Source organism: Enterococcus viikkiensis (assembly GCF_005405345.1).
Classification (GTDB): Bacteria; Bacillota; Bacilli; order Lactobacillales; family Enterococcaceae; genus Enterococcus_A; species Enterococcus_A viikkiensis.
The window spans coordinates 1-57671 of sequence record NZ_BJDW01000002.1 but is presented as its reverse complement, the minus strand read 5'-3'; the positions used below and the strand labels follow the sequence as shown (position 1 = coordinate 57671).

Annotated in this window: 51 protein-coding genes (1 of these 51 running past the window's edge); 19 read left to right on the top strand and 32 right to left on the bottom strand. The window is 40.6% G+C overall.

The annotated features are described in order from the left end of the window. From FFM67_RS01655 to FFM67_RS01635, 5 genes are all read left to right on the top strand, one after another. Positions 1-185, top strand: partial view of an ABC transporter ATP-binding protein gene (locus FFM67_RS01655; RefSeq protein WP_137612940.1) — the 3' end only. It extends 769 nt beyond the left edge of the window; the window shows 185 of its 954 coding nt (coding positions 770-954); the start codon falls outside the window, past its left edge; it ends in the stop codon at positions 183-185. 2 nt (positions 186-187) lie between these two features. Next, on the top strand, positions 188-1516 hold the full coding sequence (locus tag FFM67_RS01650) for a dihydrolipoyl dehydrogenase family protein (RefSeq protein ID WP_137612939.1): 1329 nt from the start codon (positions 188-190) through the stop codon (positions 1514-1516). 74 nt (positions 1517-1590) lie between these two features. Further along, complete coding sequence (locus FFM67_RS01645; protein WP_137612938.1) at positions 1591-2286, top strand: hypothetical protein; 696 nt, start codon at positions 1591-1593, stop codon at positions 2284-2286. Positions 2287-2292: 6 nt separating this feature from the next. Continuing rightward, complete coding sequence (locus tag FFM67_RS01640) at positions 2293-3198, top strand: sce7725 family protein (RefSeq protein WP_137612937.1); 906 nt, start codon at positions 2293-2295, stop codon at positions 3196-3198. A 1-nt stretch (position 3199) separates the two neighbouring features. Next, positions 3200-3859 carry a GNAT family N-acetyltransferase gene (locus FFM67_RS01635; RefSeq protein WP_137612936.1) on the top strand — a complete coding sequence of 220 codons (660 nt, stop codon included), beginning with the start codon at positions 3200-3202 and terminating at the stop codon, positions 3857-3859. On the opposite strand, the gene FFM67_RS01630 is transcribed toward FFM67_RS01635, so the two are convergent. Next, a complete protein-coding gene (locus FFM67_RS01630) occupies positions 3839-4381 on the bottom strand; it encodes a guanylate kinase (RefSeq protein WP_137612935.1) in 543 nt (180 codons plus the stop codon). The two genes, FFM67_RS01635 and FFM67_RS01630, sit on opposite strands and share 21 nt — an antisense overlap. A 67-nt stretch (positions 4382-4448) precedes the next feature. On the opposite strand from FFM67_RS01630, the gene pbp4 reads away from it, so the two are divergent. The 7 genes from pbp4 (at position 4449) to FFM67_RS01595 (ending at position 14916) form a co-directional block, all read left to right on the top strand. Beyond that, complete coding sequence (gene pbp4, locus FFM67_RS01625; RefSeq protein ID WP_137612934.1) at positions 4449-6473, top strand: penicillin-binding protein PBP4(5); 2025 nt, start codon at positions 4449-4451, stop codon at positions 6471-6473. 55 nt (positions 6474-6528) lie between these two features. Continuing rightward, positions 6529-6711 (top strand): hypothetical protein, encoded by a 183-nt coding sequence (locus tag FFM67_RS01620; RefSeq protein WP_071861396.1) that lies wholly within the window; start codon positions 6529-6531, stop codon positions 6709-6711. A 207-nt stretch (positions 6712-6918) separates the two neighbouring features. Further along, positions 6919-7965, top strand: a complete 1047-nt coding sequence (locus FFM67_RS01615; RefSeq protein ID WP_137612933.1) for a DUF1002 domain-containing protein — start codon at positions 6919-6921, stop codon at positions 7963-7965. A 456-nt stretch (positions 7966-8421) separates the two neighbouring features. Beyond that, positions 8422-9270: a hypothetical protein gene (locus FFM67_RS01610; protein ID WP_137612932.1), complete on the top strand. Its 849-nt coding sequence runs from the start codon at positions 8422-8424 to the stop codon at positions 9268-9270. Next, the gene (locus FFM67_RS01605; RefSeq protein WP_137612931.1) at positions 9271-10302 is read left to right on the top strand and encodes a hypothetical protein; all 1032 of its coding nucleotides are present in this window, start codon (positions 9271-9273) and stop codon (positions 10300-10302) included. It begins immediately after the preceding gene. A 186-nt stretch (positions 10303-10488) separates the two neighbouring features. Beyond that, positions 10489-12369: an asparagine synthase (glutamine-hydrolyzing) gene (asnB, locus tag FFM67_RS01600; protein ID WP_137612930.1), complete on the top strand. Its 1881-nt coding sequence runs from the start codon at positions 10489-10491 to the stop codon at positions 12367-12369. Between the two features lie 654 nt (positions 12370-13023). After that, positions 13024-14916 (top strand): endonuclease MutS2, encoded by a 1893-nt coding sequence (locus FFM67_RS01595; protein WP_137612929.1) that lies wholly within the window; start codon positions 13024-13026, stop codon positions 14914-14916. Between the two features lie 52 nt (positions 14917-14968). Here FFM67_RS01595 and FFM67_RS01590 read toward each other — a convergent pair whose 3' ends face one another. Continuing rightward, positions 14969-17068 (bottom strand): LTA synthase family protein, encoded by a 2100-nt coding sequence (locus FFM67_RS01590; RefSeq protein WP_137612928.1) that lies wholly within the window; start codon positions 17066-17068, stop codon positions 14969-14971. Between the two features lie 372 nt (positions 17069-17440). Between FFM67_RS01590 and FFM67_RS01585 the strand changes: the two genes are divergently transcribed. Both FFM67_RS01585 and FFM67_RS01580 read left to right on the top strand, forming a co-directional pair. Beyond that, a complete protein-coding gene (locus FFM67_RS01585; RefSeq protein WP_137612927.1) occupies positions 17441-18088 on the top strand; it encodes a FusB/FusC family EF-G-binding protein in 648 nt (215 codons plus the stop codon). A gap of 190 nt (positions 18089-18278) precedes the next feature. After that, entirely contained in the window at positions 18279-19034 is a 756-nt protein-coding gene (locus FFM67_RS01580; protein ID WP_170177971.1) for a CPBP family intramembrane glutamic endopeptidase, read from the top strand. A gap of 828 nt (positions 19035-19862) precedes the next feature. Here the strand turns inward: FFM67_RS01580 and FFM67_RS01575 are convergent. The 3 genes from FFM67_RS01575 to FFM67_RS01565 form a co-directional block, all read right to left on the bottom strand. Beyond that, complete coding sequence (locus FFM67_RS01575; protein ID WP_137612925.1) at positions 19863-20372, bottom strand: GNAT family N-acetyltransferase; 510 nt, start codon at positions 20370-20372, stop codon at positions 19863-19865. Positions 20373-20439: 67 nt separating this feature from the next. Further along, complete coding sequence (locus FFM67_RS01570; RefSeq protein WP_137612924.1) at positions 20440-21057, bottom strand: hypothetical protein; 618 nt, start codon at positions 21055-21057, stop codon at positions 20440-20442. Positions 21058-21217: 160 nt separating this feature from the next. After that, positions 21218-21841, bottom strand: coding sequence for an SDR family oxidoreductase (locus tag FFM67_RS01565; RefSeq protein ID WP_137612923.1), 624 nt, complete (start codon positions 21839-21841; stop codon positions 21218-21220). Positions 21842-21994: 153 nt separating this feature from the next. Between FFM67_RS01565 and FFM67_RS01560 the strand changes: the two genes are divergently transcribed. From FFM67_RS01560 to FFM67_RS01550, 3 genes are read left to right on the top strand one after another with little or no spacing between them, the layout of a single operon-like run. After that, the gene (locus tag FFM67_RS01560) at positions 21995-22792 is read left to right on the top strand and encodes a bifunctional hydroxymethylpyrimidine kinase/phosphomethylpyrimidine kinase (protein ID WP_137612922.1); all 798 of its coding nucleotides are present in this window, start codon (positions 21995-21997) and stop codon (positions 22790-22792) included. After that, the gene (locus FFM67_RS01555) at positions 22789-23283 is read left to right on the top strand and encodes an ECF transporter S component (RefSeq protein WP_071861384.1); all 495 of its coding nucleotides are present in this window, start codon (positions 22789-22791) and stop codon (positions 23281-23283) included. The genes FFM67_RS01560 and FFM67_RS01555 overlap by 4 nt, the downstream gene beginning before the upstream one ends. 15 nt (positions 23284-23298) lie before the next feature. Continuing rightward, the gene (locus FFM67_RS01550) at positions 23299-23838 is read left to right on the top strand and encodes a TIGR01440 family protein (protein ID WP_137612921.1); all 540 of its coding nucleotides are present in this window, start codon (positions 23299-23301) and stop codon (positions 23836-23838) included. A 48-nt stretch (positions 23839-23886) separates the two neighbouring features. Here FFM67_RS01550 and FFM67_RS01545 read toward each other — a convergent pair whose 3' ends face one another. The 16 genes from FFM67_RS01545 to FFM67_RS01470 all read right to left on the bottom strand — a co-directional run bounded on the left by FFM67_RS01545 (position 23887) and on the right by FFM67_RS01470 (position 41301). After that, positions 23887-26127 (bottom strand): AAA family ATPase, encoded by a 2241-nt coding sequence (locus tag FFM67_RS01545; RefSeq protein WP_137612920.1) that lies wholly within the window; start codon positions 26125-26127, stop codon positions 23887-23889. Positions 26128-26154: 27 nt separating this feature from the next. Next, positions 26155-26634 carry a DUF6530 family protein gene (locus tag FFM67_RS01540; protein ID WP_137612919.1) on the bottom strand — a complete coding sequence of 160 codons (480 nt, stop codon included), beginning with the start codon at positions 26632-26634 and terminating at the stop codon, positions 26155-26157. A gap of 158 nt (positions 26635-26792) precedes the next feature. Then, on the bottom strand, positions 26793-27638 hold the full coding sequence (locus FFM67_RS01535; protein WP_137612918.1) for a DegV family protein: 846 nt from the start codon (positions 27636-27638) through the stop codon (positions 26793-26795). Between the two features lie 79 nt (positions 27639-27717). Beyond that, positions 27718-28887: an LCP family protein gene (locus tag FFM67_RS01530; RefSeq protein WP_137612917.1), complete on the bottom strand. Its 1170-nt coding sequence runs from the start codon at positions 28885-28887 to the stop codon at positions 27718-27720. 96 nt (positions 28888-28983) lie between these two features. Continuing rightward, entirely contained in the window at positions 28984-29832 is an 849-nt protein-coding gene (gene pheA / locus FFM67_RS01525) for a prephenate dehydratase (RefSeq protein ID WP_137612916.1), read from the bottom strand. Beyond that, positions 29832-30335, bottom strand: coding sequence for a shikimate kinase (locus FFM67_RS01520; RefSeq protein ID WP_137612915.1), 504 nt, complete (start codon positions 30333-30335; stop codon positions 29832-29834). Before FFM67_RS01520 ends, pheA begins: the two co-directional genes overlap by 1 nt. Positions 30336-30665: 330 nt before the next feature. Further along, positions 30666-31943 (bottom strand): 3-phosphoshikimate 1-carboxyvinyltransferase, encoded by a 1278-nt coding sequence (gene aroA / locus FFM67_RS01515; protein ID WP_137612914.1) that lies wholly within the window; start codon positions 31941-31943, stop codon positions 30666-30668. 4 nt (positions 31944-31947) lie between these two features. Continuing rightward, positions 31948-33021 (bottom strand): prephenate dehydrogenase, encoded by a 1074-nt coding sequence (locus FFM67_RS01510; RefSeq protein ID WP_137612913.1) that lies wholly within the window; start codon positions 33019-33021, stop codon positions 31948-31950. A 16-nt stretch (positions 33022-33037) separates the two neighbouring features. Then, positions 33038-34198, bottom strand: a complete 1161-nt coding sequence (gene aroC / locus FFM67_RS01505; RefSeq protein WP_137612912.1) for a chorismate synthase — start codon at positions 34196-34198, stop codon at positions 33038-33040. A gap of 3 nt (positions 34199-34201) precedes the next feature. Beyond that, complete coding sequence (gene aroB, locus FFM67_RS01500) at positions 34202-35260, bottom strand: 3-dehydroquinate synthase (RefSeq protein ID WP_137612911.1); 1059 nt, start codon at positions 35258-35260, stop codon at positions 34202-34204. Positions 35261-35276: 16 nt separating this feature from the next. After that, positions 35277-36317 (bottom strand): 3-deoxy-7-phosphoheptulonate synthase, encoded by a 1041-nt coding sequence (gene aroF / locus FFM67_RS01495; RefSeq protein WP_137612910.1) that lies wholly within the window; start codon positions 36315-36317, stop codon positions 35277-35279. 21 nt (positions 36318-36338) lie between these two features. Beyond that, the gene (aroE, locus tag FFM67_RS01490; protein WP_137612909.1) at positions 36339-37217 is read right to left on the bottom strand and encodes a shikimate dehydrogenase; all 879 of its coding nucleotides are present in this window, start codon (positions 37215-37217) and stop codon (positions 36339-36341) included. Positions 37218-37689: 472 nt separating this feature from the next. Beyond that, on the bottom strand, positions 37690-38472 hold the full coding sequence (locus FFM67_RS01485) for an ABC transporter ATP-binding protein (protein ID WP_137612908.1): 783 nt from the start codon (positions 38470-38472) through the stop codon (positions 37690-37692). Positions 38473-38476: 4 nt separating this feature from the next. Further along, positions 38477-39358 carry an ABC transporter permease gene (locus FFM67_RS01480; protein ID WP_137612907.1) on the bottom strand — a complete coding sequence of 294 codons (882 nt, stop codon included), beginning with the start codon at positions 39356-39358 and terminating at the stop codon, positions 38477-38479. 4 nt (positions 39359-39362) lie between these two features. Next, complete coding sequence (trpX, locus tag FFM67_RS01475) at positions 39363-40373, bottom strand: tryptophan ABC transporter substrate-binding protein (RefSeq protein ID WP_137612906.1); 1011 nt, start codon at positions 40371-40373, stop codon at positions 39363-39365. 367 nt (positions 40374-40740) lie between these two features. Continuing rightward, entirely contained in the window at positions 40741-41301 is a 561-nt protein-coding gene (locus FFM67_RS01470) for a hypothetical protein (RefSeq protein WP_137612905.1), read from the bottom strand. 174 nt (positions 41302-41475) lie between these two features. Here FFM67_RS01470 and FFM67_RS01465 point away from each other — a divergent pair, with 174 nt between their 5' ends. Both FFM67_RS01465 and efbA read left to right on the top strand, forming a co-directional pair. Further along, complete coding sequence (locus tag FFM67_RS01465; RefSeq protein WP_137612904.1) at positions 41476-43143, top strand: phosphoenolpyruvate carboxykinase (ATP); 1668 nt, start codon at positions 41476-41478, stop codon at positions 43141-43143. Positions 43144-43224: 81 nt separating this feature from the next. After that, complete coding sequence (efbA, locus tag FFM67_RS01460) at positions 43225-44928, top strand: fibronectin-binding protein EfbA (RefSeq protein WP_137612903.1); 1704 nt, start codon at positions 43225-43227, stop codon at positions 44926-44928. On the opposite strand, the gene FFM67_RS01455 is transcribed toward efbA, so the two are convergent. The 11 genes from FFM67_RS01455 to pyrR form a co-directional block, all read right to left on the bottom strand. Continuing rightward, positions 44925-45947, bottom strand: coding sequence for an AI-2E family transporter (locus FFM67_RS01455; protein ID WP_137612902.1), 1023 nt, complete (start codon positions 45945-45947; stop codon positions 44925-44927). The genes efbA and FFM67_RS01455 overlap by 4 nt on opposite strands. A gap of 143 nt (positions 45948-46090) precedes the next feature. Next, positions 46091-46717, bottom strand: a complete 627-nt coding sequence (pyrE, locus tag FFM67_RS01450; RefSeq protein ID WP_137612901.1) for an orotate phosphoribosyltransferase — start codon at positions 46715-46717, stop codon at positions 46091-46093. Further along, positions 46718-47434 carry an orotidine-5'-phosphate decarboxylase gene (pyrF, locus tag FFM67_RS01445; RefSeq protein WP_137612900.1) on the bottom strand — a complete coding sequence of 239 codons (717 nt, stop codon included), beginning with the start codon at positions 47432-47434 and terminating at the stop codon, positions 46718-46720. Between the two features lie 15 nt (positions 47435-47449). Next, positions 47450-48382: a dihydroorotate dehydrogenase gene (locus tag FFM67_RS01440; RefSeq protein WP_137612899.1), complete on the bottom strand. Its 933-nt coding sequence runs from the start codon at positions 48380-48382 to the stop codon at positions 47450-47452. Further along, positions 48382-49170, bottom strand: a complete 789-nt coding sequence (locus FFM67_RS01435) for a dihydroorotate dehydrogenase electron transfer subunit (RefSeq protein WP_371851558.1) — start codon at positions 49168-49170, stop codon at positions 48382-48384. The genes FFM67_RS01440 and FFM67_RS01435 overlap by 1 nt, the downstream gene beginning before the upstream one ends. Before the next feature lie 33 nt (positions 49171-49203). Next, a complete protein-coding gene (gene carB, locus FFM67_RS01430; RefSeq protein WP_137612897.1) occupies positions 49204-52386 on the bottom strand; it encodes a carbamoyl-phosphate synthase large subunit in 3183 nt (1060 codons plus the stop codon). After that, positions 52387-53466, bottom strand: coding sequence for a carbamoyl phosphate synthase small subunit (locus tag FFM67_RS01425; RefSeq protein ID WP_137612896.1), 1080 nt, complete (start codon positions 53464-53466; stop codon positions 52387-52389). 4 nt (positions 53467-53470) lie between these two features. Continuing rightward, a complete protein-coding gene (pyrC, locus tag FFM67_RS01420) occupies positions 53471-54751 on the bottom strand; it encodes a dihydroorotase (RefSeq protein WP_137612895.1) in 1281 nt (426 codons plus the stop codon). 13 nt (positions 54752-54764) lie between these two features. Beyond that, positions 54765-55691 carry an aspartate carbamoyltransferase catalytic subunit gene (locus FFM67_RS01415; protein ID WP_137612894.1) on the bottom strand — a complete coding sequence of 309 codons (927 nt, stop codon included), beginning with the start codon at positions 55689-55691 and terminating at the stop codon, positions 54765-54767. A gap of 35 nt (positions 55692-55726) precedes the next feature. Next, a complete protein-coding gene (locus FFM67_RS01410; RefSeq protein WP_137612893.1) occupies positions 55727-56998 on the bottom strand; it encodes a solute carrier family 23 protein in 1272 nt (423 codons plus the stop codon). A 34-nt stretch (positions 56999-57032) separates the two neighbouring features. Next, positions 57033-57569, bottom strand: coding sequence for a bifunctional pyr operon transcriptional regulator/uracil phosphoribosyltransferase PyrR (pyrR, locus tag FFM67_RS01405; RefSeq protein WP_137612892.1), 537 nt, complete (start codon positions 57567-57569; stop codon positions 57033-57035). Positions 57570-57671: the final 102 nt, after the last annotated feature.

Genomic DNA, 57671 nt, shown 5'->3' with positions numbered 1-57671 from the left:
GTGGCTATTACCAAGAGGCTCAGCCACTGGACGAAACGTTACCAAGTTTAGACATTGCTACTAGATTGAGCGAGGTCTTTGATCTGTTAGCAGAGCAAGAAGCGTTTACTATCAAGAAAGAGCAAAAAATGATCGGAACGATTAAACGGAGCGATGTTTTCCGCTTCTTAAGTCAGGAGGAATAGAAATGAATACTTATGATGTCATTGTGATTGGAAGTGGACCGGCGGGCAATGCGGCGGCTTATGGATTCAAGGAACAAGGGAAGAAAGTCGCCATCATTGAATCTGATCTCTGGGGCGGAACGTGTCCTAATCGCGGGTGTGACCCCAAAAAAATGCTGATGAGTGGCGTAGAAGCACAAAAGAGAGTTAGCACGATGATCGGAAAAGGCTTCAAACAGGTGCCGAATATAAATTGGGAAGATTTGATGGCTTTCAAACGAAGCTATACGGATCACGTACCAGAAAATACGAAAACAGGCCTGGATGAAGCGGAGATCGACCGTTATCAAGGGCAAGCGGAATTTGTCGATGCCCACAATATTATGGCTAATGATCAGACGTTATCAGCGGACCAATTTTTGATTGCTACGGGTCAGCGGCCAGCGGTATTACCCATTGACGGCTCAGATCTCTTGCAAAGCAGTACGGATTTTTTAGCACTTGAACATTTGCCAAAACGGGTCGCTTTCATTGGTGCCGGCTATATTGCCTTTGAGTTGGCGGTGATCGCGAATGCGGCAGGATCAGAAGTGCATATCATTCATCACAATGAGCGGCCTTTAAAAGAATTTGATAAAGAACTAGTGGATGATTTAGTCAACCATTTAGAGGCGGAAGGGATTCATTTCCATTTTAATATCAATATAAAGAGTATTGAACTGTCTCAGCCTAATTATAAAATCGTTGGTGAAGGATTTGAATTAATGACGGACATGGTGATCGGTGCAACGGGACGAGTACCAAACGTAGAAGGTCTGCACTTAGATCGAGCGGGTGTTGCTTTTGACAAACGAGGGATTCAAGTCGACGACCACTTACAAACTACCCAAGCGACTATTTTTGCCTGCGGTGACGTTTTGGCGAAGTCACAGCCTAAATTGACGCCAGTCGCTGGTTTTGAAGCGAATTATGTTGTACAGGCAATGAAGGCAGGTTCGACAGAAAAAATCAGCTATCCCTTAATCCCAACGATCGTTTTTGGTGATCAGCGGCTAGCGCGAATTGGTGTAAGTGAAAAAGAATTAGCCGAACACGCAAAAAAATACCACAGTCAAACAATCGATCTGTCTAGCTGGTATACTTATCAGCGAATCAACGATCAAGGTGCATCTATTAAACTCGTTTACGATGAGCAGGATCAGATTGTGGCGATTACTTGTTTGAGTCAATTAGCAGATGAACTAATCAATTATTTGCTGCTGGTCTTGAGTAAAAAGATGAGCCATGAAGAAGTTGCGAAGTATATTTTTGCTTATCCAAGTCCTGCGAGCGATCTTTCATATTTTATTTAAAACAGAGGGTGACCTCTGTTTTTTTGTGTGCAATTATGCTAAAGTTTACGAAAATACGTTCCCATGGTGAGAAAATGAAAACAACTTTAACCCAAGAAATTGAAAAGGCACTGTATTATTACTGTATCGAATTAGGTGGGATCGTGGTAGAGGAAGTCACGATGCCAGACGAGCAAGGAATCGTGGATACTTTGGCTTGTTTTTTTAAACCCGCTCAGCGAGAATGGCGCTGTTATGAACTAAAGGTGACGAAGGCGGATTTCTATTCAAAAGCCAAGCTCTCTTTTGTCGGCAACTACAATTACTTTGTCTTGCCCGAAGCGCTTTACGAAAAAGTTCATGCTGATATTCCAAGTGAGATTGGCGTTTTAGTCTATCGTCCGTACCGTGAATCAGCTGAAATAACCAAGGAGCTACCAGCCGCAGGGACTTTTTTTGTAGCTAAGAAACCCCTGAAACAAAACCTAAAAGTCGCTGAAGAGGCATTGACGCAACGCTTTATGGCTTCTTTATTTCGAGAAGTACGTAAGGCGAAACGGATGGACTATGGGACGAGCTTTTTCTCCACCGAACAGCTGTATAAAGAATTACGCCGTCGGTTAGCTGATCATGACAGTTTGCAAGAAGATAATTATTATCAGCGTTTTATTGAAGATGTGCAGACTGCGCGCATTGCTAGCCTAGAAGAAGAGCTGCACGCATTAGAACAAGACTATTACTTTTTACGGCAGCAACAAGTTCGCCGCCGACCAACAGAACCTTTGGAGTGAGGCTTTATGAAGTATTATCCCTATTTACGAGGAAAACAATTTGATTTATTGGCGGTCAATGCGTTAATTCAAGCTAAACGCTGGTCTCCAAAGATACAACCAATCATTGAGCCAGTCAGAGATTCGGCTACTTTGAAGAAAACCATTGAACTTTTTGATCAAGAACAATTGACTGGTTTTTTGATTACCAATCCCCAAGTCGGGACGGCGAAATTATTTGATCAACAGCGCTTCGAATGGGTTCTAAAGCCTGAATCTAGTTTAAAACAAGGAGAGATTGTGACCAAAGAGAATCCTTTTGTCGGGGAACTCTATGTTTTCAATGCGAATTCTCCAAGGGAATCTGATCAGTTAGCGAAAATCCAATCAAATGCGCTAACGCTACTTCCTGATCAAGGTCGTTTTCGTATGTTGGATGTGCCAAATAAAATTTTTCTAAGAGAAGCTTTTCAAACGAAAAAAAATGTTGCTAATTATGCTGAAAAGATAGATGATTTTTATAGCGATGAGCATCTTTATCAAAGCTTGAATCCTCAAGGTTTCAGTGATTACACAATTGAAGGTAGTCGTTATTTTGATAAAGGTGGACCCAGCCGGGCGATCGCGTTGCATCTTACGTATTTCGACGCATACCTTAATTTAAGAGTGAAGCATTTTGTTTCTGACAGCAATGAGAGTGCGAAAGATCAAAGCCAAAAATTTTTCGAGGCACTGGCGAAACTGGCAGAGTGGTATTTTCGGAATCAAGATCAACTGTTATTGACCTTAGGATTAGAAGAATTGCTACGGTATCAAGAAACCAAAAAATTTCCCGGGCTAGGCAGTATCAAGAAATGGTCATTGGCCCATCATTTTGAGTTGATTGGTTCCTATTTAGAACAAGGTGATCATTGGCAGAGAGGATGGAATTGAGATGGGTTATGAAGATGAAGATTTTATCGTCAGACAAGCAAAACAAATGGGGGAACTGCTGGCGGGTTTTCTTGGAAAAAAGGATGCCGAGGCGATTCTCTCCTTTGGTGATGAAGCCAAAGGCGGTGAGACAGAAAATGCTCAGTGGAATTTTCGCCGTAGTACACTGGCAGATATTCCCGAGATTAATCAAATCATTCTAGCTGCGAAAGAATATTTGAAACAACAAGGTTCTCCCCAGTGGCAAAATGGTCGTGAACCCCACGAAGCGGTTATTCGTCAAGACATCAGTAAAGCAGCCAGCTATGTTTTAACGCTGAATGAAGAAATCGTTGGAACAGTGGCGCTGATTGCGGATAAAGACCCCGTTTATGAAGCCATTGAAGGTCAATGGCTGCAAGAAGGGCCTTATGTTGTCTTGCACCACGTGGCGGTCAGTCAAAAATACCGTGGTGGTGGGCTTGGGAAAGGTGTCTTACAAGCTGCAATCCACCAAGCTCAAGTCTTAGGCTATGAAGACATCCGGATCGATACCTATCCGGCTAATCAGCCGATGCTAAGATTGATTGAAAGATTAGGCTTCTCCTATTGTGGAATGGTTCATTTTCCCTTTGAGCATGGGGAACGAAAAGCGTTTCAATTAATTCAGCCGTTGGCGTAATTCGTGGACCATCGATGCCAATGAAGCTTCTCCATCGATCTCGATGAGTTGGGGGATTTGTTTGAGTCGGTCATAGTTCTCCTGATCTTCCTGATACAGTGCTAAACGACGCGCCAATTCTTCTGGGCTGGCTCGCTTTTTTAGTCGCTGAATGAACGTATCTCTAGAGATATTGATCCAAACAGGAATCATTTGTTCACCGAATGCTTGGTACAAATTCAAAAAGCCGGTAGCCGTAATCGGGTCATAACAATCTCCTAGTGTTAAAGCATGGCGGAGTGTTTCTTTGGCGATGCCGTAGTAATGTCCATCGTAAACATCATATTCAGCGAAGGCATCTTGAATGACCATTTGCTTGAATTGTTTTTTTGTAACAAAGTAGTAATCACGACCGTGTTCTTCAGCTACTCGCGGATTACGAGTCGTGTAAGAAATAATTTTTTGTTCAGGGCGAAAGGTCGCTTCAGCTAAAGTGGTTTTTCCTGAAGCACTAGGCCCGATAAAAAGATAGCAATGATTCATTGATCCAACACGTCCTTTGTTCTAAGTATAAAGAAAGTGGACGAAAGAAGCTAGGGAGGACTCTGTTATGGAAAGAAGTTCAAAAAATAAAAAAGCAACCAATAGATTACCGCTAATAATCGGTGGCGTACTCTTACTACTCATCGCCGGCTTTTTCGGCGTGCGTTATTATCAAGCCAGCCAAGTAAAACAGCAAGGAGAAGAAACTGTCAAAGCCTTTGTAAAAAGATTGCAAAAGGGCGATTATTCCGCTATTACGAAAAATTTGAATGCAAATTCTGTTAAGAACAGCGGCTATTCTAAGGCGGAAGTTCAAGAAAAATACCAATCGATCTTTACAGGGATCAGTGCGTCAAATATTAAAATGAAGGATTTAAAAGTTCAGCAAGCTGGCGATTATTATCAGTTCAGCTATCAACTCTCATTAAATACCGGGTTTGGCCAGTTAAAAAATCAAAAATACAGCGGGACCCTTTCTGAGGATGGCAAACAAATCAACTGGCAGCCGAATCTGATCTTTCCAGGAATGAGCGGCAAAGACAAGATCAATTACCGCGTGGATGCGGCAGCGCGTGGAGAAATTCTAGATCGCAATGATCAAGGAATCGCTACGAATGGAACGGTCTATCAATTAGGAGTCGTACCAAAGGAGTTAGGTACTGAAAGTGAACGTTCTACAAAAATAGAGGCTATCGCCAAAAGTATTAGCAGCACGACAGATGAGGTTGAAGGGGCACTAAAACAAGGCTGGGTCAAGGACGATCTTTTCGTTCCGCTTAAAACAACAGCTGAGCAACCAACAGAAAAACCAGAAGGCTTAACAGTCCAAGAAACAACAGGACGGACTTATCCATTGAAGGAAGCTGCTGCTCAATTAATCGGCTATGTCGGTAAAGTGACCGCTGACGACATCAAAAAAAATCCAGAGCTGGCTAGTGATAGCTTGATTGGCCGTAGTGGATTAGAACGAGCGTTGGACAAACAACTACGCGGAAAAGATGGCGGTGTACTAGCTGTAACAGATAGCAACGGAACAGAAAAGAAAGTTTTGCAAAAAATTGATAAAAAGAATGGGAAGAACGTTAAGTTAACGATTGATGCTCGTGCGCAGCAAATTTCCTATAATTCCTTAAAGAATCAGCCAGGCTCTAGTGTCGTAATGGCGCCCAAAACTGGTGAGCTCTTGACTGCTGTCAGTTCACCAAGCTTTGATCCAAACAAAATGACCAATGGTATCAGCCAGACAGACTACGATGCGTACAACAATGATAAGAATCAACCGTTTATGAGTCGTTTTGCTACTGGCTACGCCCCAGGATCAACCTTTAAAACAGTGACGGCGGCGATCGGTTTAGATAGCGGAACATTGAATCCTAATGAAGAATTGGCGATCAATGGATTGAAGTGGCAGAAAGATAGCTCGTGGGGCTCATACCAAGTGACCCGCGTCTCAGATGTCAGTCCGGTCAATTTGAAAACAGCTCTTGTTTACTCCGATAATATTTATATGGCGCAAGAAACCTTGAAGATGGGTGAAAAAACTTTCCGCGAGGGGTTAAATAAATTTATTTTCGGGGAAGAATTAGATTTGCCAATTGCGATGGAAAAAGCTCAGATTTCTAATAAGGATTCTTTTAATTCTGAGATTCTGTTAGCCGATACCGGCTATGGGCAAGGCCAATTGTTAATGAATCCAATCCAACAAATCACGACTTACTCAGTCCTTCCCAATAAAGGAACCTTAGTCTATCCTAAATTACTTGCTTCTGCCGAAACTAAGACCAAAAAAGACGTCATTAAACCCGCATCAGCAGAAATGATCACGACGGATATGCAAGCAGTAATCAGTGATCCAAATGGAACGGCCCACAGTTTGGCAGAATTGAATCTGCCGCTAGCGGCCAAAACAGGGACGGCGGAAATCAAAGAGAAACAAGATGAAAAAGGGCAAGAAAACAGCTTCTTGTATACCTTTGATACCCAAAATCAAAATTATTCCGTTGTGGAATTTTTAGAAAACAAGCCTGAGGGCAGTTCGGCAACTGAGTTGTCTAAAGAATTATTGACTTATTTGCAGCAAACCTATCAATAAAATACTTGTCTGAATCACTGATGCTTGGTAAGATATCCAAGAAGGACGGTGCCATATGAACAAGCGACAACGAAAAAAGCAAGCCTATAAACAATATATTCGAGCAATTTTTGAAGGCTACGAACAAATGCTGGAGGATTCTTCATTGAAGGAACTGCATTTCAGCTATCTTAAAGAAACGACTTACTTGGAACGCGACAGCCAAGGTAAGATCCATTTCACGACGAAAGAAAAATAAAACGAAACGATCAGCCCGATAAAAATGGCTGATCGTTTTATTTTTTTGGAAATCCATAAAAAAAGCCTTTTTTCCTCCAACTAAAGTCTGAAAAAATGCTTAAAAGATTCTTAGCTTAGTAAATTATTTTATAAAAAGCAACGTTATGATTAAGTAAAACTGAATAAATCGGCTAAAATAAAGGTATCAAATGCAGGAGGCAAATACATGAAACTTCATAAATATATTTTATTAGCAAGCTTAGGCCTTTCTCTAGGGGTTGGCCTAATCGGTCAAACTTCAAAGGTTCAAGCAGAGGATACTTCCAGCGAGACGGTCATCAATGAACGTTGGGGGAAACCGACCTTTGTAGCAGGAGCGGGGCTAAATCAGCAACAACTGAATCAGACGATGAATGAGCTGGGGATCAATCAAGACAGCGTCAAAATGGAGCAAGCTACCGGTGCAGATCTTGTAAAATATCTAGGTTATGGTAGCGGTGATGATAGTGTCATGCTAAGCTCAGTCGTAGTCAATCGAGAGGATCCAGGCAAAGGGATCAATGTGAAGATTCTGACACCGCAAAACATTACTCAAATCACAGCAGATCAATACAAGAATCCTCTAGTTACTGCCGGAATTACCGATGCGACGGTGAAAGTCGCCAGTGTCGTTAAAGTTACCGGCGAAAGTGCTTTAACGGGTGTTTATAAAGCCTTTGAGGCGAACGGGGAAACCGTTGACCCACAACGAGCGCAACTAGCACAAAAAGAATTAGACACAACCTCTGATGTCGCTCAATCAGTCGTCAATAATGCCAATGAACAAAGTCAAAACCAAAATCTATCAGATAGTGAAAAGGAAAAAGCAGATGACGCTTATAAGGCGCAACTGAACCAAACTTTAGTGGACATCAAAAAAGATTTAGCCGATTTGAAAGAGAAACAAGGCGAGTTGGCGACTAAAGCGGATGTTGAAAAAATCGTCAATGATGCCTTGGAAAAAAATAATTTGTCACAATACGTCTCAAAAGAGGATATCAACAAATTAGTGGCGCTAGGACAGCAATATCAAACAACAAATGGCGTGCTTGATAAAGAATCCATTCAGCAACTAGATAAAATTAGCGGTGATTTTAAAAATACTGTAAACAATTTATCTGACCAATTAGGAAAATTTGGTGATTCACTAAAAGGGACAATTGAAGACAATCAAGGTTTCTTCGCCAACCTATGGCAACAAGTTAAAGATTTCTTTAGCGGATTAACAAACTAACGTTATAAAGATTGTGTCATTTTTAGAAAATGGCGCAATCTTTTTTGCTATCTAAGCCAGATTAGACTTACCAATAGCGCTCCGCTAAGGTAAAATAGAGGGGTGGGTTCATTATTACCAGTTAAATATGTTGAAAGTTGATATAATATATAAAATTTTTAGCTTTTTTGTTAAAAAATACGCAGACCTCATTACCAACTAAGTGAAATGCTTTGGCATTTGACCTCGGCAAACGTATAATTATTTTTAACAGTAAAACTTTTGAATGCGAATAGCGTTGATACGTGAAAACTCTAAGACCAACCGAGAAATTTTCTAAGCTAAATGAATGGGTGGTCATTTAGAAAATGCAGTAGATTCTTTTTTTGGGAAGAGACACGTAACGTATTGGATAAAAGAAAACGAAGCAAAAGCTTTCTTTTCATAGCATTTATTAAACAAGAAGGAGGGTCTTAGATGGAGACTCCAGAAAAAAAGGAAGAGCATCAAACCGACACATCATTTGATTCGGTAAAGGAATCAGCTTCAGATGTGTTAGGCGGGTTAATGGGGCAAATCAAACAGTTGGAAGAAGCGATGGCGGCTGAACGAATGGGCGATGTTTATCGTATCTATTGGAAAGAGTTGCCAGCCTCGATTCAACAATCCAGCAACATGAATCACGAGATCGACAATTATTTGACTAGCAAATTAGATCAAGAAATCCAGCGGGCGTTCCCATTTATGATCATGCGGGAAGTTGTTTCGCCTGTCTTAATGAACTACCAGATTGGAAGTTATTATCGCGATCGGACCGTTCTACAGGTCGATGCGACACAGCCAACGATTAAAATTTTACCTGAAATACGTGACCAATGGAAACGCGTCATGGATGAAGACTATAAGTCGCAATTAATTGATTTACAAGATCAGCAAGATAATTTTGATGCGAAAACAATTGCTGCGCAATCTGAGTTGCGGGAGTTAGATGTTAAGATCGCTCAAGAGGAAAAGACGAAGGAAGAGCTTGAGGAATCAAAAACCTTCATGAATCGCAAAAAGATCGAAGAAGAAGTCGAAGAAGTTGAGACCCGCTTAAAGGATCTAAAAAAACAACGTAGCCAGTGGGCGCCTTTTGCAGGGGACCAATTATCTGGGGAATCACAAAAGATCGAATTAGCGAATAAAATGCATGGCCTCGCGTTGGAACAAGCCATTGCGTTGAAAGAGCTGCGCTTAATCAATAAACGCTTCGGTGGCTTAGACGAAATGGATGCCGCACTTGACCAATTCATCGTGGATTTCTTAAACAAGGGGGCGGAATAAATGGCGGAAGAGAAGAATCGAATGAATCAAATCTATGATTCCTTAGTAGACACGGAAGAGGCCGAATTAAATATTCGCGAAAAAGAGATTCTACACCCGGAAGAATCCGCGGAAGACATTGGGACAGAAAGTCTTAAAACGACTGTTCAAGACAAGCCAGTCAGTGAGTCCGCTTTGAATTATTATGACAATCGCGAACAGAATTATCAGGACCTTCTGAGCTTAATCGCTGATGCTGAAAAAGAATTAGCGGACTTGAAATTTCGCAAACTTCTGATGGAATCTGACTTTACAACGTTGTTGGATTTCTATAAGAAAATCTTTGTGAAAGAGGAAGAATCTGCTTCAGCGATTGCTAAAGGGGCCTTAATGGAATACTTTACCTTTGAATTGATTAAGCCATTAGAAAATCACGGACTGCAACTTTCCTCCAATGAATTTTCAACGTGGGAAACAAAACATTTCAACCTATCCTATCGCTTAATGAATGAGGAAAAAATTTGTTTCAGCTTCATGATGCCTACTTCTGATGGCAAACTCCGTAGCGAGAAAATAAAACTGATGGAGGTTGATCCGGCTTCTATGTCCGTAAACGTCTTAGATGCTGCTGTATTGACACTGCTGAAGGACTGTTACTATGAGCACATTTATACTAGCGGACAAAACTCGATGTTTAGTCGTGAAATGAATGATGTCATTGCCCATATGAAGGGTCTCGGATTTAGTTTCGGTAAGAATCTTTTAGACAATAGCGAACCGTTAAATCTCGATGTGCAGTTGAAACACCAAACACCAGCGGCTGTTTTAGATCAGATTTTTATTACCACAATGGATAATGAAAAATATGACTTTAAAAAAGTTGGCGAGGACAGTTATTTAATCGCTCTTGATGGCAATCAAACCGTCACGATCAAACAAGACAAGCTAGAGCAGACTAGCAGTCTAAAGTTAAATACCGATCGTAAAAATAAATCGCTGATTGAATTCTTTGGCAGCTATCCTTTCTTGGTGCCGTTAACAATTACGGATTAATGAAACTGTGCCAAGCTTGGCACAGTTTTTTTCGTCAAATTCACGATACCTTTGAAAATTATTAAGGTTTTCGCCTTTTTTGCAAGGAAATCACGTTCAATCGTGAAAGTCATTAAATCGTATGATATACTTTGAAAGTTAATATGAAAGAGTATCATTTACCATGTTTGAAAGAGGGTAGAGATTGTGTGTGGAATTGTAGGATTTATTGATCGTTCAAATACAACGCAAAAAGAGCAAATTGTTAAAAATATGATGGATACGATTGTCCACCGTGGACCAAATAGTGCGGGACAATTTATCGATGAGGGCGCTGCTTTAGGATTCCGTCGTCTAAGTATCATTGACCTTGAAGGTGGTACTCAGCCCATCAAAAATGAAGATGAAACGAAAATCATTACCTTTAATGGAGAAATATATAATTATCAAAGCATTCGGGAAGATCTGATTGCGAAAGGGCATATCTTTACGACCCATTCGGATACAGAAGTCCTACTGCATGGCTACGAAGAATACGGTGTAGAACTGTTGCAAAAAATCCGTGGGATGTTCGCCTTCGTGATTTGGGATACGAAAAAACAAGAATTATTCGGCGCCCGTGATCATTTTGGGATTAAGCCTTTGTATTACGCATTAATGAATGGAACGTTCATGTACGGTTCAGAAATCAAAAGCTTCTTACAACATCCAAACTTTGTTAAAGAGCTTAATAGAGAAGCCTTGAAGCCTTATATGACCTTCCAATATTCAGCCTTAGACGAAACGTTCTTTAAGAACGTTTATCGGATCAAAGAAGGACATTACTTTACTTATAAAGATGGCAAGCTAGATATCCAGCAATATTGGGATGTTAAAGAGCAAGAAACCAACATGACGTTAGATGAAACGGTTGACTTGATTGATGACACGGTTGTGAAATCAGTAGAAGCTCACCGAATCGCTGACGTTGAAGTTGGCTCGTTCTTATCATCTGGTGTCGATTCAAGTTACGTAACAGCTGTATTACGTCCAGAGCATTCCTATTCGATCGGCTTTGGCGACAAATCATATAATGAATCCATCGAAGCTAAAAAATTGGCGGATTTGATTGATTTAAATAATACGTCTCGTGTGGTTACCGGAGATGAAGCCTTTGAATATTTCCCACTGATTCAATACCATTTGGATGAACCTGATTCAAATCCTTCCTGCGTGCCCCTGTACTTCTTAGCCGAACTTGCTAGTCATGATGTCCGTGTGGCATTGAGTGGTGAAGGCGCAGACGAATTGTTCGCTGGATATCAAGCTTATGGGATGAACACGCGATCTAAAGCTGTAATGGTTGTGGCTGAAGGACTGAAAAAATTGCCAAAAGGCATGCGCTACTCGATCGCTAAAGGTTTGAAAGGCAAGACCTTCAAAGGTGCGTTGCATTTGTATACGTCATTAGCGCCGGCTGAAGAATTCTTCATCGGTCAAGCGAGAGTCTTTGAAGAAGATGAAGCGGTTGATTATTTACAACCAGAATTCCAACAAAGCCCTACGATCAAAGATATTGTTGACGTGCATTACGAAAAAGTTCAAGACATGTCCGAAATCAAAAAAATGCAATATTTGGATATGCACCAATGGATGCCAAAAGATATTCTTTTGAAAGCTGACAAATTATCGATGGCCAATTCATTAGAAGTTCGTGTTCCATTACTAGATAAAGAATTGATGAAGGTTTCAGAGGTTGTTCCTACGAAATACTTAATCAATGCTGAAAATACAAAATACGCGTTCCGTCAAGCAGCTGCACGTCATTTGCCAGAAGAATGGTACAATCGCGAGAAACTTGGCTTCCCAGTTCCTATCAAAGACTGGTTGCGTGAAGAAAAATACTATCACATTGTTCGTGATGTCTTTACGCAAGACTTTGTAAAAGAATTCTTTGATCAAGATAAGATTGTAAAATTATTAGACGATAACTTCGCTGGAACAGCAGACGGTCGTCGTAAAATTTGGACGATTTACAGCTTCTTAACGTGGTATCAAGTTTATTTCATCAACGATGGTGTCAAACCAGTCCCAGCGGAAATTGCGTAATTTTTTCATTCAATTTGACAATTATTATCTGTCAGGTTATGCTAATAACAAGGAAACTTAACAAATATTATGAGGTGTCTTGGTGAGTGTAGTTATTTAATTTGGAGTAACTTAATAGCAAAAAATTCTGTTGTCTAACAGTTTATTTTGCATGCCAAATTAGATACCTATCAAAGCGGATGAATCATTTCAAGCTATGGAGAGGAATCTCTATAGCTTTTTTTGCGAGTTCTACTATGTGCTTCAGCGCATTTAGTAGAATCGTATGCGTAGTGAAAATTAAATTCACTTTTCCTAAACTTGGAAAAGTGAGTACCTTAGTTTGAACTAGCTGTCCTTACAACTTTTCGCAGCTCGTTTCGCTAGGGAATAAGTATATTAATATCACTGATTCTTCAAGTGAGAAGTATAGTTGGATGATATGTCGACGACTATAAAAAATAAATTCTGATAGGAATTTATTTTCCTTCATATTTTTGGAGTCGACTGCGAGTTCTACTATGTGCTTCAGCGCATTTAGTAAAATCATATGCGTAGTAAAAGTGAGTACTTCAGTTTGAACGAACTGCCAGTCCCATTTTTTAACGACTGCGATTACATTTTTTGTTAAGTCTGCCTTGGCTTTGGTAGGGTCTTAAACGAAAGGGAGAGACTATGACTAACGAAACATTTACAAAAACACAATTTATTGAAATCAAACAACGACTTGCTAACTATGCGATTAGCAGTTTTGGCAAAACGTTGATCGACAATTTACAGCCTCATTCTAAATTATCCGTTGTAGAAAAAAGGCTGACTGAAACGGAAGAAGCTAAGCAACTTTTGGATAGTGGGTTGCACGTTCCTTTTATGGGCTTGCAAAGTGCAGAACACATTACAAATCAACTGGAAAAGGGCTTTATTTTAACTCCTTCTGAATTGTTAGAGTATGCTGATTTCCTTCGTAGTTTGCGCTTGATTCGTCAATTCTTTGAAAAGAATCAAAGTATCGCCCCATTGCTGAATCGCTATGGGCAAGGATTAAATGATTTCCAAGAAATTGAAGAGGAAATTTATCAAGTCATTCGCAATGGGCGTGTCGTTGATAGTGCCAGTCGCGAATTACGACGTGCGCGACGAGAGATTTCTGAAACAGAGGATAAGATCCAAGAATTACTAAAAAAATTCATTCGACAAAATAAAGAAAAAGTACAAGAAGCGATTATCTCTAAACGAAACGATATTTTTACCGTACCAATCAAAGCCGCGTACAAAAAGCAAGTGAAGGGAACGATTGTTGAGCTTTCTAGTAAGGGAACGACAGCCTATATCGAGCCCAGTAACGTTAGTCGCTTGAATGAACAGCTGATGTACCATAAAATGACCGAGGAGGCGGAAGTGTATCAAATTTTAGCGACCTCAACCGGGCTATTGGCAGAAGCTTTGCCGGCGATTCAGCAAAGCATCGAGATTATCGCTGAGTTCGATCAGATTTTTGCTCGCGGAAAATTCAGTCGCGAGTTAAAAGGGTTAACGCCAAAACTAAATGCTCGCGGCTACATTCATTTAGTTGCAGCAACTCATCCGTTAATCGCTCATGCTGTGCCGCTAGACTTGACCATTGGTAAAGACTACCGTGGCTTAACAATCACCGGACCTAACGCTGGTGGAAAAACAGTGGTCTTAAAAACGGTCGCGTTATTGACCCTAATGACGATGATTGGGTTACAGATTCCAGCTAAAACAGGTTCTGAGATCGCTATTTTTGATCAAATTTTTGTTGATATCGGTGACGCCCAAAGTATTGAAAATGCCTTAAGCACCTTTTCTGGACATATGCAAAATATCTCAACCATTCTGCGACAGGCTCACAAAAATAGCCTTATTCTATTGGATGAGCTAGGAAGCGGCACTGAGCCAAATGAAGGGGCTGCGTTGGCAATAGCGATCATGGAAGAATTTTACCAAAAGGGCAGTATTTTGATTACAACGACCCACTACGGCGAGATCAAGCGTTTTGCTGAAGAGCATCCCGACTTTATTACAGCTGCTATGGACTTTGATGCCGAACGGCTTACGCCCAAATATCGCCTGTTGATTGGACAAACTGGTGAAAGCAATGCACTATGGATTGCAAAGAAAATGGCAATTGATGACAAAATCATCGAAAAAGCTCAAAACTATTTTGTTGATCGAAATTATCAATTAGAGAAGAAAAATTTTAAAGTCAAAGAATCCGGCAAGACAAATACTATGATTTCTACAATGACTTACTATAAAGGTGACAAAGTTTTTTTGTTAGAGCAACAGCAATCGGCTTTAATTTACCAAGAAATGCCATTTAGTGAAAACGTCTCAGTTTTTTTTGAGGACAAATTTATCGAAGTTCCCAAGCGGCGAATCAAATTGGAATTCCGTGCGTCAGAATTGTATCCAGCTGATTATGATGTTGACAATCTTTTTGAAGATTTTCAAACGCGTAAAGAGCGCCGCGATATCGATCGTGGTTCTAAAAAAGCCCAACGGAAACTTAGAAAAGCTGCTGCAGAACGCCAGCAGCCAAATTAAAAAGAGGGTCTATGACAGTTGCTGTCATAGACCCTCTTTACGAATACCTCGTCTATTCGTATTGTTGGTAGGTTTTTGTTTTATAAAGCCCAACGGTTGAACGCTGATTATTTTCACTATACAAACTAGAAGACTTGGCACCTTTTTGTCGTTCAATCGCTTCTAATCGAGCTTTTTGATCACGGTAATCATAGGAGTTGGGATCGATTGGGTCCAATCCGCTATTTTGATAAAACCTCAGTAAATCACCGTTGTTGATTTTATCTGAGGTAATCAGTTGCTGATCCACTGCCTGATTTAATGCGGTAAAGACTTGCTCTTGCTCTGGTGTCGGTTCGTCAATGACTTGTGTTGTCTGATTGTCGTACATTTTGCCCCCATAGAAAGTATATTGTGGAGTCACAAAATCACCATCTCGAAAGGCCACTACTTGCTTATGTTCAGGAGAAAATAAATCTTGACCTAGCTGTAAATATTTTTTTGAATTAACCCCTAATAAATGTAAGAGAGTTGGGAGAGCATCGACTTGTCCACCATAGGTATGATTGATGCCGCCGTTGGTTACACCAGGAACATGGATCATGAAAGGAACACGTTGCAGCTGAGCATTGTCATAGTCTGTCCAACTATCAGAATCTTTACCAAGTAACGGAGCCAAGTCCTTATTACGTGTGTTTGAAATACCGTAGTGATCACCGTACAAGACAAAGATCGAGTTGTCATATAGCCCGCTAGCTTTCATGTACTCAAAAAATTCTTTCAATGCGGTATCTAAATAATTTGCAGTTGCAAAATAGCCGTTGATCGTTTCATCCTTCGTGTTCGCCAACGGGAATCCGTCTTCCTCATTCTTAAATCGAGAATAAGGGTAGTGGTTTGAAACAGTGATAAATTTTGCATAGAAAGGCTGCTGCAAATGTTCCAAATATTGGACTGACTGATTCAAGAAAGGCTTGTCGTGCATCCCGTATTGAAAGGAATTATCATCATTCACATCATAATAGGAAGAATCAAAGAAATAATCGAAGCCCAAGTGTTTATAGGTTTTGTCGCGATTCCAGAAAGAAGCGGAATGACCATGAAAGACGGCTGATGTATAGTCCGCCTTTTGTTTTAAAATATTTGGGGCGGCTTCAAACGTATTTTTATCACCCATTTGTGTGAATAAAGCTCCTTGATTTAAGCCAAATAACGAATTTTCCATCAATGTTTCGGCATCTGATGTTTTCCCGGCCTTCACTTGATGAAAGAAATTGTCAAAACTATAGGTACTTTCACCATGATACAAGCTATTTAAAAAGGGAGTGACGGTGTGGTTCACACCATTCTCATCCGGGAGTTGATAGTCGATTAAAAATTGCTGGAAGCTCTCCAAATGGATGTAGACAACGTTTTTCCCTTTAACGATTCCATACATGGAATCATTAGGCGCAGCATAATGGTCCTTAATGTAGCTTTCAACTTCCTTTAAATCAGTAGGACTGGCTTCTGCTCGGATCTGGTTGTTTTGATAGGTTTGATAGCTATCGTATAGAGTAAAGGCATTGATCCCTAAATATTTTACTAAATACTCACGAGAAAATTGTCGGCTCAATAGGCCCGTACGATCGACCTCTGCTAAAAAAATATTCCCGCTACCAATCAATAATGATAAAGCCGCCAATGCCGTCGCTTGACGAAAACGCAGATAATCTGTTGCCATCGGTATTTTTTTTCGAATCAATAAAACAGGAATGAGTAACAAATCCAAAATGTAAATAAAATCATACCAGCGAAACAGCCGTAGGGCACTTTCACCTAAACCAGTAGAAACTTTTCCTGCCCCTAATAAAGTATTAATCGTAATAAAATCGGTAAATTCTCGATAATAAACGGCATTGGAAAATAGCCAAATGGTTAGTAGTGCATACAAGCTGAACAGCGTAGCATACGCAACCTTTGGCCGTTTAATAAACAGACCAATACTTAACAGCACCATTGAGATACTCAAGGGATTGATTAATAAAATAAATAGTTGCATCACACTTTGGATACTTAAGTGAAAGTCAACAAGGTAGGCAAACATATTTTTCAACCATAATAAAAGAATTAATAAGCTAAAAAAGCCTATTCGTGTTTTAATGAAATTTGTGTATTTTTTTAAACGAGACATTTACGTGCTCCTCATAATTTTATCCATATATCTTAAATATTCTATCCGTTTTTACAAGTAAGGTCAAACGTATTCCATATATAAAAGCTGATATTACAGCGTTTAACGATTCTTATTAAAGGAAAATAACAGAATCTTAATAAACCAGTAACTAGGTCAAAGATCAATTTTTTTAGTCCTAATGAAAAAACTTGCGGAAATACCCCGAATCAACTATCCTTACCACAGTATCAAAGGGGCAAAAATAGAAGGGAATCTTGCTGAAGTACTCATCTTAGATCATACGGGCTAAGAAAATAAACAATCAAGTTGATTAATAAATAATCCTTTGTGGGAAATTCTTTTCCTCAAAGAGTAGAGACGAGGAAAACTATGAATACAGAAAAACTAATTATTCAGCCATATGAATATGGCTATTGTAAACAACAAATCAGCGAGCTAGTTGCCGCGTATCATTCAGTCAATGATCAACAAACCATTCAAACCTTACAAACCTTGATAAAAAGTAAGACTGCGGACATTTTTAACCGTGATTCAGCATTAGAAATTTATTGGGAGCAATTTCTTCATACAAGTCTGACTAGAGACAAATTCGAAAAATTATTTAATGAGTTGAAAGCATTCGTCGTTCCTATGAACATTCCAACAACTAAACAAATCGATAAATGTTTTCGTAAAGTGAAGAAGATGCAGTATCCCGATTTAATGGAAACGGATTTTACTGAATTGAGTTACTTAGGCTGGAACGATAGCGGAACCAATCGAAAATACTTGATGCGACAAATTGACGGACGTTTTTCAGGCATTTATGGGAGCTTCAGTCCTGAGGTTCAAAAAGGGCATTGTGCGATTTGTAATCAAATCAGTACTGTGAGTTTCTTTTTGACAACAACAAAATCAGCTGGTGATGGGACATATACAAAAAAAGGCAATTACATTTGTACTGACAGTAATCAATGCAATCGACAATTAACACAATTGGAAACTTTTCATCGTTTTTGGGAAACTGTAAGTAAGTAAAAAATAGTAGTATACAGAAATAAATCGTTCTACTCCTGAATAAGGGGTGGTTCGAACGGTTTCTTTTGATAAAAATACTACAAAGGAGGACATGTTATTCTCTTTTTCCAAATAGTATTCAGTAAGAATACATTTACGTTTACAGTTTTTTAAATAAATAATAAAATTTAAAAAGGAAAGAGGGATGGCTATGTCAAATCGTTTTTTTATTGAGAGGAAAGAAGATACATCAGATTTTCCATTTTATAATAATCAACCTAGAAAGATATCAACAGCGCAATGGGGGATCATACTTGCTATTTTCTTTATCGGTTTTCTACTTTCATCATTTTGGGTACCAAATATAAATAAGAACAACGTACTGTTAGTGCTTGCATTGATAAGTTCAATGAAACTTATTTTTGGTGTAGGTGGTTTGGCAATATTTGCGGGTAAAGACACCTTCACTTTGTTTAAAAAGATTCGGGCGAAAGATTATTTTTATTTATTTTTACTACTTATTGTAGATTTGATCTATGCGTTTGCCTCGAGCGGCATTGTTGGTCTGTTTACAAAAACGGCTTCCAACCCTGCAGGTGTTTCTCATACTGAGGGTTCCGAAGCGCTTGCCCACTTTTTGCTTAATATGATTAGCAATATTCCGAATCTATTAGGTGAAGAATTTATGGCATTGTTACCATTTTTAGCCATTTTATATTTCTTTTACCAACGTGTAGGGTGGTCGCGCAACAAAAGTATTGCAATTGCGTTACTATTGTCTTCATTAATCTTCGGCTTGTTGCACCTGCCAACATATCAATGGAACTGGGCACAAGTGATCTTTGTTATCGGATTAGGGCGCGTCATGGGTACAGCTGCCTATATTCGTACGAAATCGATTTGGGGATCTTTTCTTATTCATTATCTATTCGATACATTAACATTCTTGCTTGTCTTTTTAGCCTAAATACTGGTTGAATACTTAAGTAAAAACACCTCAACATGGACGTTCGTTGTGTCTTGTTAAGGTGTTTTTACTTAAGTTGCTTTATAGGGCTGAAAATGAATAGATAGAGCTATAAGATCAACAGCATATTAGATCCGTTAACGAGAATAATAATTAATTTATCCAAGTTCTTGAATCAAAAAGAAAATTCATTGCACAATTTTTCTTTCAAAGTTTCATCTAAACTGAAAAAGTTCTTTGTAAGAGCGAAGGCTTATACGGAAATTCTTAATAAAACAGTCCATGATGATGAAGGAGAACCTTAAGGAGATTTTAGTGCAAGTGAATTCTTCTGATTTATTTTTTTATTTTAGTTTACATAATATACATTAACAAAAGTTAACTAATGAATAATTCCAAGATTTAGTTCTATTTAGAATGATCCATTGATCTATTATTTTTTCTTAGTATCCTTTGAGTATTCGAATTTTTATTCCAATAACTTACATTTTATTGTTTTAAATTTAAAAAATCGTTTTTTTGAGTGTTCTATAAGAGATTTTTTCCAAATTTTTTGCTAATTGAACTATGAATCCTGTATGCAACTGAATTGCTGAAGTTTTTTTACAACAACTAGTTTGTAAATATCTTATCGATTTTAACCATAAACGATTGGTTAAAATCGAAAAAATGATTTTTACGGCTAATTGAACGACAATGCATGAAATTACCCTTGATGAAAACGGATTTTTTTCATCTGTACAAAAGTGGTTGTTTCTCTATTATCAGACTAAGGATTTAATATGGTTTACAGAAAACGACCGACGACTACAGCTTGAAAATATAAACTTATGAAGAAAGCGTATTTTCTAATAAATAGACTACGTGTTTACGGATCATTCCGTTTTGATTTCGCAAGTAGTTGAAATGAACGCTCATGCCCAATTTATCTAAGATTTTCCGTGAAGCAATATTCTCGGGCACAATTTGTGCAACGACTTGTGGCAAATGATGCTTTTTAAATGCTCGCTGTACAAGCTCTTCAGCAATGATAGTTCCATACCCACTTCCTTGAAACTCTTTCTTAATGATGTAGGCAAGTTCGTCAAACGCCGTTCCTTGGATTTTTGTTCTGATAACACCGCCTATTCCAATCGATTCACTTCTCTGATTTTCTACAATATAGTAACTATATCCATAATCTGAATATTGCTGCTGAATTTTTTTAATCCACCCTTTTACCTCCTCGTCACTGTAGACTTTCCCCCATCCCACAAGCATTAACTCTTCGTTTTGCAATAATGATTTCAAAAAAAGAAAATCGGCTGGATTCACTTTTCGCAATTGAATGGCTACCATTCTTCATTCCTCTTTTCAATAAATGATTTAAAAAAATAATCACCCACCATTTTCTAACGCGGAGTGATTATTTTTTACTTTTGTCTCGGAACTGTTTGATCTTATCCAGGGTAATGATTTTACTTATTTTCTTGGGGTTATTGCCTTCTTCTTTTTTGCGTTCTTCAACAAGTGAGATGCCTCGATATTCAGCTCTAAAAATAGTTCGTTTGATTTCCTCGACTTGCGCCAACTTTTTTAAGGCCTCTGGATCGTTTTTAAAAAGTGCTTTTGTTTTCCGATCATGAATCGTTTCAGTTGTTTTTTCATCCCAGTAACTAATTATAGCTAGATTGATGGCTAAAGCAATTAACAAGAAGTTATCGGTTACACGAGCATGACTTAAATAACCAGTATTAAACAACCAAAAAACATAGCAAAATAGCGCGATTAAGCTGAAGACTTGATAGACACGCAAAACCTTTTCACGCGCCGTTCGATCAGCGAAGGTCGGTTTTGCATCGTTAAATAAGGCGAGATAAACCGCACGTCCTGCTTCGAACTCTGGCTGTGTCTTTTCGGCTGTTTCATAGGCTTCTTGCTTTGTGAAGCCTTGTTCTTTCATATAATATTTCGCAATTGTTCTCTTTCGAATCATTTGAACCCCCTCTTCGATACGATCATCATAAATGTGCTGAAGATTCATTAGGTTAGCTCCTTAATCACGCAAAAATCTATTTTAAGTCTTTCCCATTTTATCATTAAGTAAGAAGAAAAACTAAGAAATAATTTACTATTTTTAAGGGGGAATGAATGAATCAAAAAGGAAGCTATTAGCACTGGTTTTGTGGCTAATAGCTTCCTTTTTAAATCTTTTTCAGTGCTTCAGTAATCGGTGTATCCCCATTTCCCATAAGAATAACTTTCTTAATTGTGTTGTCTTGTTTTAATAATCCGGCTAACACACTAGCCACATCCTCGATTGAATTTTCCGTTTTCCCAGTGACATCGATAGTAATTTTACCACTACCAGATGTTTCTAATAGGCTACCTGGCTGTAATATCGTGTAATCTAAATTCGTCTTATCAATTAACCAATTATCAGAAAAGAATTTAGCAATGTTGTAGTCAGTTAAGGCAGTTCCCCATTTTTCTGGTTGTAAAGCGAACAGCGAGCTTAAATGGATATAGCGCTTGATTCCTTTTTTTTCTACCGCTTGCATCAATTTCACTGCACCAAATAAATCTGTTTGCAATAAATCTTTTCCTCGTGAACCGGCGACGAAATAGACCGCTTCCGCATCGTTTAATGTTTCGGCAATTTCATCGATCGTGCCGTGCATATCTAAATGGACTGGTTCGACAGCCTTACTTTTAGTAATGTTTTCTTCATGTCGTGCTCCGGCATAGACAAAGTGTCCCTGCTGAACTAAATTCTTGGTTAATTCTTCTCCTACTCGTCCAGTTGCTCCAGCAATAAATATTTTCATAGTAATAGCCCCTTTCTTCACCACTTATGCTAACGCATTTTGATTTATCCAACAACTATTTCCGCTTATAATTGGATGACCAACAAAACAACCAATTGGCTGTTTTATTTTTAGGAAACCCTTTTATAATAGAGAATATTAAGGAGCTTATTTATGACAAAAACAATACTGACTATTGCAGGTTCCGATACGTTAGCTGGAGGCGGACTGCAATCAGATTTAAAAACCTTTGAAGACTATCGTTTATTTGGCTTAACGGCGATTACTTGTATTGCGGTGATGAAAGATAATCAATTTGAAATTCATGACCTACCAACGAACTTATTGCAAGATCAGTTAGACACGATTAAACAGGAAGTCGATCTGTCGGCGATTAAATTGGGATTGATTCATGATGTAACGGCACTTTCAATCGTGAAAAACTTTTTGCAAAGCTTTGACGGTCCAATTGTTTTAGATCCAGTAATGGCTTTTAAAGAGACCGATCACGTTTACAGCCAAGCCTATCGAGCGGGTTTGATTCAATTGTTTCCTTTTGCGACGATCGTCACCCCTAATCTTAAAGAGGCTGAATTATTAAGCCAACAAAAAATAACGACACTTCCTGAAATGAAACAAGCAGCCCAAGCAATTGTTCAGCTAGGAGCAACGGCAGTCGTCATTAAAGGCGGTGAGCGCTTAGCTGGCGAACTGGCTTTTGATCTATTTTACGATGGCAATCAGTTCAATCTTCTGTCTAAACCAAAGCTGACAAAAAAAACCATAAACGGAGCTGGCTGTACCTTCGCGTCTGCGATTGCATCTAATTTAGTACTAGGGAAAAATTTGGAGACGGCAATCGTTGATAGTAAAGAGTTTGTCTATCAAAGTATCTTAAACGGGATTACGTTAAAAAATGGCGAAGGAAATGTTTGGTACGGCAAGAGTGTAGAGACGGAGGAACAAACATGAAAACGAAAGAAATGACGAAATTAGCAATGATGGTCGCTTTGACTGTCACTTTATCACTGATGTTTATCATTCCGATCCCAGCGACTAAAGGCTTTGTGACGCTTTGTGAAGTCGGGATTTATGCTTCTGCCTTATTCTTTGGTCCAACTGGCGGATTGTTGGTAGGTGCAATGAGTGGCGGTTTGATCGATCTGATCTCTGGCTATCCTGAATGGGCAATTTTTTCGATTGTGATTCATGGTTTCCAAGGATTTCTCTTAGGCTATTTGTATAATAAATTTCCCAATAAAAAAGGGCTATTATTAGGTTTTACATTAGCTAGTTTATTTATGATCATCGGTTATGCCTTAGCGACAGCCTTATTATTCGGCTGGCCGGCGGGAATCGCGTCGCTGCCAAGTAATGCGGTGCAAAATATTTTCGGAATCGCCGTGACCGTTCCCCTTTACCAAGCGTTACAAAAAGTATTGCGTCATCCTCAATATAAATAGAAAGAAGTTTTAGACATGGAAAAAGCAAAATTACAACAAGACTTAACAACGATCGTCAATGATGTATTGGCGGCGGCCGAATTAAAAGCTGGCGACACCTTCATCTTAGGTTGTACGACTAGCGAGATCGTCGGTGGGACTATTGGCAAAAATTCTAGCCAAGAAACCGGTCAATGGGTTATTGAAACATTGAAAAGCATTCTTGATCCACAAAAAATTTACTTAGCCGTTCAAGGCTGCGAACATATCAATCGTGCCGTTGTGGTCGAACGAGAATTAGCCGAAAAGAAGGACTGGGAAATTGTTTCAGTCAAACCCGCCCTGCATGCTGGCGGCTCTTGTTCCGTAGCGGCTTTTGAACAATTTACTGATCCGGTGGAAGTTGAACATATCGTTGCTCAAGCTGGGATTGATATTGGTGACACCTCGATCGGGATGCATGTAAAATACGTACAAGTACCTGTCCGTCCGTCAATTAACGAGTTAGGCGGCGCTCACGTAACGGCTTTACGCAGTCGGCCAAAATATATCGGCGGACCAAGAGCGACTTATTAAGCATGAAAAGACACGTTTCAGCGAATTGCTTGAAACGTGTCTTTTTTTTTAGATAAACCGTGCAATTAATTGTAATAACTGGTGAGGCAAGGTTGATATGTCTGAAATATCGACAAAATTATTTTCACCGTATAATTCTCGCAACTGCTCTTTATCCTCACCAATAGCACAAGCGATGAACAAAATTCCTTGTCGTTCATATTCCTGCAAGACATCTTGGATATCCTGTTTGGCTCTCTCACCCGTATAGTCTGGTAATGCTTTAGGTTGGCCGTCGCTAATTGATAACAGCACTTTTGTATCCGCTGCTTGTTGATTCAACTTTTCGGCTAAGAGTCGCAATGGAACACCGTCACGATTATTTTGCCGCGGCTTCATCGTGGCAATTTTTGCCGCCATGAAAGCATAAGGATCATCAAATTCTTTATAAGAATAGATCGAAGTCTTTTCCCGCTGACTAAGATCGGCAGAATCGCCATACAACATCAATGGAATCTTCGTTCTTTCAGCAAACAAACTTAAGGCAACGGCTGCCAGTTTCGCTGTCTCCATCCGATCATCTCGCAACATCGAACCGGATTCGTCCACGCGCACCGCTAAAGCTAATGAAGGCTGCTCACTCGGCGGATTTTTTTTATCAAAGTTTCGCAAATCTCCATAGGCAACATGCCCCGGATTAAAGCGTGCCCCGTAATATTTTCCACTAGAAAAATCGTTGCTAACTTCCTTATCTAATAGATCATTGATCACACGGCTTAGGCTGTCAACTTCCGGTAACACTTTTTGTGTTAGTTCCTGTCCTTGTTCCAGCGCTTTTTCATTGATCTTTGGCCGATGCAAGATTGTTCCTTCTTTGGCATGGATCGTTTCTTTTAGAGCTTCTCGGACTTCACGATTCAATTCTTTCCGTTTGGTTTTATCAAGTTCGGTTAGTTCATCTAGTGACATGGCTGAACCAAGTTTATCTTCTTCGTCAAGTGAGGCGGAGCTGCCTTTGGATTCAGCATCTGAGGTCTGGCCCTCATCAGGAAGCGTCATTGCCTCTTGTTTGGGTTCCTTTTCACCTGTTTCCGTAGATTCTAAGATTTCGTCTGATGCTGCGTCTAAGTCACTACCTTCGTCACTGATGGTTTCATTTTTTAAAGTGGCCTTTTCAGCTTCTTCTATGATATTGCGTTCAGCGGCTTCTGCTTGACTGATTTTTCGTCCTTGCCGTAATTTTTGTTGATTTTTTACTTGCTGCAGCTTAGTTAATAGTCCGCTTTGTTCTAAGGCATTCTGTAAAATCTTCAATTCTGTTTCATCAGTAGTCAATTTGTAAAGAACTTTAGGAAAAATACTTTCTAATGGATCTTGGCCTTGCTTCAAGCTATTGACCCAGAAAAAATAAGAACGCATGCCGGCGACGCCTTTGATAGCATTCGCTTTGGCCGTTTCATCTAGTAATCGAATAATTTGGGCCATAATCTCTAAATAATCTCGATCAGAAAAATTCGTTTTGGCTGTTGCCCGTTCGATCATGACTTCAATCGATGGTAAATCCATTTTTTCTGCGTGTTGAACCCGGTCCCGCAGTGACTCATTCAATGGACGATTCCCTTGATAATTTCGATTGGTGGTAATCACGACGACACAATCAGGGTGCCGGCGAATGATCCCGGTGGGAATGTTCAATAAACCATTAGGTTCTAATGCTGAGTTTAACGCCACTAGTACCGAAGCATCACGAATCACTGTCGGCTCTTGAATCTCCAATAGATAACCTCGCTGCATCGCTCGCACAATTTCTGAAGGATAAAATTTATATTCAACACTCTTAGTATTTTCTGGCTGATTGATCCGTTCAATCAATTGGCTCAAGCGTTCTTTGGCTTGATTATCGTCAATTTGAAAGTGCTGCTGGATAACGTTTAATACGGTTTGCAACGAGTCCGTCTGATAAATTGCTTCTAACAATTCTTGATCTTCATTATCATCAGTAGAAACGACCGGCAATAACGCACCAAAGACATCGGTTTTATCCATGTCGGCAAAACAGGTTACTTTTGTATAAGGTAGTTGTAAATCATCGGAGAGTGCGCGAGCCAATTGGGTTTTTCCTGAGCCAGCATCTCCTTCTAATAAGACATTCATGATTTTCATTTCAGGATCGAGCCAATTATTCTTGATTTCTGAAGCGATCCGCAACTCTTCCTGACTCGTTTTATGGCTGGCGGGCTTGTGCCAGATCATTTGTTTTTCTACTTTAGTAAAGGTACGGCCTTCTGTGATCACAAAAGGATTTTCCATGCTACTCACCTCAAGTTTTAAAGATTTTTAATAGCCTAGTTCGTCTAAAAGACGTTTCAATGTGCGATAACGTTGCGCAATCAAGTCGCCATCCTTATTCATCGTATCATTAAACAAAATAATGTCTTCATCGATTTTAGGATTCTCTGTATCTACTTGAACTTCCATTCGTCCACCTTGTAACCCTAGAATCTCAACGGTTGGATTTTCTGGGTCATAAAATTTTTCATAACGATACGCGTCTTGTAAGTAGATACTTGATTGGGCCACTAGAATCGCTAAATCTAAAATCCGTGTAATGGGTAATTCCTCCGATTGTCGAGACCACTTTTCCCCGGTATGACGCCAAACTTTTCCTGAAATATCTACTCGTCCACGATCGTTCCATTGAGCCAAACCTAGCGTCAAACCTTTTGCGTCACTATCCCACGCATTATGACCATCGATTTTATCGTAATCTTCTACTAAAAAAACGGGTTTATGCTTTAGATTTGTTGGTATTTTCATTCTAAAATCCTCCTGCTTCTCTTTACTAATTTAGTAAATTAGTAAACTACTAATGAAGAAAGAATACGAAATTTTAGTGATTAATGCAAGGAACTTACTCCTCAAGGAACGCTTTGTAAAAATAAAAAACTCACCAGAAAACTAGTGAGTTTCGTCTATTATTTTGCTACGCCTAATGCGATGGCTTTATCGCCTAGATGTGTGCCGATGACTGGACCAAAAGTGCCAACATCGATCGTCGCTTCGGGATACTTTTCTCTAAGCTTTTCGTATTCTTCTTGGGCTAACTCAGGATTATTGCCGTGAATGATAAAGATTCGTAAATCTTTGCCATTTACTTGCCGACGTTCTTCGATGATTTCTTCGGTTCTTTGAAGAGCTTTCTTTAAAGAACGAATTTTTTCTGCTAGCACAATTTTGCCTTCTTCAAAGGTTAAGATTGGCTTGATTTTCAATAAGCCGCCAATGATCGCTGCGCTATTAGTCAGACGGCCACCACGCACCAAGTTATCTAAATCGTCCACGATGATATAGGCATTGGTCGTGTCGCGAATCGTATCGACAGCCGCAATGATTTCCTCTAGAGAGTTTCCTTGATCACTCATTTCCAACGCTTTTTCCACCATATAGCCCATCGGCACACTAGTGATCTTGGAATCGTAAGGAATGACTTCCAAACCTTCAATATCTTCTTTGATGGCTGTCAAAGTCCGAACAAAACCAGAGATACCTTCTGATAGATGAATACTGATGACTGTGTCATAACCTTGTTCTTTGATTGAACGGTACAATTGGAAAACTTCACCTAAAACAGGTTGCGAGGTTTTGGGAAAGTCCTTGCTTTCTTTGAGCTTTTGATAAAATTCTTCGTATCCAATATCTACGCCTTCTTCAAAAGGTTCGTCATCAATGATCACTGGAATCGGGAGAACAAATAAATCTTTATGATTGCGTATGCGTTCATTCAGATAGGCGGTGCTATCTGTCACAATCGCTAATTTCATATTCATTTCCTCGTTTCAAACAAAATTTACAATAAATATAATATAGCATACTCACACTAGCATGGGAATCAAAAATCGACTACTTGTCTAAAAAGGCTTGGACCGCCTGAGTATTTTGATTGGTATCGACGGCTAATGCACTGCCGGCATTCGCCGTATCAATATACGACCATGAACCATCAACAGGTAACGTCAAACGCTCGATCCCACCAACGGCTTTGGCAAAATTGAAAAAGTTACCCAAGACAAAGGTGTTCGGCATATCGGTTGATAGATAGCCCCAGATTTTTCCCGCTGCGTAAGGTCCCCGTAATAACACTAAAGGATTTTTTAATTGGCTAAAGACACTCTGCATTACTTGCTGCTGACGCCGAACACGACCGAAGTCACCTTCTTCATCCATCCGAAAACGTGCGTAGTTCAATAAGGTATGGCCATGCATCCGTTGTGGGCCCTTACTGATCGGTTGATCAATATAAGAGCTCATGTCTTTCTCTGAATCGATTTGGACTCCTCGTGGAAATAATGCATCTACACCCTTTTCAAAGGTCTGAAAATCCACCATCGCGTAATAGCGGCAATCAATCCCAAAATTATCTTTTAATGTCTGACGGACTAAATCAGCCCCGCCGTATGCATAAGCCGCATTCAATTTGTTTTCACCGACTCCAGGGATATTCACGTACATATCCCGCATAAAGGAAACTAATTTGGGTTTGCCATGACCATCTACTTGCAGAACCATCATAGAGTCAGAACGACCACTGATATTATCTCGCGTGTCGCTTCCTAAAAGCAAAATATTCTTCGTTCCATTAGAAGACTCCACGCCATTAAACTCTTGGGTTTCGATTTTTGGCATTGATGAATCATGCTTGGCCGCAAAATTTCCAACACCGAAAGAAATGACTGAAAAGCCTAGTAGTACGATTAAAACCATTAATAGGATTCTGCGCCAGCTTCGTTTTCGCCTCGGCTTTTGCTCATAGGGATTTTTCGCCTTTCGTTTGAAAGGATTTTTTACTGAAGGGACTTTAAAGTTAAAGCGTTTCTTCTCAGGCTTTTGATCGTATTCTTGATAATAGAACTTCTCTTCTGGGTCTTCATAATGCTCGGTCTTAGCATCTTTTTCAGACGAGTACTGAGTCCCTTGCGTCTTTTTTTTGATCTCACGACGAAAGCCAAAAGGCTCTTTTTCTTCCTTTTGACTTTCCTTATGAATATCTTTATATTTATCCATTCGGCTCATAGTGCACCTCTTCGTTTCCATACTGTTACTAATAAAATAGCAAATCAACCGGTATTTGTCTTATTTTTATAAAAAAAAATTAGAAAACCTTAACTACTAAGATTTTCTAATTTTGGAAATATAGGTGGGGTAATCCCCGATTAAGGTGACATCAAAATGTTGGGCATTTAACTGCTGTAGAACGTTTTGTAGCTGTTCCCCTTGCGGCCGTTCTAAATCAATAATGAAAAAATATTCTCCCAACTGAGTCTTCTGAGTTCGGGATTCAATTTTTGTTAAATTAATTTTTTCGGCAGCAAAAAAGGCTAAACAGTGATAAAGTGCACCCGGACGATCTTTTGCTAGATCAAAAAGCAATGTCACTTTTTGCTTTTGCTGTGGTAAATCGCTAAGGATCGGCTGATTTCCCAGCAGCCAAAAACGCGTTTCATTATTATCGATCGATTGAATGTCTTCTTTGACGATTTGCAAACCAAATTGAGTAGCCGCTTCTCGGGAACCAATTGCAGCATACTTTTTATCCGGATTCTGCGCCACTTTTTGAGCTCCTAAAGTAGTCGATCCAAGCTGTTCAATATCAACCAAAGGAAAGTGATTCATCAAAAATAATTGTGATTGGGCCAACGCTTGCGGGTGACTGCAGATCAATTCGGTTTCCTGCCAACGCTCCACGTGATTGGGATGAACCATTAATTGCTGACGAATCGGCAAAACAATCTCGGCTTGAATCGTAGGTAAGGTTTGAAAAATCAGATCCAAGGTTGGCAAGACAGACCCCTCAATCGTATTTTCAATCGGCACCATACAGTATTCCAATAGTCCACTTCGCAACGCTTTTAGTAACGCCGGTAATGAATCATAAGACAACAATGCCTCTGATGCAAAAAAATTCGTCGCAGCACTATACGTAAATGACCCCTTCGGTCCTAGATAACCAACCTTCATTATAACCCCACCTGTTGGATGATTTCTGAAACGATTTCTATAGGTTTCTTTTTAGTCGTATCGATAATGACCTTTGCTAATTTTTCGTATAATTTTTCCCGAGAGAAGAACAACCGCTTTAAATCACCATCATCATTTTTGATTGCTAAAGGACGAACATTCACCTGATCTTCACGAATCCGTTTAACTAAAATATTCGCATCCGCCTTCAAATAAACCACCAATTTATCCGATAAAACTTGCTGATTTTCTTTTTGTAAAATCACACCACCTCCAGTGGCGATGATTGATTCTTCCTTCAAGGCTTCTTTTAACAGTGTTGTTTCATGTTTCCGAAAAGAAGTTTCGCCATATTCCTCGAAATAGTCATTGATCGGTTGACCAATCCGTTCAACTAGCACATCATCCATGTCAACTACTTGTACGTTCAAGGTTTTCGCCAAAGCTTTACTGATCGTCGTCTTACCCGCACCCATAAATCCAATTAAAACAATCGATTCCATAGACATTCTCCTTATTCGTAATAATGAATTCATTTTTTTAACAAAAAAATGAGTTTGATTCTCATGCCGTATATCATTCCACTAAACATTTTTTCATTTGGATTCCTTGATACCAATTCCTTATGCATTACATTAATTAAACTACAAAAGTGGAACTGACATCCTTATTCGTAATAATGAATTCATTTTTTTTAAACAAAAAATGAGTTTGATTCTCATGCCGTATATCATTCCACTAAACATTTTTTCATTTGAATTCGTTGATACTAATTCCTTGTGCATTGCATTAATTAAACTGCAAAAGTGGAACTGACATCCTTGGTATTATTCTTAATCTGTAATTAATTGAGCTATGTCAATGAAAAAATTTGGATAGGAAATATTGATCGCTTCGGGATTGTTTAATTCCACTACTTCATCTGTGAGTAACGCCGCTATCTGCAACATCATCCCGATTCGATGATCCCCATGACTGTCTACTGCTCCGCCGTGCAAGGGTGTCGGTCCGTGAATAATCAGACCATCATCGGTCGCTTCGATCTTTGCCCCTAATTTATTTAGCTCTTGAGCTGTCGCATCAATCCGATTAGTTTCTTTGACTTTTAATTCTTGAGCATCGCGAATGATCGTCGTCCCTTTGGCTTGCGTGGCCGCTAATGCCAGGATCGGCAGTTCATCGATCAACCGGGGGATGATTTCGCCGCCAATCTCACATGCCTTTAAGTGAGCTGTTTTTACCGCCAAATCTGCTGCTTGATTTTGTGTGTCTACATTCATTTGCTCAATTTCTGCGCCCATTTCTAATAACACATCTAAAATACCTGTCCGAGTGGGATTTACTCCAACTTGTTTCAGCAGTAGCTGACTTTCCGGTAAAATACTGGCCGCTACTAGATAAAAGGCCGCAGAAGAAATATCACCAGGAACGCTCACTTCTTGTCCCACTAGCCGCTGTCCACCAGTTAAAGTAATAGTCCTATCAGCGACGTTGATCTCACCGCCAAATTGTTTGATCATCTCTTCTGTGTGATTTCGGGATTTTTCTTTTTCAATGATCGTTGTCGTCCCCTCAGCCTGCAGTGCTGCAAACAGTATCGCTGATTTTACTTGCGCACTCGCGATCGGCATTTCATAAGTGATGCCGGTCAGTTTCTGACCTTGAATTTGGATTGGTGGGAATTCGCTGCCTTTGACTCCTTGGATTTGTGCACCCATTTGGCGTAAAGGCCCCATCACCCGTTCCATCGGTCGCCGATTTAAAGAAGCGTCACCGGTAATTTCACTAGTAAAAGGACGTCCTGCTAACATTCCTAAAACTAAACGCATCGTTGTGCCAGAATTTCCAGCATCCAGTAATTGATTCGCTGTCGTTAATGCTTCCATCCCTTTACCTTCAACAATAATATCCCGCTGGTCTTCAGTGATACTTACTCCTAATGCTTTAAAAACCGCGATGGTACTGAGACAATCCTCGGCTCTTAAAAAATTATGAATTCTTGTCGTGCCTTCACTGATTGCGCCAAACATAATACTACGATGTGAAATTGATTTATCGGCCGGTACGGTCAATGTTCCATTTAACCCTTTTTTGGTGGAAAGTAGCTTCATCGTTTCAACTCCTTTTGTGACAATTAAATTTTTCTGCTTCAATTAATTGCCTTCCCTTTTCTAAATCCTGTTGATTTTTAAATGAAAGTTCTAACACGCCGAAAATATCTTCTCGTGTCTCTTGGATCTTTAAATTGATAATTGAAATTTCCACTTCACTTAAAACGGTCATGACTTTAGCGATCGCCCCTGCAATATCCGGGATATCGACATAAAGATCGTAAAAGGCTGGAATGACACCATGATCCTTAGCAGGCAAGTGGTCTCTAAACTGCTTAGCTTGACTGAAAAACTCATAAATCGCCGGCTGATCCTCTGCTACTAGACTTTCGCGAATATCTGCCATTTGGTTTTGCCAATTTGAGATCAATTCCAATAAGATGGAACGATTGGTTAATAAGATGTCCGTCCACATTTGCGGATCAGAAGATGCAATGCGAGTAATATCCCGAAAGCCTCCGGCCGCTAATTGAGTCGCCCGGGGGTATTTTCCGGCTAATTGATCGCTCATGCTTACTAAGCCGGAAGCTACAATGTGCGGCAAATGACTTAACACACCAACGATTTCATCATGAGATTCCGGTTCGATCACGACAAATTTAGCTCGCGTTGGTTCTAAAAGCGCCATTAATGGCTCAACATCGATTCCTTCAGGCGGTGTCAAAATGTAATACGCCTCTTCAAAAAGGTTGGGATTCCCTGCTTTCACCCCAGATTTGTGAGAACCAGCCATTGGATGTCCGCCGATAAAAGTAAATGGCAATGTTTTGGCTAAGGTCATGACTTCATTTTTGGTGCTACCAGTGTCTGTTACGATTACCGATTTTTTTAAGGGTAAGCGGGCTAACTCGTGTAGATAGTGTAGCGTTGAGCGTACAGGGACAGCTAAGATGATTACATCCATCGCAGGTGCTTCATCAAGGGAAACAATTTGATCCACCAATTGGACGTCAAGCGCGATTTTTCGAGTCTCAGCTTGATGATCCCATCCATAGAGCGTGATCTCCGAATTTTTGATACTACGGCAAAGAGACGCTCCGATCAAACCTAGACCTAAGACGTAAACTTTCTTTTTCACTGTCTCACCCGCTCTCCTAAAAATTTTTAATAGCTTCGCGGTACGCCGCTACCGCTTGCTTGAATTCTTCCATCGTATCACTAGAAAATTTGTCTAGTAGCTCTTCTGCCAAAACAGTGGAAACAACGTGTTCTGCCACAACGGAAGCCGCAGGTACCGCAGTACTGTCTGAGCGTTCAACACTTGCTTTGTAAGGTTCTTTAGTATCGATATCGACACTCATCAAAGGTTTATAAAGCGTTGGAATTGGTTTCATCACGCCACGAACGATAATTTGTTCCCCGTTAGTCATGCCACCTTCGAAGCCGCCTAAATGATTACTCCTTCGGCTATAGCCTTCCTTCCAAACAATTTCATCCATGACCTTTGAACCGGGTTGACGAGCCGCTTCAAAACCAATCCCGAATTCTACGCCTTTGAAAGCATTGATACTCATCATGATTTGGGCGATTTTTCCATCCAGCTTGCGATCCCATTGAACATAGCTGCCCAAACCTGCGGGAACATTATCTGTCCGAACTTCTACGACTCCACCGATCGTATCACCCGCTTTTTTCGTTTGATCGATCAATTCTTTAACGGATTCTTCCACCGTTTTATCTACCATATTGACTTCTGATGCATTGACCTTTGCTCGGATTTCTTGAACGCTAATTGTTTCGGGTACGGTCGCTTCGATACCACCCAGAATCATGACATGGCTGGCAATCTCAATATCAACTGCTGCTAAAATTTGTTTGGCAATCGCACCGACTGCCACCCGCATGGTAGTTTCCCGTGCTGATGAGCGTTCCAAAACATTCCGCAAATCATGATGACCGTATTTCATTCCACCAACTAAATCGGCATGGCCTGGTCGCGGCTTTGAGACCCGACGCAAGTTCTGATCTTTCTCCGCCACTGCCTCTACCGACATGACGGTTTGCCAATTTTTCCAATCTCGATTTTGAACGATCATCGTAATCGGTGAACCGATAGTTTTGCCGTGACGAACACCGGAAGTAATTCGAACTTGGTCCTTTTCAATCTTCATACGACCACCACGACCGTAACCACCTTGTCTGCGAGCCAATTCTTGATTGATCTTCTCAATCGAAAGTTCTAGGCCGGCGGGTATTCCTTCAATGATCGCCGTCAACTCTGGTCCATGAGATTCTCCAGCTGTTAAGTAACGCATAAACTACTTCCCTTCTATTAAATAGTCTTTGATATCTGTAAGTTTGATTTTTTGAATATAGGCTTGTCCAATATCTTTTAATAAAATGATATTCAAGTTATCGCCTCGCGCCTTTTTATCATGGGTAATCGCCGTATAAAACTTCTCTGCTTCCCAAGGCTGGTAATTGATCGGTAAGCCGTATTTCTGATTCATCGTGCTAATTTTTTTGGTGATACCTGCTGGCATTTGCTGGTTCATTTCTGCCGTCTGAGAAATTTTTACCATACCAATTGCTACAGCCTCGCCATGGCTGATTTTTCCATAACCAGCGGTATTTTCAATGGCGTGTCCAATGGTATGACCAAAATTCAATAGTAACCGTGCGCCGTTATCAAATTCATCTTCTTCAACAACCGTCTTCTTCACCTGTAATGCTTTTAGAATGATTGCTTCGCTGTGTGCTAAAAGATCTTGAATTCCTGTTAGTTTCTCAAGATCCTTCCACAGTGAAACATCACTGATAGCACCACATTTGATGATTTCCGCGATGCCTTCTCGTACTCGTAATTCTGGCAAAGTATTTAACGTTTCCGGATCAATCAATACCCCATCTGGTTGAGCGAAGGTACCAATCATATTCTTAGCCTTACTTGAATTTACCGCTGTTTTTCCGCCGATACTAGAATCCACTTGTGCTAATAACGACGTCGGAATCTGAACAAAGGCGATTCCTCGCATGTAAGTGGAGGCGACAAAGCCTGCTAGATCACCAACAACACCGCCCCCTAAAGCAATTAATGCATCACTGCGGGTAAATTGATGATCGGCTAAAAATTCGTAGAGTGTAGTTGCCATGTCTAATGACTTACTACTTTCGCCTGCTGGAACAGCATAGTGACAAACCTCATAGTCTGCTAATTGTTGCTGAAGTTTTTTACCATAAATGGGATAAACATTTTCATCGCTGATAATCGCAATTTTTTTATTTTTCCAAAGTGAGGCGATCCATTCGCCAACGGAATCCAGGGCGTGACGTTTGACGATGATCTGATAACTTTTATCTGGTAGAACGATTTCCATGAAAGCTGCCCCCTGTTTAGCTAAGTGCTAGTTCTTCGTTTAAACTATTGATTTTCTTCATCGCGTCAACCATCACATCAACTTCACGCATCATTTGCAAGTAATTTTTTTCATTCAATGATTGTTCACCATCAGACCATGCGTGTAAAGGATCGGGATGAATCTCAACGATCATGCCGTCTGCACCGCTGGCTACCCCTGCTCGTGCCATTGGAGCCACTAAATCCCAAACGCCTGTCCCATGGCTTGGGTCAACAATGATCGGGAAATGACTCAATTTTTTAATCAATGGTACCGCGCTTAAATCAAAAGTATTTCGGGTCGCAGTTTCGTAAGTCCGAATCCCCCGCTCAATGAAAATAATGTTGGAATTATTTTGAACCGCAATGTATTCTGCTGCATTCAACCACTCTTGAATTGTTCCGGAGATTCCTCGTTTCAAGCCAATCGGTTTTCCTGTTTTACCGACCGCTTCTAGTAACCGGAAGTTTTGCATATTACGGGCACCAATTTGAATGATATCTGCGTATTCACAAACAACATCGATGTGTGCTTCATCCATAACTTCAGTAATAACTTTTAATCCGTGAGCATCAGCGGCCTTGCGCATGATTTTCAACCCTTCTTCTCCCAGACCTTGGAAAGCGTATGGAGAAGTCCGCGGTTTGTAGGCCCCACCTCGTAAAATTTTGGCACCGCCAGCTTTTGCCATGCGGGCTGTTTCCATAATTTGTTCTTCTCCTTCAACCGAGCAAGGACCTGCCATTGTTACAAAACTACCGTCACCGATTTTTACGCCATCAACATTAACGACTGTATCTTGGGGGTGGAATTCTCTTGACGTCAATTTGTAGGTATTAGAGATCGCTACTGCTCGTTCAACGACATTGTATGCTTGGAATGGGACATTTTGAATAATTTTTGGATCCCCCAGCAATCCCAACACTAGGCGGTCTTTACCGTGATTGATTTGAACGCCTAACCCTTCTTCTTTAATACGGGATAAAATAGGAGATAATTCTGATTCCTGAATACCTTTTTTTATAATTAAAATCATATTAATAACTTCCTTCACTTTTTATTTTTTGATTTCTCTTTCCAATAACGGTTGGATCAGCTCGATGGGCATTTCCTTGCCGGTCCATAGTTTGAACGCCGCAGCGCCTTGATAAAGTAACATACCTAACCCATTAACAGCGGTAGCACCTTTTTCTTTTGCGGCTTTTAATAATTTTGTTTCACCTGGATGATAAATGACATCGAAAACAGGTAAATCGCTTCTTAACAATGTTGGATCAGGTAAGGGCATTTGATCCGTTTTCGGTGCCATTCCAATATTTGTCGCATTAATTAGCAGGCTGCTGGCAGCTAGAGAGTCCGCTAATTGCTTTTCATTTGCTAGATCGTGTAGCTGGATCTGACAGTTGGTTTCTTCAGCGATCATTGCAAGTTTTGGTGCAATCATTTGATAAAAATCATCTTTGATATTGAAAACATCAATAGCTTTCACTCCGTCAATCGCTGCTTGGGTAATGATCGCTGTCGCGGCTCCTCCAGCTCCAAGAATCGTCATTCTTTTGCCGATGATCGCGATCCCATTTTGTTTCAAACTTTCCATACAACCAATGCCGTCGGTGATATGTCCGATCAACTTGCCGTCATGATTGACGATCGTATTAATTGCTCCGATCAAGCGTGCCGCTTGACTCAGTTCATCCACATATTGAACCGCCGCCATTTTGTGAGGCATTGATAAATTGACGCCCAACATTTCAAGATCACGAATCGCTTGGATGCTTTCACCAAGTCGCTCCGGCTGAACATCAAAACTTAGATAGACCGCATCGACCCCCGTTGTTTGAAACGCAGTTGTGTGCATAATTGGCGAAAAGCTATGCCTTGCCGGTAGCGCATATAAACCAGCCAACCGTGTCTTTCCCGAAATTTCATTTTTCATCTTTCCTCACTCCTTTTTTCGTATAGCTAGATAATGATCTTCACGTTGTTCTACGGTGAAGCTATGAATCAACCTTTAATCAGTGACTTTGCCAGCCATTTGAAATCAGCGAAATCATTTTCCCAAAAATAACGGAACTCGCAAAAAGGCTCACTGTAGAAAATCTACAATGAGCCTAGTCTCCAAAACAAATTGAATCCAAAGAAAAAGCCACTATAGATTTTCATCTATGTGGCATTAAGTCAAACTTAAAATCCTTAGCCATCATAGATACAAACTTGTGTCGTTTGCATCCATGAATCATGAACACAAACCTATCTAAAATAGCTAAAGTAATAATTATTCAGTTGTGTGTGCGTACTCTTATTCGTATTCATAAAAATCGCTCCAAACTGATTTAAGGTTGTGCTTAGTATAGAGTTGTTTATAAAATAAGTCAACCTATTTTTTTATTTTCTGCAAATAATTTTATTTATATTACTTCAGCTACTGTCTCGCTCTCCTCAAAAAGTAAGAATAAATCCGCTAAGGTCATCTGCTTTTTCGCTTCTCCGCTAATATCTTTAATGACCTCACCTTTTTCCATTACGATCACGCGGTCGCCGTAATGGAGAGCATCCTCCATTTTGTGAGTGACCATTAGACAAGTGAGCTGTTCTTCTTTAATTCGCTGATCCGTTAAGAGCATCAAGTGCTTCGCGGTTTTTGGATCGAGTGCCGCTGTATGTTCATCTAATAATAATAAATCCGGTTTAGTGATTGTCGCCATCAATAAGCTTAATGCTTGGCGTTGCCCGCCGGAAAGAAATCCTGTTGGTGTATCGAGATGATTTTCCAAACCATTTCCTACAAGCTTACAAAGTTCTCGGTACATTTCTTTCCTCTGGTTCAGCTGCCGCTGCTTCAGCCGTCGTTTTTTTCCGCGCTTTTCAGCTAGCCCCAAATTTTCCGCGACAGTTAATCGCGGTGCAGTTCCCATCTTTGGATCTTGAAAGACCCGAGCAATTGAGGAGGCTCTTTGTTCTTCAGAAAGTTTCGTTAAATCTTTTCCCATTACTGCAATGGTTCCACTGTCTAGCTGTAGGCTACCAGACACGCTGTTGAACAACGTACTTTTCCCTGCCCCATTGCCTCCTAAGATAGTTACGAACTCGCCTGGAGCGATCGTCAAATTGACATTATTCAAAATTTTTCGTTGATCGTTGACGCCGTTACTAATGGTTTTACTAGCATTTCTCACTTCTAAGGCATTCATCAAATTACGCCTCCTTCTCTAATCCAGTCTTTAAATGCAAGGTCTCTTTTAAACGTGGAATCGTTAAACATAGTGCCAAGATGATTGACGAGAAAATTTTCAAGTAAGTCGTATCTAGGCCCACTTTGATGATTAGTAAGATCAATAACTGATAGATGATACTGCCTAAAACAATAGCTACCAAACGTTCTATAAACGTGACTTCGCCGTACAAAACCTCACCAATAATAATGGAGGCTAGACCGATGACAATCACACCGACACCTTTGCCGATATCTGCATACCCATCATTTTGTGCAATCAATGCACCAGACAGGGCAATCACACCATTTGATAGCGTCAGGCCGATAACTTTCATACGATCCGTATTGATACCAATCGAGCGCGCCATGTTCTCATTGTCTCCAGTGGCGATATAGGCCTGGCCGAAATCCGTGAAAAAGAAAAATAATAGTAAGGCGATGATGATCAAAATCGCCAACAAACCTAAGAGAACAATATCAAAATGATCTGGCAGATTTAAGTTGGTAAAAAAATCTTGAATTTTCGGTTGCTTCAATAAAGAAAGATTAGGTGTCTGCATGATGAATAGCATCACCGAATTCAATCCCGACATCACTAAAATTCCAGCTAAAATAACTGGGATTTTTCCTTTAGTATAAAGCATTCCTGTAACAAAGCCGGCACACATTCCTGCGACGATTCCTAAAAGGGTCGCTAGAAGTGGAGAGACGCCGTGAGTAATCGCCGTTACACAGACCGCTCCGCCTAATGGGAATGACCCTTCTGTTGTCATATCTGGAAAATTTAAAATGCGGTAGGTCATAAAAATTCCTAAACCTAAAATTCCCCATAAAAATCCTTGCCCAATCGCTGAAATCACCATTTTTCTACTCTCCTTTAACTACTTCTGCTTTCTCTTTAACACTAGCAGGAATCGTAATTCCTAACTCTTTCGCTTTTTCTTCGTTAATAATCATGTCACCGTAATCGATCACATTCACTGGGGTCGTTGCTGGTTTAGATTTACCGTTTAATACATCGGCAGCCATTTTCCCAGATTCCACGCCGAGTTTGAATTGATTTTGTCCGACTGTAGCGATCCCGCCTTCTTTTACCATATTATCAACTGAAACAAAGACTGGCTTTTTCGCTTTATCTGATTCATTGATCATTGTTTGGAAGGCACTAGCGATCGTATTGTCTTGTGGAATATACAAATAATCTGTTTCTTGACAGGCTTGCTGGGTGATCTGAGCAATATCGTTACTAGAGCTGATAGCATATTTTTTGACTGTCAATCCGTCATTTTTCGCACGTTTTTCTGCTCGATCGATTTGTGATTTAGAATTTTCTTCTGAAGACGAATAGATCATACCGACTGTTTTCGCATCTGGAAATAATTTCTTCGCCATATCAAGTTGCTGATCCACTGGGGTCAAGTTGTTCACTCCAGTGATATTTCCTCCAGGATGTTTTAAATCTTTTACAAGACCTGCACCGATCGGATCACTGATTGCTGACATAATGATTGGTTTATCAGTAGTCGCATTGGCTAATGCTTTAGCTGCGGGTGTCGCAATACCGACTAGAACGTCTGAATTTTTGTCCAACAATTGCTGACTCATACTGTTTAATTTACTTTGGTCGCCTTGACCATTCAAAAATTCGATTTTGATATTCTTGCCATCCTCGTAGCCTTCTTCTTTCAAGCCTTCGATCACACCATTTTTGATTTGGTCTAATGACGGATGGCTGATAAATTGCAAGATTCCAACGGTTCTCATTTCTTCTTTTGTTTCAGTTGCACTCGTTTGTCGTGAACCCATTTGATAGGCGAATACCCCAATTAAAATGACTGCTAATGCGATGATTGATCCGATAATCCCTTTATTTTTCATGATAAATTCCTCCGATTTTTTTGTTTGATTACAAATAAATAGACAACTACCCAAAAAGTTTACGGTAGTTGTCCTGAAAAAAACAAAAACCGCATAGATAGTCTCTATGCGGGAATAGACATGAAAAAATATCCAGCATAGATACAAAATTTAGAAGTTGTCTAAACGTTGTATCTATGAGTGAATTCATAAATACAACTTATCTACGCCAGTTTTGCCAGCTATTCAATTGATGATTAGATAAGTTTGCTTGTCTCATGAATGTCACTCCTTCTTGATTGATGTTGACGTTAGTTTAGCGGAAAAAAAATCGACTGTCAACACTTTTAATTAAAAAAAGCTCATTGTTTTTCGAATATTCTCATTTTCACTCTTTTAATTTCCACATCGGTAAGCGATTTAGTTCAGGGATAAATTCGTTATTTAAGTCCTTCAAGCTTTCCACTACGAAGCGATTTTTTTCTTTCCCGTTTTGGAAGAAAATGAAGGTTACCTGTCGTGGATCAAGCCGATATTTTTCGGCGATCGTTTCACTATCGTAAACGATTGGATAATAATAAAATTTTCGATTTAACATATTTTCTTGATCTGGGTCGTCAAGAATGGTCATAACATTTTCAAAAGAAGTCCCGTCTGGTTGGCTAAACATGATCGAGATCGCTTTAGTTTGTTTAATCTTTTGTTCAATTGTTTGATACTTTAAAGGAATCAAATGATCGGACTTTAACGAACGGAACACTAATTCATTCAGTTGATCTTGTCGAATATTTTTTTGCGCATAAACGGCCGAAGCTGAAAAAACAAGTGTCATTACAACTAAACTAAAGAGGATCGTTAAGGAACGGCGCTCATTTTCAGAGACGATATTAATAAATTTATGCCAATAAATAATCACATTCTCTTTAAATGTTTCTAGATACCTAGCCATATTCACGCCCTCCTTCTTATCATTATATTATTTTTATCTTAAAAGCGCTACCTTGATAAAGATGAATCCATTATCCTCATTCATTTTTATTGAATAACGTTTTTTTATTTAATTGTGAGCGCTTTATTTTAATGCTATTATAATGATAACGATTTAATTCGAGGAGGTTTTCAGATGAGTAGTATTGAACATTTTAGTCATGAAGACATCACCAAAAAGAATTGCCTTTTTTCGACTATTCGCAGTGTGATTGAGACCGCTTTTTATGGGAACAACGTGACACAAATTCGTCATTTGACGGATGCTTATACCTTAGCAAAAAATAGCCCTGGAACAATCACTACTGATCTAAGCGTCGCCCACTCCGACAACTTACAACTACCGACAGATGCAAAAGTTTTAGTTACGAATGATGGCACTATCGTAGGTCGAACTGCAGCAGCGCGAAGAATTGTGGGACAAGAAGGCATTGATGCAAATTTTTATAGTGAATTACTACGAGAAGCGGTCTTTCAGTCAAGAGACAAGCAATTTTACTCTGGCGCTGTGCTGGTAGGTTTAGACGAAGAATTTACGGTGAAGGCTCATTTGATGCTCCCCTCTGACTACAGCCCAAACCTTTATTCCTACTTATTAAATTTCCAAATTGATGATGCAAAGCAGCAGTTTTATCACAAATCTAAAGCCATTAATACCGGGGATTTATTCCTTTTTGCAGACCCGGATTGGCAGCACCCTGATTTTCCTGATGGTGTTGTGGTAATTGATCCGAAGCATAATTGCGCCGGTATTTTAGGACTACGCTACTTTGGCGAATTAAAGAAAGCGACGTTGACCTTAGCTTGGGCCACGGCCCATCGCAATGGGTTTATTGCTTGTCATGGTGGTATGAAACAATACTTGTTGGAAAATAAAAAATACACGATGGCCGCTTTTGGTTTATCTGGTTCTGGAAAATCAACCATCACTTTAGCAAAACCTAAAAATAAAGGGGAAGTCGACGTTCTTCACGATGATGCCTTTGTAATTTCCAAAGATACAGGTTCAACCACGGCTTTAGAGCCGTCTTACTTTGATAAAACGCAGGATTATCCGATGACTAGTGAACAAATCCAATATATTGTAACTGCTCAAAATGTTGGCGTCACTTTAGATAAGGAGAATAAGAAAGTTTTAGTCACCGAAGATATTCGTAACGGCAACGGCCGCAGCATTAAGAGCCGTTATGCTACGCCGAATCGGGTCGATCATATTGCTGAAAAAGTTGACGGATTATTCTGGATCATGAAGGATGACAGTCTACCCCCTCTAATCAAAATAGAAGATCCTTCGTTGGCTGCTATTTTTGGAGCCACTTTAGCTACCAAACGTTCGACAGCTGAAAACGTCGTTGGCGAAAAGTCTGATCAATTAGTGATCGAACCTTTTGCGAATCCCTTCCGCTGTTATCCGTTACAGGAGGATTATCAAGATTTCAAAGAGTTATTCGAAAAACAGCAAACAGCTTGCTTCATTTTGAATACCGGTGATTTTAAAGAGAACAAGGTCACGCCAGAACAGACCCTTTCCAGTATTGAAAAAATCATTGACGGTTCAGCTTCCTTTAAACCCTTCGGACCTTTAGATAAAATCAGTTACTTACCGGTAAAAGGACATGAGCCAAATTTCGATAGCCAAGATTACTTGCTCCATTTAATGAGTCGCTTAGAAACGCGTCTAGCCTTTGTTCAGTCGCGCAAAACTTTTCACAGAGGGTATGATCGTTTGCCGAACGAGGCGGAGCAATTGTTATTAGGGCTGCTGGATCAACTCAATAGCTACAAAGAAACAATTAATCTTTAACCACTTGCCAGTGACTTACTTGGTCACTGGCCCTTTTTTGTTTATAATAGAACTATTACGAATAGAAATGAGGGATAAAATATGTCCTTTGATGGAGTTTTTACCCATGCAATGGTGCGGGAGTTAAATGATCAGCTTAGCACCGGAAGAATTTCCAAGATTCACCAGCCTTACGAACATGAAATTGTATTAGTCATCCGTGCACAAGGCAAAAATCAGAAGCTCCTGCTTTCTGCTCACCCAAGCTATGCTCGGATCCAATTAACCGAGATTGCTTATACAAATCCTGATACTCCCCCAAATTTTGTCATGATGCTGCGGAAGCATTTAGATGGCGCTATCTTGGAAGACATTCACCAAATTGAAAACGATCGGGTTGTTCATTTTACATTTAGCAAACGAGATGAGCTTGGTGACCTGCAAAATATTGTCCTCATCGTTGAGTTGATGGGTCGTCATTCAGCGATCGTATTATTAAATAAGCAAACGGGAAAAATTCTGGATACGATCAAACATGTCGGTCATTCGCAAAATACTTATCGGTCGTTATTGCCTGGTAGCGAGTATATCGAGCCGCCGAAACAAACTCAACTAAATCCATTTCATGTTACGAAAGAGCAAGTCTTTACGCTGCTTTCTACCGCCGAAGAACTAGATGGCCGTTACTTGCAGCAAACTTTTCAAGGTCTTGGACGGGACACCGCAAACGAATTAGCCCTGCGGTTAGCTGAAAAACCCAATGAAAAAATGGCTGTCTGGTCTGATTTTTGGCAAAGTATTCAAAGCAACTTGGTCCCTACCCTTGGTACAATCGGCCAAAAAGAATTTTTTGCCCCTTTAGCTTTCAACAGCTTTGATACGACAACGACTTATCAAAGCCTAAGCAACTTGTTAGATGCTTTTTACGGTGAAAAGGCTGAAAAGGATCGCGTCAAACAATTAGGCAACGAACTGATTCGTAAAGTCGATAACGAAATCAAACGTAATCAGACGAAGCTAGCTAAACGTGAAAAAACTTTACAAGATTCAGAGAATGCCGAAGAATATCGAAGAGATGGTGAACTGCTGACAACCTTTATGGCACAAGTCCCTCGCGGTGCTGAAAGCATCCAGTTGGAAAATTATTACGAAGAAAACACGCCAATCACAATTGCCTTGAATCCAGCTTTAACACCAAATCAAAATGCTCAAAAATATTTCCAAAAATATCAAAAGCTAAAAAATGCTGTCAAGCTGATTTATGACCAAATCGCTGATGCGAAAGCTGAAATTGCTTATTTGGAATCCGTCTTATCACAACTAGAAATTGCTGGCCCAATGGATATCGAAGTGATCAAAGAAGAACTGATTGCCAGCGGCTATTTAAAACAAAAAGGTAGCAAGAAAAAGCGTAAACACAGCCCTTCTAAGCCCGAACATTTCATTGCTAGTGATGGTACTGAAATTCTAGTTGGTAAAAATAATTTGCAGAATGATCAGTTAACCTTGAAGCAAGCTCGTAAAACGGATATTTGGCTCCATGCCAAGAATATCCCCGGCTCCCATGTCATCATTAAAAGTGATGATCCTAGTGATGAAACCTTAATGGAAGCGGCGGAGCTAGCGGCTTATTTCTCCAAATTCCGACAATCAGCGCAAGTTCCAGTGGATTATGTCGCAGTTAAGCATGTCCATAAACCAAATGGTGCCAAGCCCGGATTTGTAATCTACGAAAATCAAAAGACTCTTTTTGTCACGCCTGAAGAAACTTCGATTGAACAATTACGCAAAAACGGAACAGCTTAATCAAGCTGCTCCGTTTTTTTTGTTCTTATTTTTACTCCTAAAATTTCTAAGAAGAAATTAAAGATCGGAATCCCAACAATCAAGCCCCATACTCCTAAGAACCGTTCACTAAACAACAAAATGACGAAAGTATAAAAAATCGGCAACTTAGTTCGACTGGACATAAACTTCGGATTTAAAATATAGGCCTCAATACAATGGACGATTACAATCAGGATCAGCACATAAATAACCGTTTGGATCCCGCCCGTTGAATAGGCAATCAACGTTAGTGGAATACAAGAAAAAATCACTCCCGCCACCGGAATTAAACTCAAAAAGAAAATCATAATCGCTAAGGTCGGCAGCTGAGTAAAACCGATTAAGCCCAGGCCTACCGTTGTAATCATTGTATTTACAAGCGCGATCAGCAATTGTACCTCTACGACTACCCCAAAAGTTTCAACGAATACTTTAGCAAAGTAAAACAAATCTTGGAAAAACCATGCATATTCACTACTCAAAAAATTACGAGAGAATAAGACTGTTTTTTCCTTTTCTACCATAAAAAAGAAACTCAATAGGAAAGACACGACAAATTCCACAGCCAAACGTCCGACATTTTGTAATTGGACTAGAATTATTCCAGCGCCACTCTCTAATTTGTCTTGCCAATTATGGTTTTTAAAATAATCAGCAATAAAATTTGTAATGACATCCGATTGGAATTCTTTATGCTGGTAAAAATGGACAATCGAATCATAAGTTGAAACGACTTGATCGATTAGAATCGTGGAATAACGTGAAATTAGTAAATACAAAAGTACTAATTCAATGACATAAAGAATTGTCGTCAATAAAAAAGTCGGTGCCTTGATAAAACGTTGAACAAACGTAACGATCCTGACAGAAATCAACGTGAAGATAAACGTCAATAAAATCGGAGTCAAAAAGTCTTTGACTAAAAAGAGAATGAAGATTACTAGTGCGAGGACTGTGAATCTTCGTAAACGGGTATTGTTTATAAATTTTTCATACATCTAAGTACCTCTTTTCTAAAAAAACTTCTGAAAATACTATACCATTAATGTTCTGTTTCAGCTCTTAATATACTGTCATAACGACGCGACAAAATAAAAAAAGCACCCACAGATGCTTTTTTTTTTACCTTATTACAATTTTTTTAATTTAACCAGTTTTCTGGGTCTTGACGCCATTTCTTTAATCGTTCAAGTTGTTCTTGATTAATATAATTTTCTTTTAAGGCACTTTCGATTAAAGTTGAATAATTAGTCAAAGTCACTAATGGCATGTTAGCCGTCTCGAAATTTTTCTTTCCTTTAGCTAATTCATAAGTGAAGATCGCCGCCACACCTAAGACGTCGGCTCCTTCTTTTTTCGCCGCTTGTGCCGCTTCTAAAACACTACCGCCAGTTGAGATCAAGTCTTCGATCACGACCATTTTCTGTCCTTTTTTAATACGGCCCTCGATTTGATTGCCTTGACCGTGATCTTTGGGCTTACTGCGAATATAGACCATTGGTAAATCCAACAATTCGGCTACCCAAGCTGCGTGAGGAATCCCTGCCGTCGCTGTTCCGGCAATTACTTCCGCATTCGGGAATTCTTGTTTGATTTTTTCCGCTAAGCCGTTTGCGATGGCACGGCGAACTTCTGGATAGCTCATAGTTACGCGATTGTCACAATAAATTGGTGACTTTAATCCACTTGCCCAAGTAAAAGGTTCATCGGGACTTAAAGAAACTGCTTCGATTGATAATAAGTCGTTCGCGATTTGTTCTGCGATCATTTATACTTCACCGTTCCATTCTTGTTTAATTTTTAAATAGCTTTGATAAGGATCTTCGGCCTGAGTGATTGGTCGGCCGACGACAATATAGTTGGAGCCAATTGCTCGAGCCTGGGCGGGCGTCATAACGCGTTTTTGATCACCGACACTGGCACCATTTGGACGAATTCCAGGAGTTAAGCAGATAAAGTCTTCGCTCGTTGCTTCGTGAATTTTTTCGACTTCATGAGCGGAACAAACGACTCCTTCCAGCCCGGCTTTTTTTGCACACTTCGCATAATGCAAAACACTTTCTTGTAAGCTGACGTTAATCAATTGATCTTCGTGCATCTGCACTTCGCTAGTAGAGGTTAGCTGCGTTACAGCTATTAATTCTGGAATCACTTGGCCGTCACTCGTTCCTTCAATCAAACCTTGTTTAGCAGCGGCCATCATTTCTATGCCGCCGGCTGCGTGGACATTCGTGATCTTGACACCCATTTTTGCAATACCTCGCATCGCTTTTTGAACCGTATTGGGAATGTCATGCAACTTTAAATCAAGAAAAATATCATGTTCTTGTGACCGTAAAAAATTCACGATTGCGGGACCTTCCTGGTAAAAAAGCTCCATCCCAATCTTTACGAACAATTTTTCTTCTAAAGGAAAATGCGTTAAAAAAGTTTCAATTTCATGTTTCGACGCAAAGTCAAAAGCAATAATCGGTCGTTGTTCCATTTTTCTGCCTCCTGTTTAGCTATGCAGAAGCGGACTAGCAGCCCGAACTTCTTGTCGTAATTGTTCTAAGGATTCAATCCCTAGTTCCGCCATGCGAATGGGTAGTTCTTCAATCAACTTAGGACAAATATAGGGATCAGTAAAATTCGCGGTTCCGACTGCCACCGCACTTGCTCCTGCCATGAACATTTCTAGTACATCATCTACTGTCTGAACACCGCCCATGCCAATGATTGGTAGATTGCTGACTGATGCTACTTGATTGATCAAACGAATCGCTACCGGTTTGATCGCCGGTCCCGACAAGCCCCCTGTCCGATTCGCTAAAATCGGCTGGCGCGTTTTCAAATCAATCCGCATGCCCAGCAAAGTATTAATCATGGTAAAGCCATCCGCCCCACCTCTTTCAATCGCTTTAGCAATTGGGACGATATCAGTAACATTGGGACTTAATTTGACATAAACGGGAACTTTTGCGACTTCTTTCACTGACTTTGTTAAACGATAGGCCACTTCAGGATCGGTTCCAAAAGCGATTCCGCCATGTTTGACGTTGGGACAAGAAATATTTAATTCAATTGCTTTGACGTTGGGGGCGTCGCCAATTTTGGCACAGACTTCAACATAGTCTTCTTCACAAGCCCCGGCAACATTAGCGATGATCGGCAACTCTTGAAATTTTTCAAGGCTAGGTAAAATTTCTGTTAAGACAACCTCCATCCCGGGATTTTGCAAGCCGATCGCATTTAGCATGCCGCTGGGTGTTTCAGCTACCCGTGGTGTGGCATTGCCAAAGCGTTGTTTTGGTGTCGTTGCTTTGATCATGATGGCGCCTAATTGGTTCAAATCGTAATAATCCGCGTATTCTTTCCCGAAGCCGAAGCAACCACTAGCTGGCATTATGGGATTTTTTAAATCTAATCCAGGTAATTTGACTGTAATACTCATTAAAAAATAACCTCCCCAGCTTGAAAAACAGGTCCGTCTTCACATACTTTGACACTTTTGTTTTCATCTTCCGGCACATGGCAGACACATGCGTAGCAAGCACCCATCCCACAAGCCATTCGAGATTCCAATGAAAGTTGAACATTTTCTAGTTGATTGTATAATTGTTCAACTGTTTTTAATAATCCGTTATTCCCGCAAGCAAAGACTGCATCCGGTTGAGTCGTTTCCGCCAATAGAAGATTGCCGACATTCCCTTGAAGCCCAAAGGTCCCATCATCGGTAGAAAAACGGGTCTCGCCTAGCGCTTGAAACTCATCAGCATAATACACGACTTCTTGTGTACCAAAACCTAAGAAATGGATCACTTTGATGCCTTTTTCATTTAGTTCTTTAGAAAGCTGATACAAAGGCGGAACACCAATACCGCCGCCGACGATAAAGGCTGTGTCTCCTGCATTTAGTTGGTCAATTTCAAAGCCGTGACCTAATGGCCCCATGACGTCTAATTGATCCCCGGCTGAAAGTTCCGCAAAAAACTTTGTGCCGTCCCCTTCCACGCGATAAATAACCGTACACGTTCCTGCATCTTGGTCATATTGGTTGATACTAATCGGTCGACGCAATAATAAATCATTTCTTGGCACGCGGATGTGTAAAAATTGACCAGGCATTTTCATTTGCTGGACTAATTCACCAGCCAAAACCAATTCATAAATTCTCGGTGCTAATTCTTGTTGACCAACGATTGTCATCATTTCCTGCTTCATAACGGCCTCCCTATAGATCAACAGAGTGAAGTGACCTCCACTCTGCCTAAATTAAATTTCTTGAATTGAAAACGCCCTTGATTCCATGACGCGTAGGATGGCATCTGCTGTATCTAGCGATGTGAACAATGGCACACCATGTTCCACGGCTTCTCTTCGAATGATAAAGCCATCTTCAGATGCGTTTTGCCGGTTTTTATCCATCGTATTGATGACCACTTGAGCTTCTCCACTGCGGATCAAATCAATGACGTTATGCTCATCTGACTCCGAAATCTTCGCAATCGTTTTGGCGTTCAAGCCATTTTCTTCTAAGAATTTGGCCGTTCCCGCAGTTGCAATCAGACTGTAACCAACCTCTTTGAAACGTTTTGCTAGAGCCAAGGCTTCCTCTTTCGTTTCATCAGCGACCGTGAACAAGACGGCTCCAAAGTCTGGCAAGTAAAGCCCTGATGCCGCAAAAGCTTTGTACAAGGCTTTTGCCAAACTGCGATCAGTCCCCATGACTTCACCGGTTGACTTCATTTCCGGTCCTAAGTAAGTATCGACTTTTTGCAGCTTCGTAAAGCTGAAGACCGGTGCTTTGACGTGAACCATGTCGCTTTCAGGATACAACCCGTCTTGATAGCCTAATTCTTTCAAGCTTTGCCCTAAGATCGCTTTTGTGGCAATTTGCGCCATTGGGATATTCGTGATTTTGCTCAAGAATGGGACTGTCCGGCTAGCACGTGGATTGACTTCGATGACGAAGACTTCATCATTATGGATGACAAACTGAATATTCATCATACCAATACAATTCATCCCCAAGGCTAAGCGTCGAGTGTAGTCTTCAATCGTGGCCTTTAATTCATCTGAGAAGGTTTGCGGCGGATAAACTGCCATTGAGTCACCCGAGTGGACCCCAGCTCGTTCGATATGTTCCATGATTCCAGGAATCAAAACAGTTTCTCCATCACAGATTGCATCAACTTCACATTCTTTACCAATCAAGTAACGATCGACTAAGACTGGATGTTCTGGGGAAGCTTTGACGGCATTCGCCATATAATCTTCTAAGTCTGCTTGATTTTCGACAATCTCCATCGCTCGTCCCCCAAGGACATAACTTGGGCGAACTAAGACGGGGTAACCGATTTTTTCGGCGATCACCACTGCTTCTTCAGCACTAGTTGCTGTGTCACCTGGCGGCTGCGGAATAGCTAATTTTTGTAAAACTTGTTCAAATTGATCACGGTCTTCCGCTCGGTCCAAATCTTCAATCGCCGTGCCTAAAATTTTGACGCCGCTTTTGACTAACGGTTCCGCCAAGTTGATCGCCGTTTGCCCGCCGAATTGGACGATTACGCCGATTGGTTGCTCCAGCTCAACGACGTTCATCACGTCTTCTAGCGTTAGTGGCTCAAAGTATAATTTATCCGAAACAGAGAAGTCGGTTGAGACTGTTTCAGGATTGCTGTTCATAATGATTGCTTCATAGCCGGCCGCTTGAATCGCTTTTACCGAATGAACCGTTGCGTAGTCAAACTCGACCCCTTGTCCGATCCGGATGGGTCCTGAGCCTAGAACAAGAACTGATTCTCGGTCAGAACGAATACTTTCGTTTTCAAATTCGTAAGTGCTGTAGAAGTATGGCGTTTGTGATTCAAACTCCGCCGCACACGTATCGACCATTTTGTAGACCGGTACGATTTTTTCACTTGTTCTAAATTCTCGTACTTCGTCAGCGGACATGTTCCAAAGTTGTGCGATTTTTACATCGGCAAAACCATTTTGCTTGGCTTGTTTTAACAAGCTAACGTCTTTTTTATTCTGGGCTAACGCTCTTTCTAATTCAACAACGTGGAGTAATTTATCTAAGAAGAACAAATCGACTTTGGTCAATTCATTGATTTCTTGGATTGAATAGTCACGGCGAATCGCCTCCGTTAAGTAGAATAAGCGATCGTCTTGCGCTTTAACCATTTTCTCCGTTAATTCATCGTCGGTTACTTCACTTAATTCTGGCAGTTCTGCATGATAAGTCCCGATTTCTAGTGAACGAACCGCTTTTAATAAAGATTCTTCGATGTTACGACCAATCGCCATCACTTCACCAGTGGCTTTCATTTGTGTCCCAAGTACCCGCTCACCGCTTTCGAATTTATCAAAGGGCCAACGTGGAATTTTTGCGACAACATAGTCTAACGCCGGCTCAAATTCAGCATACGTTGTTTCCGTAACTGGGTTTTTCATTTCATCTAAAGTAAGGCCTACTGCGATTTTGGCAGCCAGTTTCGCGATTGGATAACCAGTCGCCTTACTTGCTAAAGCAGAGGAGCGAGAAACCCGCGGATTTACCTCGATGACATAATAGTTGAAACTGTGTGGATCAAGGGCCAGCTGAACATTACAACCGCCTTCGATTTTTAATGCGCGAATGATAGAAAGTGAAGCATCCCGCAGCATTTGATATTCGTAGTCGGATAAGGTTTGACTTGGTGCGAATACGATTGAGTCTCCTGTATGAATGCCAACTGGATCGAAGTTTTCCATATTACATACGACGATTGCGTTATCCGCTGAGTCTCGCATCACTTCATATTCGATCTCTTTAAAGCCGGCGATTGATTTTTCGATCAAACATTGGGTCGCAGGTGACAGCTTCAAGCCATTTTCGGCGACAGTTCGAAGTTCTTCTTCGTTGTCACACATGCCGCCGCCGGTTCCCCCTAAGGTAAAGGCTGGACGAACAATGATTGGATAACCGATTATGTTTGCAAAGGCCACTGCTTCTTCGACTGTATTGACGATTTCTGATTCAGGAATCGGCTGATCCAATTCTTCCATTAATTGCTTGAATAAATCACGGTCTTCTGCTTGATCGATGGCGGATAATTTGGTGCCGAGTAGTTCGATCTTCAACTCATCTAAGATGCCAGAGTCGGCTAATTCCATCGCCATGTTTAAACCAGTTTGTCCACCTAGTGTCGGCAAGATTGCGTCTGGCAATTCTTTTCGCAAAATACGGGAAACAAATTCCAAAGTAATTGGTTCAATGTAGACTGTATCAGCGATTTCCTGGTCTGTCATGATCGTCGCTGGATTTGAATTGACTAAGACAACCTCGTAGCCTTCTTCTTTTAACGCTAAGCAAGCTTGTGTGCCGGCGTAATCAAATTCTGCGGCTTGTCCGATCACGATCGGTCCTGAACCGATCACGAGGATCTTTTTAATATCTGTACGTTTTGGCATTTATGCTTGCTCCTTCCATGCATCCATCATTTCCATAAATTCATCGAATAAATGAACCCCGTCATGTGGACCTGGTGCAGCGTCAGGATGGTACTGAACACTGAAGGCAGGGTAATTGCGATGACGGACACCTTCGATCGTGCCGTCATTGACTTCCACGTGGGTGATCATTAATTTTTCCGGATCAATGGTCTTTTCATCTACTGCGAAACCGTGGTTTTGTGAAGTGAAATCAATGCGTCCAGTCGCTATTTCACGAACAGGATGATTCAACCCCCGATGACCAAATTTCATTTTATACGTATCTGCACCGTTCGCTAATGAGAAGAGTTGGTGGCCTAGACAGATACCGAAGATTGGGACTTTCCCTTGAATCTGTTTGATCATTTCGATGGCTTCCGGTACATCTTTCGGATCTCCCGGTCCATTCGTCAGCATCACGCCGTCTGGACATAAGTCTAAGATTGTTTGAGCATCAGTGTTATAGGGCATCACTGTTAAGTTGCATTCCCGTCGTGATAGCTCCCGCAAAATACTATGCTTTAAGCCAAAGTCGATGACGACGACATTACGTCCAACGCCAGGACTTGGATAAGGTGTAACGGTTGAAACTTGCGCCACTTGGTTCGTTGGCAAGACCGTTGCTTTTAATTGGTCAAAGGAATGCTCCAATTCATCTGCTGGATCAACGATGCTGCCTTTCATTGTGCCGACACTTCGCAATTTTTTAGTTAACGCCCGCGTGTCGATTCCAGAAATTCCAGGAATGCCTTTGCGTTTTAAAAATTCATCTAGCGTCATTTGATTGCGCCAGTTACTGGCTAGTCGTGCATGTTCTTTTACGATCACCCCTTTACAAGTTGGTGCGATCGATTCGTAGTCATCGCGATTGACGCCGTAGTTTCCCACCATTGGATAAGTAAAGGTGATGATTTGTCCATTGAAGCTTTGATCGGTAATCGTTTCTTGATAGCCGGTCATACTGGTGGTGAACACTACTTCACCGACAACATTTGCTTCAGCGCCAAAGCCTTCACCTTCAAATACTGTGCCATCTTCTAAAATTAAAAGTCTTTTCAACGTCTTAGTCCTCCTTGTTGTATACCAACTGACCATCCACAAAGGTCATTAGTGTTGCACCCTTGACTGGCCAGCCAGTGAAAGGGGTGTTGACTCCTAGTGATGCAAATTTTTTATCATCGATTTTTTCTTCGTGGTTTAGATCAAAGACTGCAATGTCCGCCGGCTGCCCAATCGTTAGTGTGCCGACTGTCATGTCGAAGATTTCCGCTGGTTTCACAGCCATCCAATCAATCACTTGTTCTAAAGTAAATCGTCCTGTTTCAACAAAGTGCGTGTAAATCAATTGGAAGGCTGTTTCACTGCCAACAATCCCAAATGGTGATTTTAGGAAGCTTTGATTTTTTTCTTCAAAACCATGCGGGGCATGGTCGGTAGCGATACAATCAATCGTGCCATCAAGCAAGCCTTCAATCAAGGCTTCACGGTCTTCACTTCCGCGTAATGGCGGGTTCATTTTCCAGTAGCCATGGTCTTCTGGGATGTTTTCATCGATCAAGATCAAATGGTGAGGAGAAACCTCCGCTGTCACATGTACCCCGGCTTTCTTCGCATCACGAATCACGCGAACACTTTCTTTTGTGGAAACGTGGCAAACATGATAATGAACACCGGTCTCTTCTGCTAAGATCAAGTCTCTGGCGATTTGTGAGGATTCCGTAGCACTTAGAATTCCAGGTAAATCAAGCTTTTCACTGATCTTTCCTTTATGCATAACACCGCCGAATAATAGAGATTCATCTTCCGTATGGGCAACCAGTGCCATATTATTTTCCGCTGCTTCCTTCATTGCTAAGTACATGGTTCCAGCTGTTTGTACGCCTACTCCATCATTGGTGAAGGCAAAAGCGCCTGCTGCTTTTAGCCCCTTTTGATCGGTTAGGATTTCACTTCGTAGTTCTTCGGTAATCGGCGCATATTGATGGACTTTTACTACAGCCTCGTTTTCAATGATCGCCATGACGTCATTGAATTTTTCTACTGTGTCAGGTACTGGATTTAAGTTTGGCATTGCGCAAACGGTCGTATAGCCGCCACGCGCCGCTGCTTTAGACCCGTCCTTGATGGTTTCTTTATACGTAAAGCCCGGTTCTCGTAAATGAACATGAACATCAACTAAACCTGGTGTGATTAATTGATTTTTTGCATCGTATTCTTGATCAAACGTCATGCTTGAAAAATCCTTGCCGATACCAGCGATGATACCGTCTTCTAACCAAAGGTCACATGTTGTTGTTTGATTGTCTTTTGTGACGATCTTTCCATTTTTAATCAATGTTTTCATAATATCTGCCCCTTTACGATTTTCCTCTAAGTACTGCTTCTAAAATTGCCATCCGAATGTACACCCCATTGGTCATTTGAGGAACGATTCGCGACTGCAAACTTTCTACCAAGCTATCCGCGATCTCGACATCGCGGTTGACAGGTGCCGGATGCATGATGATGGCACTTGGTTTCAACTCTTTTCCTCGTTCGATCGTTAGACCGTATTTTTCGTGGTATTCTTCTTTTGAAAAACTTTCTTGTCCGTCATGTCGTTCGTGCTGAACTCTTAACAGCATCATGACATCGACTTCTGGTACAAGCTCATCTAACGGTCGATAGGTACCATAAACGTCAAAGCTTTTGTCGTACCATTCTTCAGGCCCGGAGAAGAAAACTTCTGCACCCAAGCGTTTCAGCATTTGCATATTTGATTTAGCGACTCGTGAATGGGTAATGTCTCCAGCGATAGCGACTTTTAAGCCGTTGAAATGACCGAATTCTTGATAAATCGTCATCAGATCTAATAAGCACTGGGTCGGATGTTGTCCGCTGCCGTCACCGCCGTTAACGATTGAGCATTGGATCGTTTTGCTTTGGATTAATTCGTCATAGTAATTTTCATCTCCGTGGCGGATCACTGCCACATCAACCCCCAAGGCTGACATAGTAAGAACGGTATCGTAGAGCGTCTCCCCTTTTTGAACCGAGCTGGTTTTGGCATCAAAATCAATCACATCTAGTCCTAGTCTTTTCTCAGCGACTTCAAAACTTTTGTGGGTCCGGGTACTATTCTCAAAAAAAAGATTAGAGACAAAGTATTGATTTTTATTAGGCGTCCACCGTGCTCCCTGCTTGAATTGCTGAGCTCTTTGAATCAGTCCCATGACTTCTTGATCGGTTAAAGCTTCCACCGTCAATAAATGTTTCAGACTGATTTCTTCTGACTGGATGATCATGAAATTTCCTCCTCTTCCTTCTTCGCTAGTTCTGGTTATTTTTCACTACGTGCCCGTTCTGGCAAGATTAAGTTTAAGATAATTCCTAGGACGGTGGCTAAGGCCATGGCAGATAATGTAAAGGTACCCGCTTCGAAAACCAGTCCGCCGATCCCGATAACTAAAATCGTTGAAGCAATCAATAAGTTCTTTTTACGGTCAAAATCGATTTTGTTCTCAATCAAGATTTTTAATCCGCTAGCGGCGATGACGCCGAACAAGATGAAGCTGATCCCTGAGATGACTGGTCCAGGAATACTTAAGATCAAGGCGCTAAGTTTTCCGACAAAACCTAGTAAGACCGCGAAGACTGCTGCACCTCCGATAACGAAGACACTGTGCACCCGCGTGATTGCCAAGACACCGATATTTTCACCGTAACTGGTTACGGGCGGTCCGCCTACAAGACCCGCGACGATTTGTGCCAAGCCATCCCCCATCAAGGTGCGATCCAAGCCAGGATCATCGAAGAAATTGCGTTTTGTTAATTTATTCAAAACCATCAAATGGCCGATGTGTTCTGTCATAGTAACAAAGGCGATTGGCGCCATCGTTGTAATTGCGCTAATATAAAGCTTTGGTTGATAGCTGACAAAAGGGACATTGAAAGCTGGCATCGCAAGCCATTTCGCATCAATGATCGGTTGATAATCGATGATACCGAAGATCATCGCTGTAATGTATCCGCCGATGATTCCTAAAAGAATCGGAATCAAGCCTAAGAAGCCAGTGAAAAACATATTGAAGAAAATCGTTAACGCTAAGGTGATCAAAGCAACCATTACATATTTGAAACTGTAAGTACCGTTGTTGTACATCGCGTTTTGTGCGGCATTGCTGGCTAAACCCAGACCAATGACCATTACGACCGGTCCTACAACGATCGGTGGCAAAATTTTATCCAGCCATCCCGAACCGATTTTTCGAATAATGAAGGAAACAATCAAGTAAACCAAACCGCAGGTTAGCGCCCCTTGAGCGATTGCTGGATAGCCATCTGATTTCATTAATAATTTCATCGCAGCGATAAAGGCGAAGCTGCTGCCTAAGTAGGCCGGAATCTTTCCTTTCGTTACTGTTAAGTAAACCAGCGTTCCTAAGCCCGAACTGACTAGCGCGATACTTGGGTTGATCCCAACTAAGATAGGAACCAAAACCGTTGCGCCGAACATCGTGAACAAATGTTGAATACTCAAGCCAATCCAATGACCGGTACTTGGTCGATCATGTATATCTAAAACAACGTCATCATTGTGGAACTCTTTCATACAAAAATCCTCTTTCTAGCATCTATACATTTTTTTAGTCTTCTTTTTGGATCATGATCCGATCTTGTCCGTCGTTTTCTTCCATTTCAACGACGATTTCCTCAGTTAAAGCTGTGGGAATATTTTTTCCTACATAATCTGCGCGAATTGGTAATTCGCGATGACCACGATCAACTAAAACGGCTAGTGAAATGCGATTTGGTCGACCTAAGTCGATGACCGCATCTAGTGCTGCCCGAATTGTTCTGCCGGTGAACAAGACATCGTCTACTAAGATCACTTCTTTGCCTTCAATCGAAAAAGGAATATCGGAGGAATGTAATTCTGGTTCAGCCTCTTGCACTTTTACATCATCGCGGTATAACGTGATGTCTAATTCCCCAACTGGAACGTCAATGTGTTCAAGTTGTTTTAAGCGCTCCGCAATTCGTTGGGCAATAAAAATTCCACGCGTTTTGATTCCGATCAAGACAATATCTTGAACCCCTTTATTTCGTTCGATGATCTCGTAGGTGATACGAGTCAACGCTCGTTTCATTGTTACTTCATCTACAACCTCTTTTTTATACATCCTGTTTCCTCCTTATTTTTTACAATATTAATTGTCAAATTAAGTTAGACAATTCCTCTTTGCATATGTGACTCAAGAATACTTCTATTGGTGTTTTATAGT

Excerpts from the sequence above, each read along its gene's own strand:
- FFM67_RS01650 (WP_137612939.1), top strand. The coding sequence starts at position 188 with ATGAATACTTATGATGTCATTGTGATTGGAAGTGGACCGGCGGGCAAT.
- FFM67_RS01645 (WP_137612938.1), top strand. The coding sequence starts at position 1,591 with ATGAAAACAACTTTAACCCAAGAAATTGAAAAGGCACTGTATTATTAC.
- FFM67_RS01640 (WP_137612937.1), top strand. The coding sequence starts at position 2,293 with ATGAAGTATTATCCCTATTTACGAGGAAAACAATTTGATTTATTGGCG.
- FFM67_RS01635 (WP_137612936.1), top strand. The coding sequence starts at position 3,200 with ATGGGTTATGAAGATGAAGATTTTATCGTCAGACAAGCAAAACAAATG.
- FFM67_RS01630 (WP_137612935.1), bottom strand. The coding sequence starts at position 4,381 with ATGAATCATTGCTATCTTTTTATCGGGCCTAGTGCTTCAGGAAAAACC.
- pbp4 (WP_137612934.1), top strand. The coding sequence starts at position 4,449 with ATGGAAAGAAGTTCAAAAAATAAAAAAGCAACCAATAGATTACCGCTA.
- FFM67_RS01620 (WP_071861396.1), top strand. The coding sequence starts at position 6,529 with ATGAACAAGCGACAACGAAAAAAGCAAGCCTATAAACAATATATTCGA.
- FFM67_RS01615 (WP_137612933.1), top strand. The coding sequence starts at position 6,919 with ATGAAACTTCATAAATATATTTTATTAGCAAGCTTAGGCCTTTCTCTA.
- FFM67_RS01610 (WP_137612932.1), top strand. The coding sequence starts at position 8,422 with ATGGAGACTCCAGAAAAAAAGGAAGAGCATCAAACCGACACATCATTT.
- FFM67_RS01605 (WP_137612931.1), top strand. The coding sequence starts at position 9,271 with ATGGCGGAAGAGAAGAATCGAATGAATCAAATCTATGATTCCTTAGTA.
- FFM67_RS01595 (WP_137612929.1), top strand. The coding sequence starts at position 13,024 with ATGACTAACGAAACATTTACAAAAACACAATTTATTGAAATCAAACAA.
- FFM67_RS01590 (WP_137612928.1), bottom strand. The coding sequence starts at position 17,068 with ATGTCTCGTTTAAAAAAATACACAAATTTCATTAAAACACGAATAGGC.
- FFM67_RS01585 (WP_137612927.1), top strand. The coding sequence starts at position 17,441 with ATGAATACAGAAAAACTAATTATTCAGCCATATGAATATGGCTATTGT.
- FFM67_RS01580 (WP_170177971.1), top strand. The coding sequence starts at position 18,279 with ATGTCAAATCGTTTTTTTATTGAGAGGAAAGAAGATACATCAGATTTT.
- FFM67_RS01575 (WP_137612925.1), bottom strand. The coding sequence starts at position 20,372 with ATGGTAGCCATTCAATTGCGAAAAGTGAATCCAGCCGATTTTCTTTTT.
- FFM67_RS01570 (WP_137612924.1), bottom strand. The coding sequence starts at position 21,057 with ATGAATCTTCAGCACATTTATGATGATCGTATCGAAGAGGGGGTTCAA.
- FFM67_RS01565 (WP_137612923.1), bottom strand. The coding sequence starts at position 21,841 with ATGAAAATATTTATTGCTGGAGCAACTGGACGAGTAGGAGAAGAATTA.
- FFM67_RS01560 (WP_137612922.1), top strand. The coding sequence starts at position 21,995 with ATGACAAAAACAATACTGACTATTGCAGGTTCCGATACGTTAGCTGGA.
- FFM67_RS01555 (WP_071861384.1), top strand. The coding sequence starts at position 22,789 with ATGAAAACGAAAGAAATGACGAAATTAGCAATGATGGTCGCTTTGACT.
- FFM67_RS01550 (WP_137612921.1), top strand. The coding sequence starts at position 23,299 with ATGGAAAAAGCAAAATTACAACAAGACTTAACAACGATCGTCAATGAT.
- FFM67_RS01545 (WP_137612920.1), bottom strand. The coding sequence starts at position 26,127 with ATGGAAAATCCTTTTGTGATCACAGAAGGCCGTACCTTTACTAAAGTA.
- FFM67_RS01540 (WP_137612919.1), bottom strand. The coding sequence starts at position 26,634 with ATGAAAATACCAACAAATCTAAAGCATAAACCCGTTTTTTTAGTAGAA.
- FFM67_RS01535 (WP_137612918.1), bottom strand. The coding sequence starts at position 27,638 with ATGAAATTAGCGATTGTGACAGATAGCACCGCCTATCTGAATGAACGC.
- FFM67_RS01530 (WP_137612917.1), bottom strand. The coding sequence starts at position 28,887 with ATGAGCCGAATGGATAAATATAAAGATATTCATAAGGAAAGTCAAAAG.
- pheA (WP_137612916.1), bottom strand. The coding sequence starts at position 29,832 with ATGAAGGTTGGTTATCTAGGACCGAAGGGGTCATTTACGTATAGTGCT.
- FFM67_RS01520 (WP_137612915.1), bottom strand. The coding sequence starts at position 30,335 with ATGGAATCGATTGTTTTAATTGGATTTATGGGTGCGGGTAAGACGACG.
- aroA (WP_137612914.1), bottom strand. The coding sequence starts at position 31,943 with ATGAAGCTACTTTCCACCAAAAAAGGGTTAAATGGAACATTGACCGTA.
- aroC (WP_137612912.1), bottom strand. The coding sequence starts at position 34,198 with ATGCGTTACTTAACAGCTGGAGAATCTCATGGACCAGAGTTGACGGCG.
- aroB (WP_137612911.1), bottom strand. The coding sequence starts at position 35,260 with ATGGAAATCGTTCTACCAGATAAAAGTTATCAGATCATCGTCAAACGT.
- aroF (WP_137612910.1), bottom strand. The coding sequence starts at position 36,317 with ATGATTTTAATTATAAAAAAAGGTATTCAGGAATCAGAATTATCTCCT.
- aroE (WP_137612909.1), bottom strand. The coding sequence starts at position 37,217 with ATGAAAAATGAAATTTCGGGAAAGACACGGTTGGCTGGTTTATATGCG.
- FFM67_RS01485 (WP_137612908.1), bottom strand. The coding sequence starts at position 38,472 with ATGAATGCCTTAGAAGTGAGAAATGCTAGTAAAACCATTAGTAACGGC.
- FFM67_RS01480 (WP_137612907.1), bottom strand. The coding sequence starts at position 39,358 with ATGGTGATTTCAGCGATTGGGCAAGGATTTTTATGGGGAATTTTAGGT.
- trpX (WP_137612906.1), bottom strand. The coding sequence starts at position 40,373 with ATGAAAAATAAAGGGATTATCGGATCAATCATCGCATTAGCAGTCATT.
- FFM67_RS01470 (WP_137612905.1), bottom strand. The coding sequence starts at position 41,301 with ATGGCTAGGTATCTAGAAACATTTAAAGAGAATGTGATTATTTATTGG.
- FFM67_RS01465 (WP_137612904.1), top strand. The coding sequence starts at position 41,476 with ATGAGTAGTATTGAACATTTTAGTCATGAAGACATCACCAAAAAGAAT.
- efbA (WP_137612903.1), top strand. The coding sequence starts at position 43,225 with ATGTCCTTTGATGGAGTTTTTACCCATGCAATGGTGCGGGAGTTAAAT.
- FFM67_RS01455 (WP_137612902.1), bottom strand. The coding sequence starts at position 45,947 with ATGTATGAAAAATTTATAAACAATACCCGTTTACGAAGATTCACAGTC.
- pyrE (WP_137612901.1), bottom strand. The coding sequence starts at position 46,717 with ATGATCGCAGAACAAATCGCGAACGACTTATTATCAATCGAAGCAGTT.
- pyrF (WP_137612900.1), bottom strand. The coding sequence starts at position 47,434 with ATGGAACAACGACCGATTATTGCTTTTGACTTTGCGTCGAAACATGAA.
- FFM67_RS01440 (WP_137612899.1), bottom strand. The coding sequence starts at position 48,382 with ATGAGTATTACAGTCAAATTACCTGGATTAGATTTAAAAAATCCCATA.
- carB (WP_137612897.1), bottom strand. The coding sequence starts at position 52,386 with ATGCCAAAACGTACAGATATTAAAAAGATCCTCGTGATCGGTTCAGGA.
- pyrC (WP_137612895.1), bottom strand. The coding sequence starts at position 54,751 with ATGAAAACATTGATTAAAAATGGAAAGATCGTCACAAAAGACAATCAA.
- FFM67_RS01415 (WP_137612894.1), bottom strand. The coding sequence starts at position 55,691 with ATGATCATCCAGTCAGAAGAAATCAGTCTGAAACATTTATTGACGGTG.
- FFM67_RS01410 (WP_137612893.1), bottom strand. The coding sequence starts at position 56,998 with ATGAAAGAGTTCCACAATGATGACGTTGTTTTAGATATACATGATCGA.
- pyrR (WP_137612892.1), bottom strand. The coding sequence starts at position 57,569 with ATGTATAAAAAAGAGGTTGTAGATGAAGTAACAATGAAACGAGCGTTG.